Origin of the sequence: Bowmanella denitrificans (assembly GCF_002887595.1) — a bacterium.
Classification (GTDB): Bacteria; Pseudomonadota; Gammaproteobacteria; order Enterobacterales; family Alteromonadaceae; genus Bowmanella; species Bowmanella denitrificans.
The window spans coordinates 1-57,671 of the sequence record NZ_PEBU01000014.1 but is presented as its reverse complement, the minus strand read 5'-3'; the positions used below and the strand labels follow the sequence as shown (position 1 = coordinate 57,671).

Annotated in this window: 51 protein-coding genes and 3 tRNA genes (1 of these 54 running past the window's edge); 32 read left to right on the top strand and 22 right to left on the bottom strand. The window is 49.6% G+C overall.

The genetic code is table 11. The features are described from left to right. Positions 1-1,075, bottom strand: partial view of a GNAT family N-acetyltransferase gene (locus tag CSR04_RS20930; RefSeq protein ID WP_102798291.1) — the 5' portion only. Its footprint begins 83 nt before the window's first position; only the first 1,075 of its 1,158 coding nucleotides appear in the window; the start codon lies at positions 1,073-1,075; its stop codon lies off the left edge, out of view. A gap of 32 nt (positions 1,076-1,107) precedes the next feature. Here CSR04_RS20930 and CSR04_RS20925 point away from each other — a divergent pair, with 32 nt between their 5' ends. The 5 genes from CSR04_RS20925 (at position 1,108) to CSR04_RS20905 (ending at position 5,087) form a co-directional block, all read left to right on the top strand. Beyond that, positions 1,108-1,572: a regulatory protein RecX gene (locus CSR04_RS20925; RefSeq protein WP_216362611.1), complete on the top strand. Its 465-nt coding sequence runs from the start codon at positions 1,108-1,110 to the stop codon at positions 1,570-1,572. A gap of 177 nt (positions 1,573-1,749) precedes the next feature. Further along, positions 1,750-4,347 carry an alanine--tRNA ligase gene (gene alaS, locus CSR04_RS20920; protein ID WP_102798290.1) on the top strand — a complete coding sequence of 866 codons (2,598 nt, stop codon included), beginning with the start codon at positions 1,750-1,752 and terminating at the stop codon, positions 4,345-4,347. A 148-nt stretch (positions 4,348-4,495) separates the two neighbouring features. Beyond that, positions 4,496-4,702 carry a carbon storage regulator CsrA gene (gene csrA / locus CSR04_RS20915; protein ID WP_102798289.1) on the top strand — a complete coding sequence of 69 codons (207 nt, stop codon included), beginning with the start codon at positions 4,496-4,498 and terminating at the stop codon, positions 4,700-4,702. A 180-nt stretch (positions 4,703-4,882) separates the two neighbouring features. Continuing rightward, positions 4,883-4,972 (top strand) — tRNA-Ser (locus CSR04_RS20910). 38 nt (positions 4,973-5,010) lie between these two features. Then, positions 5,011-5,087, top strand: a tRNA-Arg gene (locus CSR04_RS20905). Positions 5,088-5,507: 420 nt separating this feature from the next. Here CSR04_RS20905 and CSR04_RS20900 read toward each other — a convergent pair. Further along, positions 5,508-6,794 carry a lipase family protein gene (locus CSR04_RS20900; RefSeq protein WP_172449450.1) on the bottom strand — a complete coding sequence of 429 codons (1,287 nt, stop codon included), beginning with the start codon at positions 6,792-6,794 and terminating at the stop codon, positions 5,508-5,510. Positions 6,795-6,930: 136 nt separating this feature from the next. Beyond that, positions 6,931-7,413 carry a DUF6795 domain-containing protein gene (locus CSR04_RS20895; RefSeq protein ID WP_102798287.1) on the bottom strand — a complete coding sequence of 161 codons (483 nt, stop codon included), beginning with the start codon at positions 7,411-7,413 and terminating at the stop codon, positions 6,931-6,933. Positions 7,414-7,621: 208 nt separating this feature from the next. Between CSR04_RS20895 and CSR04_RS20890 the strand changes: the two genes are divergently transcribed. The 4 genes from CSR04_RS20890 (at position 7,622) to CSR04_RS20875 (ending at position 11,822) form a co-directional block, all read left to right on the top strand. Next, positions 7,622-7,698, top strand: a tRNA-Arg gene (locus CSR04_RS20890). 951 nt (positions 7,699-8,649) lie between these two features. Beyond that, positions 8,650-8,898, top strand: a complete 249-nt coding sequence (locus tag CSR04_RS20885; protein ID WP_102798286.1) for an OadG family protein — start codon at positions 8,650-8,652, stop codon at positions 8,896-8,898. 11 nt (positions 8,899-8,909) lie between these two features. After that, positions 8,910-10,685, top strand: a complete 1,776-nt coding sequence (gene oadA, locus CSR04_RS20880; RefSeq protein ID WP_102798285.1) for a sodium-extruding oxaloacetate decarboxylase subunit alpha — start codon at positions 8,910-8,912, stop codon at positions 10,683-10,685. Between the two features lie 6 nt (positions 10,686-10,691). Continuing rightward, positions 10,692-11,822 carry a sodium ion-translocating decarboxylase subunit beta gene (locus tag CSR04_RS20875; RefSeq protein WP_102798284.1) on the top strand — a complete coding sequence of 377 codons (1,131 nt, stop codon included), beginning with the start codon at positions 10,692-10,694 and terminating at the stop codon, positions 11,820-11,822. Between the two features lie 89 nt (positions 11,823-11,911). Here the strand turns inward: CSR04_RS20875 and CSR04_RS20870 are convergent, their stop codons facing one another. Further along, complete coding sequence (locus CSR04_RS20870; RefSeq protein WP_102798283.1) at positions 11,912-12,151, bottom strand: hypothetical protein; 240 nt, start codon at positions 12,149-12,151, stop codon at positions 11,912-11,914. Between the two features lie 102 nt (positions 12,152-12,253). Here CSR04_RS20870 and dapE point away from each other — a divergent pair, with 102 nt between their 5' ends. Both dapE and CSR04_RS20860 read left to right on the top strand, forming a co-directional pair. Then, positions 12,254-13,423, top strand: coding sequence for a succinyl-diaminopimelate desuccinylase (dapE, locus tag CSR04_RS20865; RefSeq protein WP_102798282.1), 1,170 nt, complete (start codon positions 12,254-12,256; stop codon positions 13,421-13,423). Positions 13,424-13,528: 105 nt separating this feature from the next. Further along, positions 13,529-14,746: an alkaline phosphatase family protein gene (locus CSR04_RS20860; protein ID WP_102798281.1), complete on the top strand. Its 1,218-nt coding sequence runs from the start codon at positions 13,529-13,531 to the stop codon at positions 14,744-14,746. On the opposite strand, the gene olsF is transcribed toward CSR04_RS20860, so the two are convergent. The 4 genes from olsF to rpsT all read right to left on the bottom strand — a co-directional run bounded on the left by olsF (position 14,743) and on the right by rpsT (position 18,426). Next, positions 14,743-16,464, bottom strand: a complete 1,722-nt coding sequence (gene olsF, locus CSR04_RS20855; protein ID WP_102798280.1) for a bifunctional ornithine lipid synthase OlsF — start codon at positions 16,462-16,464, stop codon at positions 14,743-14,745. The two genes, CSR04_RS20860 and olsF, sit on opposite strands and share 4 nt — an antisense overlap. Positions 16,465-16,572: 108 nt before the next feature. Continuing rightward, positions 16,573-17,367: a UDP-2,3-diacylglucosamine diphosphatase gene (locus tag CSR04_RS20850; protein ID WP_102798279.1), complete on the bottom strand. Its 795-nt coding sequence runs from the start codon at positions 17,365-17,367 to the stop codon at positions 16,573-16,575. 216 nt (positions 17,368-17,583) lie between these two features. Next, positions 17,584-17,892 (bottom strand): hypothetical protein, encoded by a 309-nt coding sequence (locus CSR04_RS20845; protein ID WP_102798278.1) that lies wholly within the window; start codon positions 17,890-17,892, stop codon positions 17,584-17,586. Between the two features lie 270 nt (positions 17,893-18,162). Beyond that, complete coding sequence (rpsT, locus tag CSR04_RS20840) at positions 18,163-18,426, bottom strand: 30S ribosomal protein S20 (protein WP_102798277.1); 264 nt, start codon at positions 18,424-18,426, stop codon at positions 18,163-18,165. A 176-nt stretch (positions 18,427-18,602) separates the two neighbouring features. Here rpsT and murJ point away from each other — a divergent pair, with 176 nt between their 5' ends. The 12 genes from murJ (at position 18,603) to CSR04_RS20780 (ending at position 33,201) form a co-directional block, all read left to right on the top strand. Beyond that, positions 18,603-20,165, top strand: a complete 1,563-nt coding sequence (gene murJ, locus CSR04_RS20835; protein ID WP_102798276.1) for a murein biosynthesis integral membrane protein MurJ — start codon at positions 18,603-18,605, stop codon at positions 20,163-20,165. Positions 20,166-20,264: 99 nt separating this feature from the next. After that, positions 20,265-21,188, top strand: a complete 924-nt coding sequence (gene ribF, locus CSR04_RS20830) for a bifunctional riboflavin kinase/FAD synthetase (RefSeq protein ID WP_102798275.1) — start codon at positions 20,265-20,267, stop codon at positions 21,186-21,188. Between the two features lie 72 nt (positions 21,189-21,260). Then, a complete protein-coding gene (gene ileS, locus CSR04_RS20825; protein WP_102798274.1) occupies positions 21,261-24,089 on the top strand; it encodes an isoleucine--tRNA ligase in 2,829 nt (942 codons plus the stop codon). Beyond that, positions 24,082-24,579 carry a signal peptidase II gene (gene lspA, locus CSR04_RS20820; RefSeq protein WP_102798273.1) on the top strand — a complete coding sequence of 166 codons (498 nt, stop codon included), beginning with the start codon at positions 24,082-24,084 and terminating at the stop codon, positions 24,577-24,579. The genes ileS and lspA overlap by 8 nt, the downstream gene beginning before the upstream one ends. After that, on the top strand, positions 24,572-25,027 hold the full coding sequence (fkpB, locus tag CSR04_RS20815; protein WP_102798272.1) for an FKBP-type peptidyl-prolyl cis-trans isomerase: 456 nt from the start codon (positions 24,572-24,574) through the stop codon (positions 25,025-25,027). Before lspA ends, fkpB begins: the two co-directional genes overlap by 8 nt. A gap of 57 nt (positions 25,028-25,084) precedes the next feature. Next, positions 25,085-26,029: a 4-hydroxy-3-methylbut-2-enyl diphosphate reductase gene (ispH, locus tag CSR04_RS20810; protein ID WP_102798271.1), complete on the top strand. Its 945-nt coding sequence runs from the start codon at positions 25,085-25,087 to the stop codon at positions 26,027-26,029. A gap of 300 nt (positions 26,030-26,329) precedes the next feature. Beyond that, positions 26,330-26,962, top strand: coding sequence for a type IV pilus modification protein PilV (pilV, locus tag CSR04_RS20805; protein WP_281259804.1), 633 nt, complete (start codon positions 26,330-26,332; stop codon positions 26,960-26,962). Continuing rightward, complete coding sequence (locus tag CSR04_RS20800; protein ID WP_102798270.1) at positions 26,959-27,813, top strand: PilW family protein; 855 nt, start codon at positions 26,959-26,961, stop codon at positions 27,811-27,813. Before pilV ends, CSR04_RS20800 begins: the two co-directional genes overlap by 4 nt. Further along, on the top strand, positions 27,810-28,373 hold the full coding sequence (locus CSR04_RS20795) for a PilX N-terminal domain-containing pilus assembly protein (RefSeq protein WP_102798269.1): 564 nt from the start codon (positions 27,810-27,812) through the stop codon (positions 28,371-28,373). Before CSR04_RS20800 ends, CSR04_RS20795 begins: the two co-directional genes overlap by 4 nt. A 10-nt stretch (positions 28,374-28,383) precedes the next feature. Next, positions 28,384-32,457: a PilC/PilY family type IV pilus protein gene (locus CSR04_RS20790; RefSeq protein ID WP_102798268.1), complete on the top strand. Its 4,074-nt coding sequence runs from the start codon at positions 28,384-28,386 to the stop codon at positions 32,455-32,457. Next, on the top strand, positions 32,441-32,908 hold the full coding sequence (locus CSR04_RS20785) for a type IV pilin protein (RefSeq protein WP_102798267.1): 468 nt from the start codon (positions 32,441-32,443) through the stop codon (positions 32,906-32,908). Before CSR04_RS20790 ends, CSR04_RS20785 begins: the two co-directional genes overlap by 17 nt. A gap of 2 nt (positions 32,909-32,910) precedes the next feature. Beyond that, positions 32,911-33,201, top strand: a complete 291-nt coding sequence (locus tag CSR04_RS20780) for a TfoX/Sxy family protein (protein ID WP_102798266.1) — start codon at positions 32,911-32,913, stop codon at positions 33,199-33,201. A gap of 6 nt (positions 33,202-33,207) precedes the next feature. Here CSR04_RS20780 and CSR04_RS20775 read toward each other — a convergent pair whose 3' ends face one another. Next, positions 33,208-33,777: a GspH/FimT family pseudopilin gene (locus CSR04_RS20775; RefSeq protein ID WP_102798265.1), complete on the bottom strand. Its 570-nt coding sequence runs from the start codon at positions 33,775-33,777 to the stop codon at positions 33,208-33,210. 190 nt (positions 33,778-33,967) lie between these two features. Here CSR04_RS20775 and nadE point away from each other — a divergent pair, with 190 nt between their 5' ends. Together nadE and glnB are read left to right on the top strand one after the other, a co-directional pair. Beyond that, a complete protein-coding gene (gene nadE / locus CSR04_RS20770; RefSeq protein WP_102798371.1) occupies positions 33,968-34,804 on the top strand; it encodes an ammonia-dependent NAD(+) synthetase in 837 nt (278 codons plus the stop codon). 13 nt (positions 34,805-34,817) lie between these two features. Next, complete coding sequence (gene glnB, locus CSR04_RS20765) at positions 34,818-35,156, top strand: nitrogen regulatory protein P-II (protein WP_102798264.1); 339 nt, start codon at positions 34,818-34,820, stop codon at positions 35,154-35,156. Positions 35,157-35,244: 88 nt separating this feature from the next. On the opposite strand, the gene CSR04_RS20760 is transcribed toward glnB, so the two are convergent. The 8 genes from CSR04_RS20760 to CSR04_RS20725 are packed head-to-tail and all read right to left on the bottom strand — an operon-like array spanning position 35,245 to position 41,178. Beyond that, positions 35,245-35,802: a DUF3833 domain-containing protein gene (locus tag CSR04_RS20760; RefSeq protein WP_102798263.1), complete on the bottom strand. Its 558-nt coding sequence runs from the start codon at positions 35,800-35,802 to the stop codon at positions 35,245-35,247. Then, on the bottom strand, positions 35,799-36,305 hold the full coding sequence (locus CSR04_RS20755) for a chalcone isomerase family protein (protein WP_102798262.1): 507 nt from the start codon (positions 36,303-36,305) through the stop codon (positions 35,799-35,801). Before CSR04_RS20755 ends, CSR04_RS20760 begins: the two co-directional genes overlap by 4 nt. Further along, entirely contained in the window at positions 36,295-36,825 is a 531-nt protein-coding gene (locus tag CSR04_RS20750) for a DUF2878 domain-containing protein (protein ID WP_102798261.1), read from the bottom strand. The genes CSR04_RS20755 and CSR04_RS20750 overlap by 11 nt, the downstream gene beginning before the upstream one ends. Further along, complete coding sequence (locus tag CSR04_RS20745; protein ID WP_102798260.1) at positions 36,803-38,059, bottom strand: SAM-dependent methyltransferase; 1,257 nt, start codon at positions 38,057-38,059, stop codon at positions 36,803-36,805. The genes CSR04_RS20750 and CSR04_RS20745 overlap by 23 nt, the downstream gene beginning before the upstream one ends. After that, positions 38,059-38,781 carry a DUF1365 domain-containing protein gene (locus tag CSR04_RS20740; protein ID WP_102798259.1) on the bottom strand — a complete coding sequence of 241 codons (723 nt, stop codon included), beginning with the start codon at positions 38,779-38,781 and terminating at the stop codon, positions 38,059-38,061. The genes CSR04_RS20745 and CSR04_RS20740 overlap by 1 nt, the downstream gene beginning before the upstream one ends. Further along, entirely contained in the window at positions 38,778-40,043 is a 1,266-nt protein-coding gene (locus tag CSR04_RS20735; protein ID WP_102798258.1) for an NAD(P)/FAD-dependent oxidoreductase, read from the bottom strand. The genes CSR04_RS20740 and CSR04_RS20735 overlap by 4 nt, the downstream gene beginning before the upstream one ends. After that, positions 40,043-40,756, bottom strand: coding sequence for an SDR family NAD(P)-dependent oxidoreductase (locus tag CSR04_RS20730; RefSeq protein ID WP_102798257.1), 714 nt, complete (start codon positions 40,754-40,756; stop codon positions 40,043-40,045). Before CSR04_RS20730 ends, CSR04_RS20735 begins: the two co-directional genes overlap by 1 nt. Continuing rightward, positions 40,753-41,178 (bottom strand): nuclear transport factor 2 family protein, encoded by a 426-nt coding sequence (locus CSR04_RS20725; RefSeq protein WP_102798256.1) that lies wholly within the window; start codon positions 41,176-41,178, stop codon positions 40,753-40,755. Before CSR04_RS20725 ends, CSR04_RS20730 begins: the two co-directional genes overlap by 4 nt. Before the next feature lie 122 nt (positions 41,179-41,300). Between CSR04_RS20725 and CSR04_RS20720 the strand changes: the two genes are divergently transcribed. The 3 genes from CSR04_RS20720 to CSR04_RS20710 are packed head-to-tail and all read left to right on the top strand — an operon-like array spanning position 41,301 to position 43,212. Next, positions 41,301-41,891 (top strand): LON peptidase substrate-binding domain-containing protein, encoded by a 591-nt coding sequence (locus CSR04_RS20720; RefSeq protein ID WP_102798255.1) that lies wholly within the window; start codon positions 41,301-41,303, stop codon positions 41,889-41,891. Between the two features lie 54 nt (positions 41,892-41,945). After that, positions 41,946-42,560 carry a sigma-70 family RNA polymerase sigma factor gene (locus CSR04_RS20715; RefSeq protein WP_102798254.1) on the top strand — a complete coding sequence of 205 codons (615 nt, stop codon included), beginning with the start codon at positions 41,946-41,948 and terminating at the stop codon, positions 42,558-42,560. Next, entirely contained in the window at positions 42,553-43,212 is a 660-nt protein-coding gene (locus CSR04_RS20710; RefSeq protein ID WP_102798253.1) for a ChrR family anti-sigma-E factor, read from the top strand. Before CSR04_RS20715 ends, CSR04_RS20710 begins: the two co-directional genes overlap by 8 nt. Before the next feature lie 48 nt (positions 43,213-43,260). Here the strand turns inward: CSR04_RS20710 and CSR04_RS20705 are convergent, their stop codons facing one another. Next, the gene (locus tag CSR04_RS20705; protein ID WP_102798252.1) at positions 43,261-44,025 is read right to left on the bottom strand and encodes an outer membrane protein assembly factor BamD; all 765 of its coding nucleotides are present in this window, start codon (positions 44,023-44,025) and stop codon (positions 43,261-43,263) included. A 224-nt stretch (positions 44,026-44,249) separates the two neighbouring features. On the opposite strand from CSR04_RS20705, the gene rluD reads away from it, so the two are divergent. The 3 genes from rluD (at position 44,250) to clpB (ending at position 48,600) form a co-directional block, all read left to right on the top strand. After that, a complete protein-coding gene (gene rluD, locus CSR04_RS20700; protein WP_102798251.1) occupies positions 44,250-45,224 on the top strand; it encodes a 23S rRNA pseudouridine(1911/1915/1917) synthase RluD in 975 nt (324 codons plus the stop codon). Beyond that, positions 45,225-45,938 carry a peptidoglycan editing factor PgeF gene (pgeF, locus tag CSR04_RS20695; RefSeq protein ID WP_102798250.1) on the top strand — a complete coding sequence of 238 codons (714 nt, stop codon included), beginning with the start codon at positions 45,225-45,227 and terminating at the stop codon, positions 45,936-45,938. Positions 45,939-46,029: 91 nt separating this feature from the next. Continuing rightward, positions 46,030-48,600 carry an ATP-dependent chaperone ClpB gene (clpB, locus tag CSR04_RS20690; RefSeq protein WP_102798249.1) on the top strand — a complete coding sequence of 857 codons (2,571 nt, stop codon included), beginning with the start codon at positions 46,030-46,032 and terminating at the stop codon, positions 48,598-48,600. A gap of 44 nt (positions 48,601-48,644) precedes the next feature. Here the strand turns inward: clpB and prsT are convergent, their stop codons facing one another. Then, positions 48,645-51,431, bottom strand: coding sequence for an XrtA/PEP-CTERM system TPR-repeat protein PrsT (prsT, locus tag CSR04_RS20685; RefSeq protein WP_102798248.1), 2,787 nt, complete (start codon positions 51,429-51,431; stop codon positions 48,645-48,647). Between the two features lie 68 nt (positions 51,432-51,499). Continuing rightward, positions 51,500-52,216 carry an exosortase-dependent surface protein XDP1 gene (xdp1, locus tag CSR04_RS20680; RefSeq protein ID WP_102798247.1) on the bottom strand — a complete coding sequence of 239 codons (717 nt, stop codon included), beginning with the start codon at positions 52,214-52,216 and terminating at the stop codon, positions 51,500-51,502. Between the two features lie 276 nt (positions 52,217-52,492). On the opposite strand from xdp1, the gene pssA reads away from it, so the two are divergent. Next, on the top strand, positions 52,493-53,290 hold the full coding sequence (pssA, locus tag CSR04_RS20675) for a CDP-diacylglycerol--serine O-phosphatidyltransferase (RefSeq protein WP_102798246.1): 798 nt from the start codon (positions 52,493-52,495) through the stop codon (positions 53,288-53,290). 57 nt (positions 53,291-53,347) lie between these two features. Here pssA and CSR04_RS20670 read toward each other — a convergent pair whose 3' ends face one another. Both CSR04_RS20670 and CSR04_RS20665 read right to left on the bottom strand, forming a co-directional pair. Beyond that, positions 53,348-53,878, bottom strand: a complete 531-nt coding sequence (locus CSR04_RS20670; protein ID WP_172449449.1) for a PEP-CTERM sorting domain-containing protein — start codon at positions 53,876-53,878, stop codon at positions 53,348-53,350. A 101-nt stretch (positions 53,879-53,979) separates the two neighbouring features. Then, on the bottom strand, positions 53,980-57,153 hold the full coding sequence (locus CSR04_RS20665) for a S8 family serine peptidase (RefSeq protein WP_102798244.1): 3,174 nt from the start codon (positions 57,151-57,153) through the stop codon (positions 53,980-53,982). Positions 57,154-57,671 lie beyond the last annotated feature (518 nt).

The window sequence follows — 57,671 nt, the reverse complement described above, 5'->3', positions numbered from 1 at the left end:
GCTGAATAAAATTGTGCACTGCCGAGTGCAACCGGGCATGGGCCAGCCAATGATTGCTGAAACATAAGGTTGGTTCAAAGCCCCTCAGTAATTTATGTTCTCCTTGTGTACCTGGGTTAAAAACGAGCAGACCTTTCTCTATACAAAATTCAATGCCCTGATAATAGCAAAGCTCAAAATGCAGCCCGTCCACTTCTTCTATGCAGCCCCAGTAGCGGCCGTACAGGCATTTGTCATCATAAAAAAGCAGAGCACAAGCCAGCAATTGCTGGTTTTTGTGGGCCTGCACCAGCAACATCTGTTCTGGCATACTTTGCACCAATGCATTGAAAAATGCGCGATTCAGATAGCCCGTATGGCCGGAACGTTTGAGGTAAGTATTGCAGTAGCATTGGTAAAAGTCGTCCATGTCTGCAGCACTGAGGTCAGCACCACTTAACCGTCTGAAGGTCAGTCCGCTGTCAGCAAGTTTACGCCGCTCCTTGAGCAGGTTTTTGCGCTTTCTTGAATTAAAGGTGGCAACGAACTCGCCGAAGTTGTGGTAACGGCGGTTATACCAATGAAACTGAATGCTGTGGCGCTGGACACAGTTCAGTGGCTGAAGTTGGTCTGAGTCGGCTTGCTGCAAAAACAGCAGATGGACCGAAGAGTAGTGCTGCAACTGACATTGCTGCTGCAGATACCCTACAACATCTTGCCACAGTAATTGCACATTAAGATCGGCCCTGACCAGCAAACGGTCACCGGGCACCGGCGTAAATGGGATGCCAGCCAGCAACTTGGGGTAGTAATCCAGCCCCTGAGCTGCGTAAGCATCGGCCCAGGCAAAGTCAAACACATATTCGCCGTAACTGTGCCATTTCTCATAAAGTGGCATCACCGCCGCGATACCCAGATTGTCTTCTATCAGTAAATGTTTGGGTTGCCAGCCACTACTGCCGCCCACACACTGAGACGCCTCCAATGCCGATAAAAAATGATAGTGCAGAAAAGGCCCGGCATCAGCCGCCAGCTTTTGCCACGCTGTAGGACAGATCCGTTTAAGGCTATCGATAAAACTGAATTTCAAATCCATACCGACCCGGCGTTACAATATATGGGGAAACTATGTTACTGCGGATTACTATGACAGATGCTGATCGCAAGATCATCCGGGAAACCCTGACATCCCTGCTGGCAAGACGTGAGCACAGTCAGGCCGAATTGCTGACCAAGTTGGCGTTACGGGAACTGGACGCAGAGCTGGGCAGACAAGTGTTGCAGGAATTTATTGAACGCGGCTGGCAGTCTGATTTACGTTTTGCTGAAAGTTTTGTTCGGCAAAGGGTCGCTAAGGGCCAGGGGGAATTGCGTATCAGGGCCGAGCTCAGGCAGCGACAAGTGGCCGATAACCATATTCAGCATGCACTTGAAGCAATACAGGTGGATTGGTTTGAAACGGCCAAAAAGCTGTATCAACGCAAGTATTCTCGCCCTGCAACGGATTGGAAAGAGCAACAAAAAAGAATGCGCTATCTGCAATACAAAGGCTTTAGCAGTGAGCAGATTCGTTATGCATGTGAAGCAGAATAATTGTTAGTTTCAGCGATTGGATAGCGCAATGCCACTGAAGTGCCAGAAAAGATCGCAATGGGCGCTGGCAGCCCTTTTATTTACTTATGATTGCACCTGACAGTCAGCGAGATTTCATGATATTGTCCGCACTGATTTCAAGGTTTATTTTTCACTGTTTTTTCTCCGGGATGTTAAATGACTATTAGCACTGCTGAAATTCGAAGCGCATTTTTGGACTACTTTGCCAAACATGGTCACCAGAAAGTGGCGAGCAGCTCATTGGTGCCTGCGGACGACCCCACGTTACTGTTCACCAACGCAGGTATGAACCAGTTTAAAGATGTATTCCTGGGGGCGGAAAAGCGCGCTTACACTCGTGCGGTCTCTTCTCAGCGCTGCGTGCGGGCCGGCGGTAAACACAATGACCTGGAGAATGTCGGTTATACGGCCAGGCATCACACCTTCTTTGAAATGCTGGGGAATTTCAGCTTCGGCGACTATTTTAAGAAAGAAGCCATTGCCCTGGCATGGAACTTTCTGACTGAAGAACTGAAATTGCCCAAACACAAGCTATTAGTCACAGTGTATGCCGAAGATGACGAAGCCTTTGAAATCTGGGAAAAAGAAATCGGTATTCCGAAAGACAAAATTATTCGTATCGGCACCTCGGACAACTTCTGGTCAATGGGCGATACCGGCCCTTGCGGTCCCTGTTCAGAGATTTTTTACGATCATGGCGAACATATCTGGGGTGGCCCGCCTGGAACACCGGAAGAAGATGGCGATCGTTTTATCGAAATCTGGAATCTGGTGTTTATGCAGTTTAACCGTCAGGCCGACGGTAGCATGGAGCCTCTGCCCAAGCCTTCTATTGATACGGGGATGGGGCTGGAGCGAATCTCTGCCATTTTGCAGCATGTGCACAGCAACTATGAAATCGATCTATTCCAGGCTTTGATCAAAGATGCCGCCAGTGTGACCGGCGCAAAAGACCTGCAGGACAAATCCCTGCGCGTGGTGGCTGATCATATTCGTTCCTGTGGCTTTTTGATTGCTGACGGTGTACTGCCGTCCAACGAAGGGCGTGGCTATGTGCTGCGCCGCATCATTCGCCGCGCGGTACGGCATGGCTATAAGTTAGGCGCTCAGGATATTTTCTTCTACAAGCTGGTGGCGTCTTTGGTGACACAGATGGGCGCAGCTTATCCTGAACTGAAAACCCAGCAAGCCAGTATCGAAAGGGTGCTTAAAGCCGAGGAAGAGCAGTTTGCCCGTACTCTTGAGCGCGGTATGCAAATTCTCAGCGACGCTCTTGATAGTCTGGATGGCAAGGTCATTCCGGGTGAGCTGGTGTTCAAACTCTACGATACCTACGGCTTCCCGTCTGATTTAACCAATGATGTGGCCCGTGAAAAAGGCTACAGCATTGATGAGCAGGGCTTTGAAGCTGCAATGGCCGAGCAGCGCAAACGCGCGCAGGCGGCCAGCAACTTTGGTGCGGATTACAACGCACAGCTCACCAGCGAGAACTGTTCTGAGTTCACCGGTTATGACAATGAAGCAGGCATGGCGCAAGTGCTGGAGCTGTTTAATCTGCAAAGCGCGGTGGCCAGTCTGGCCGTCGGTGAACAGGGCATAGTGGTATTAGATAACACTCCCTTTTATGCCGAATCCGGTGGGCAAGTTGGTGATACTGGTGTGCTTAAGCTGTTAAATGGCGTATTTCGGGTAACCGATACGGTCAAACTGGGTAATGCTATTGCCCATAAAGGTGTCGCCGAAACAGCCATTCGCATTGGCGACAAGGTGGATGCGCAAATCGATGCGGAGCGTCGTCAGGCTATCAAACTGAACCACAGTGCCACACATTTGCTGCATGCCGCATTGAAACAAGTGTTGGGTGAGCATGTTAACCAGAAAGGTTCATTGGTTCAGCCAGACAGACTGCGTTTTGATTTTTCCCATTTTGAAGCAGTCAGTCGCGAACAACTTATTGAGATTGAGAACCTGGTGAACCAGCAGGTGCGTCAGAACCATGATCTCAGCACCAGGCTGATGGCTATAGAAGATGCCAAAGCGGCCGGTGCGCAGGCGCTGTTCGGTGAGAAATACGACGATGAGGTGCGGGTGGTTTCCATGGGCGAGTTTTCCATGGAACTATGTGGTGGTACCCATGTGCAGCGTACCGGCGATATTGGTTTGTTCCGTATTATCAGTGAAAGCGGCATTGCCTCCGGAGTGCGCCGTATCGAAGCCGTGACAGGTGCTGGCGCATTGGCTTTCAGCCAGCAACACAGCACGCAACTGCAAAGTATGGCCGGTCAATTGAAATCCGATCTGGCTGGCTTACCAGAGCGGGTTGGGCAATTGCTGGAACAGTCCAAAGGGCTGGAAAAAGAGATTCAGCAGTTGAAGCAAAAGCTTGCCAGCCAGGCCGGCGCGGATTTGCTTAGCAGCGCCGTGGAAATAAAAGGCGTGAAACTTCTGTCGGCCAAACTGGACGGTGTGGAAGCCAAATCATTGCGAGACCTGATGGACAGCCTGAAGACCAAACTGGGTTCCGGGGTGTTGATGCTGGCGGTAGCGGAAGGTGAAAAGGTCAGCCTGATTGCTGGCGTGAGTAAAGATCTCACCGACAAAGTCAAAGCCGGCGAACTGGTGAACTTTGTTGCCCAGCAAGTGGGGGGCAAAGGTGGCGGCAGGCCGGATATGGCTCAGGCTGGCGGTACACAACCGGAAAATCTCGACAAGGCTCTGTCCAGCGTGTCGACATGGCTGGAAGATAAGCTATAATCCGCCGCTCACTTTTTGAGTAAATGGGCCGGTTTTTCGCAGTGACACGGAAAACAAGGAACGGCTGCTAGATAATCTCTTGTGATAACAGAGAATTACGCTAGCTTTAAGTAAGGACTTGTTGGAAAAACGGAACAGGAGCAAGCGAATGCTTATATTGACCCGTCGTGTAGGAGAGACCCTGATGATTGGTGACGAAGTGACCGTCACTGTGTTGGGCGTCAAAGGAAACCAGGTTCGGATTGGCGTAAATGCCCCGAAAGAAGTATCTGTGCATCGTGAAGAAATTTATATGCGTATCCAGGCTGAGAAAAACTCTCAGTATCCGGGTGACGACGCATCTGATGATGCATAAGAAAAAGAAGGCTGGGTAACCAGCCTTTTTCTTGCCCGCGACTTTCTCCTGAACCGTCAAAAAATCTCTGTTTTGCATGAAAATTGGCTGAATTGCTCAAATGCTCAACGAACAAACCTCCAGTCCGGAAAAAAGGTTTGACTTCCCCCAGTGAATCATTAAACTGCGGCTCCACATTGAGGAGAGATGGCCGAGTGGCTGAAGGCGCACCCCTGCTAAGGGTGTATAGGTTAACCCCTATCGAGGGTTCGAATCCCTCTCTCTCCGCCATTTCCTTTTGAAGGAAATGCGCAGGATTCAAAGTTTACGCGTGTGTAGCTCAGCTGGATAGAGTACCTGGCTACGAACCAGGCGGTCGGAGGTTCGAATCCTTCCACACGCGCCATATAAAAGAAAAAGGCCCCGTTCGAAAGAACGGGGCCTTTTTCTTTTATTCGGTATGTCGTGGGACGGGGTGAGAACCTCCCAGGTTCGACAAAAATGCCAGGAGCATTTTTGAACGTCGCGCTTTACAGCGACGGCCCGCAGGGCGCTGGGCAGGATAGCCCAGCGTAATCCTTCCACGCAGTTACGCGAACACTGCAGTCTGTAGTGGTCAGCTATCAACAAGAGCTGGGGCTTTTTTCTTTATATGGCGTCGAGGGACGGGGTAAGAACCTCCCAAGTTCGACAAAAAGTGCCAGGAGCACTTTTGAACATCGCGCTGTACAGCGAAGGCCCGCAGGGCGCTGGGCAGGATAGCTCAGCGTAATCCTTCCACGCCGTAACGCGAGCACGGCAATCAGCTATCAGTAATCAAGTCATCTTAATCATCAGGCATCCAGGCCAAAGGCCCTAACCGCCGTCGGCTGAATTTATTATTGGGGCCTGGGCGGCGATACCCGTTTTGCCTTGGCTGGTAACCTGACGGAAGCTGCATTTTCTCTTCCAGTAATCCCATACGGCTTAAAGCAGCCTGCTGGGCCTGCCACCCCCAGAGTTGTTGGCGCTTGGGTATCACAGTGTCGGGATGGGATAGGCAAACAGATTGATAAGCCAGCGATTGCAGGCAGCTACCGAGTCGCTCCAGCAAGGCGCGAATAAATGCAACAGTTGGATTCTTTACCTCGGCTTTAATACCTAAAAATGCCAGTATGGCTTTTAACGCGCCGATACCCAGTTCCCACAACGACTTTAGTGCTGTCATGCCCCGTACCAGCAACCAGCTTATTTGGTCTAAGGTGGTGGCGTAACCGGGCAGGGTTCCCAGACCAATCCCCAGGGCTTTTGATAAGATATAGTTAAGGGCTTTACCAATAATGCTTAGCAGTTTTGCTGAAAATAAGGCTGGTCCCAGCAGCAGATGTGAGCCCAGACTGGCCATTAAGCGGCTACTGGTCCATGCCATTGGCTTGTTTTTAAGCCCCTGCCAGTCGCTATTGCCAACTGAGCGGATATAGCCCTGACGATCGTGGGCCTGAACCGACACCAGGCTACCACTCCAGTTCAGACAGTAGCCTTCGGCGCTGTCGGCCGAGAAGGCATGCAAAAAAGGGTACATGGGCAGCATACCGACCACATCGGCATCATGGTAAACACGGTAGATATTCTGCTTGCCTATTAGCTTTTCCATCTGCTGGTTAAAGTTATCAAAACCCACCCGCGGCGCCCCAAAGGTGTATAGCTTAACCTGACAGGACCCGGCGCTGTCCCGGCTGCGAATATGTCGTGCGGTTAAGGTGGCCAGCGCCCCACCCAGACTATGGCCAACCAAGTGAATACGACTGGGGCTATGCCAGTCCAGATAGCGATCAATATGCTGAGTAAAGGACTGAAATGCCTGGTTAAAACCGCTATGAATATGCACGCCTTGTTTTGAATCCGGCATAGTACGGAAATTAGTGCCCCAATCAGCCCAAGATTGGGTACCGCGAATGGTAATTAGAGATTCACCTATACGGTTATTTTTATATATATCAATACCTTCCGCTATTACTCCAAAAGCTGCGGCTCTTCCGTCACCTAAGCCCGTATTAGCCTGAAAGTAATCGATTGGAGAGAACTGAAGCTTTGCGAAGCTAGCAAATATTCTGTTCTTTTTAGCACTCTTCATATAGTCAAAAGGAACGCGAAACTTTGCTTTTGAGCTTTTTGTTTCTGTATGAATCTCATCGGTTATGTCATAAGCTAGATCGCAGATTGAAGCGCTTTGATGAGGCGTAAGACTGTCCATATTTTAAATCCTTTATCTATTTAACCACCTTGCAGACCCCGTAGTAATCCTCTAAGTAACCACCGTCCTCGTTCATCTGAGCTGATGATGTTAAATCACAGACCAGATTTAGTGGCGATTTCCCTTTTTCTCCACCCAACTCATAGTTACGTTTTCTAAAACTCCAACCGTCGAATTCTTTATTGTCATGTTCAAAGACTATGTTTTGATTTACCCCTGCCTCATGCAGTGGAAGCAGGGATACTGAGAGCGATGAGCTATAAAGTGCAGGGAAGCTAAAGCGTCCGGCAGAGTCTGTTGTCGTGTAATCTATTTTCTCTTCTTCGGCAGCTCCCCAAAGATAACGCCGCTTGACTTTGACTCCCTCAACAGGTTTTCCTGCCATCAACACAGTCCCCTCAACAGCAGAAAACATACACTTTTTAAAAAATCCCATGGCCTGCGCTCCCAAGCTGCTTATCAATAAGCCTGTCAACAAGATAATGATATTTGCTCTCATCCATTTGTATCCCTTCTTCGTCAAGGTTCAGTCTAGAATATAAGTCACTTTTCAGCATAAACCGAACAGACCTTAGCCAGTCACAGCGTTATTGCAAATAAAATCAGCTGCTACTATTGCATTTCCCGGTCAGCCATGTAGAATGCGCGCTCGCTGTGACAGGGAAGCTTGCCTTCTCGCAGTTATTAGCAAAGAATTTAAGTATCACGCGTGTGTAGCTCAGCTGGATAGAGTACCTGGCTACGAACCAGGCGGTCGGAGGTTCGAATCCTTCCACACGCGCCATATAAAGAAAAAGGCCCCAGCTCGAAAGAGCTGGGGCCTTTTTCTTTATATTCCGTCGAGGGACGGGGTAAGAACCTCCCAGGTTCGACAAAAATGCCAGGAGCATTTTTGAACGTCGCTGCCTTACAGCGACGGCCCGCAGGGCGCTGGGCAGGATAGCCCAGCGTAATCCTTCCACGCAGTGACGCGAGCACCGCAGTCAGTAGTGGTCAGCTATCAACAAGAGCCGGGGCCTTTTTCTTTTAGATCGTCGAGGGACGGGGTAAGAACCTCCCAGGTTCGACAAAAAGTTCCAGGAACACTTTTGAACATCGCGCTTTACAGCGAAGGCCCGCAGGGCGCTGGGCATGATAGCTCAGCGTAATCCTTCCACGCCGTAACGCGAGCCCCGCAGTCAGCTATTACAAAGCCACAGAGCCTTTTTCTTTTATTAGATAGTGGGAAGGGGTGACTAAAACACCAGGAGTGTTTTAGAACAGCTTCAACTGGCCCTTGGGCGAAGGCAGGATGCCGGAGTAAAACCTCCCAGGTTCGACAAAAATGCCAGAAGTACTTTTGAACATCGCATCTTACAGCTACGGCCCGCAGTGCAGGATAGCCCGACGTAATCCTGCCACGCCGTAACGCGAGCACCACTGCCAGCTATCAGAAAGCCAAAGAGCCTTTTCTTTGATATCCAGTCAAGGAATGTGTTGAAAGCAAACATATACATATTCAATTCTCGCTATGACCAAATACCACACCCTCAGTCATTCCCAATATTCAATACCCCATGATAAATCGCTATATATCATCAGGTAAAAATCCATGATCCTTCCTGTTTGGTGGTTAAATATGCCAAATAAATGAATAAATAGTTATTTGTTATGGCTTTTTAGCCGGATGGTCAGGTTGTTTTTTAGTGATCCCCATGTTACTTATCTGCACACTTATTTTCAGGGACTCGCTGGGATGAATGCCGATATTCAAGCACTTTTACTAGATGCTGGCCTGCTCTTGCTGGTTGGTATGGCGGTGGTTTTTTTATTTCTTTCCTTGCTGATTGGGGTGGTTAATCTGATTAGCCGGCTATGCAGTCGTTTTGCCGAACCCCAACCCGCAGTGGTTACACCGAAAAGAACCCAGGTACCAGCCTCTGTCAGTGCGGCTGAAGTGGCAGCTATCAGTGCCGCTATTCATCAATATCGCAATCCAAGCTAACGGGAGAAACCATGTCCAAACCACTCGCTATTACCGAACTTGTGCTGCGTGACGGCCATCAATCCCTGCTGGCTACCCGTATGCGCCTTGAAGATATGCTGCCCATTGCCGAGAAACTGGATAAGGTTGGCTACTGGTCAATGGAATCCTGGGGCGGTGCTACCTTTGATGCCTGCATTCGCTACCTGGGCGAGGACCCCTGGCAACGTATCCGCGAATTGAAAAAAGCCATGCCCAACACGCCGCAACAGATGCTGCTGCGTGGCCAGAATCTGCTTGGCTATCGGCACTATGCAGATGATGTGGTGCGTAAGTTTGTTGAACGGGCACACAGTAATGGGGTAGATGTCTTCCGCATTTTTGATGCCATGAATGATGTGCGCAATTTACAAACGGCGGTTAAGGCCGCTATTGAGGTAGGAGCACATGCCCAGGGCACCATTTCTTACACCGTCAGCCCGGTACATGATCTGGAACTGTGGCTGACCATGGCCAGAGAGTTGGAAGATATGGGGGTGCATTCCATCTGTATCAAAGATATGGCTGGACTGCTTAAGCCGTATGAGTGTGAAGAACTGATTACCCGCCTTAAACAAGCGGTCGCCGTTCCTATTGCGATGCAATGTCATGCCACTACGGGGTTAAGCACGGCGACTTATCAGAAAGCCATTGATGCGGGCATCGATATGCTGGATACCTCCATTTCTTCCATGAGTATGACCTACGGCCATTCGGCGACCGAAACTATCGTGTCCATCGTTGAGGGCACGGAGCGGGATACCGGGCTGGATATGTTACTGCTTGAGGAAATCGCTGCGTATTTCCGGGAAGTGCGTAAGAAGTACGCCAAATTTGAAGGCAGTTTGCGTGGTGTTGACTCGCGTATTCTGATTGCTCAGGTGCCAGGCGGCATGCTAACCAATATGGAAAACCAGCTTCGGGAGCAAGGCGCTGAAGATCGTTTGGATGACGTGCTTAAGGAGATCCCCTCGGTTCGCGAAGATTTGGGCTTTATTCCGTTAGTCACACCGACATCGCAGATTGTTGGCAGCCAAGCGGTGCTGAACGTACTAACAGGTGAGCGCTATAAAAGCATTACCAAAGAAACTGCCGCAGTATTGAAAGGGGAGTATGGTGCCACGGCCGCCCCGGTCAATACAGAGCTGCAGGCCCGGGTACTCAATGGAGACAAGCCAATTGTATGTCGACCCGCCGATCTGATTGAAGACGAACTGCAGAAGCTGTCAGAGGAGCTTAAAGAAATTGCCAGTCAGAAGTCTATTCAACTGGCCAATGAGCAGGTGGATGATGTACTGACCTATGCACTGTTCCCACAAGTCGGCCTTAAGTTCCTGCAAAATCGCAACAACCCTGCTGCCTTTGAACCTGCGCCAGGGAATGAACCCAGTAAACCAGCAGCACCACAGAATACTCAGCCAAGCACCGGGCCTGCGGTCTATTCGGTTCGGGTGGATGGTAAAGTGTATCAGGTGGAAGTGGCTGAAAGTGGGGAACTGACAGATATCAAAGCGGGCAGTGAGGAAAAGGTACCCCAAGCCACCTCGGTGCAGGGAGGGGAAACTCTGAATGCGCCACTGGCCGGCAACATCGTTAAGATCCTGGTTAAACCTGGCAGTCAGGTCAGCAAGGGGGATGTTGTGGTGATGATGGAAGCCATGAAGATGGAAACCGAAGTGCGCGCGGCCCATGACGGCAGGGTTATAGAGCTGCTGGTGAATGACGGTGATGCCGTGCAATCCGGCCAACCTTTGCTGACGCTGGGATAAAACAACATGGAGAAGTTGACAATCTTGTGGCAGTCCACCGCCCTGGCTAACTTTGAGGGCGCGCAACTGGTGATGATGGCGGTTGGCTTGCTGCTGTTGTATCTGGCCATTGTGCGTAAGTATGAGCCGTTACTGTTGCTGCCTATTGGCTTTGGTGCGATTCTCACCAATATTCCGCTGGCTGGATTCAGTGAGCCCGGTGGTTTGCTTTACTATGTGTATGAAGTTGGTATTGAGACTGGAGTGTTTCCGCTGCTGATCTTTATGGGGGTAGGGGCGCTGACCGACTTCGGCGCACTGATTGCCAATCCCAGAATGCTGTTACTAGGTGCGGCTGCCCAGTTCGGTATTTTTGCCACCTTGTTTGGCGCAATTTTACTTAATTTAGTTCCCGGTTTTGAGTTTAGTCTTAAAGATGCCTCGGCCATTGCCATCATTGGTGGTGCGGACGGCCCAACCGCCATTTTCCTGGCCTCAAAACTGGCGCCTGAATTGCTTGGTGCGATTGCGGTGGCGGCTTATTCCTATATGGCGTTGGTGCCTATTATCCAGCCGCCTATTATGAAAGCCCTCACCAGTCAGGCAGAACGGGAAATTCAAATGGAGCAGCTACGCACTGTCTCCAAACGGGAAAAAATCCTGTTCCCGCTGGCCGTATTGCTACTGACCATTTTGTTTTTGCCCACAGCCACGCCGTTGGTTGGTATGTTTTGTCTGGGCAACTTAATGCGTGAATGTGGTGTGGTGGATCGTCTGAGTAAGACCGCGCAGAACGAGTTAATCAATATTGTTACTATCTTTCTTGGACTGGCGGTGGGCTCAAAATTGTCTGCGGATAAATTCCTGACCCTGGAAACCCTGGGGATCCTGGGGTTAGGGGCAATTGCCTTTGCCATAGGCACTGCAGCCGGTGTGCTGATGGCCAAGCTGATGAACCATCTGAGCGGTGGCAAGGTTAACCCCTTAATTGGTGCGGCTGGCGTGTCAGCTGTGCCTATGGCCGCGCGGGTGGTAAATAAAGTGGGATTGGAAGCCAACCCCCATAACTTCCTGCTGATGCATGCCATGGGGCCAAATGTGGCAGGTGTGCTGGGCTCTGCGGTGGCGGCCGGTATTTTGCTGGCGTTAGTCGGCTGATAAGGCCAATACCTGACTGGTTAGAGAGCTGCTCAGGCCGTTGTCATTAATACTGACAACGGCCGCGACCTTATACTATGGCCCTAAGCTTATATATGGGTCAGCCAAAGTAGTAGTGTATAGAATCCACCGATCACGGCTGAAAAAATCAGGATATACACAAAGCCCTGCTTACCCTGAGACAGGCTGTAGCCGTTATGACGCAGATACAGATACCAAATCAGGCACAATATCGCCGGAACAAGAAAGAGCAGGCGCAGCAATACAATCTCCTTTGCGGGTAACTGGTAGTAACCCATTGATTTTATTTCACTGATAAACTTTAGCAAGGGCCAAGTTCCTTCATTGCTGTCATCTGTTCGTCTTGAAATTGCCATTTGTCTGTCATAACGGGCGTTTGTAATGGGCAAAACCCCGACAGGATGCAGACAATGACCTTAAGTGTATTGCCCCGCCACCAGCAAATTTTTCGCTCCATTGCTTACAGTCAGGAACTGATTCGCCGCCGGTCTATTACGCCGGATGATCAGGGCTGCCAGCTGTGGCTGGCAGACAAGCTGAGCAGGCTAGGTTTTAGCTGTCAGCATTTTGAGGTGGAAGGGGTCAGTAACCTGTTGGCGATTTTGGGGCAAGGACAGAAGACCCTGGCATTTGCCGGACATACCGATGTGGTGCCACCTGGCCCCTTGGATAAGTGGTTATGCGATCCTTTTGCCGGACAAATTACCGACAATGAGTTGATTGGTCGCGGTGCAGCGGACATGAAAACCGGAGTGGCGGCCATGCTGGCGGCGACAGAGCGCTTTTTGGCAGCTAAGCAGCCCTTTAATCAGCGTCTGGTCTGGCTGATCACCAGTGATGAGGAAGGTGAGGCTGAGTTTGGCTCTAAGGTGCTCAAAGCAGAACTGGACAGGCAAAACATTCACCTGGACTATTGCCTGGTTGGGGAGCCGACAGCATCAAGACAAACCGGTGATACTGTTAAGGTCGGCCGACGCGGGGCGATATCTGCCAGGCTAAAAGTCCTGGGTAAACAAGGCCATGTGGCTTATCCCCAATATGCCGACAATGCCATTCACAAGATGGGAAAGGTGATAGCGGCGCTTAACAACATAAACTGGGACTGCGGCAGCGACGATTTCCCCGGTACCAGCTTACAGATCACCCATATCGATTCAGGTGCTTTTACCGATAATATCGTGCCGGCCCAATGCAGTATCTGCTTTAATATTCGCTACAGTCACAGATATGATCTGGCTTCTTTGCAACAGTTGATACAGGAAACACTGTTACCTGTGACTAATGGCTTTGAATTGCAATGGGAGCGCCCCTGTGAGCCCTATTTTACCAGTCAGGATAGTCATAACAGCCTGATCCATGAGGTGGAGCAGGCTATTTTTCACAACACCGGTAAGTTCCCGGTATTGTCTACCTCGGGAGGCACATCAGATGGCCGTTTCTTCGCCGGGGCACGCACTCAGGTTGTGGAGTTAGGCGTACCCAATCGCACTATCCATCAGGTGAACGAACGGGTACATATTGCAGACCTGATCGCCCTTGAAGATATTTATACCGAGGTACTGCAACGTTTACTGGCCTGAACAAACTCAGATGGTTTCCTGACGTATTCAGCGGTGGGCAGGGCGATGCCTGACAAGGTATAGTATCGGCTCAGAAACCTATCGATATGGAGTTGTTGCAGAGCCATGATAAAAAGGGCGCTTTGTCGGTTGTTGCTGTTGTTCTGCCCAGTTGTTGCCCAGGGGGCGACGCAAAGTGTGGTGCTGATTTCCCTGGATGGCTTTCGCTGGGACTATATAGAAAAACACCAGGCCACTAACCTGGCCGATATGGCTGTAAAAGGCGTCCGTGCCGAACGAATGCTGCCGGTATACCCGAGTAAAACCTTCCCCAACCACCTTTCTTTGATAACCGGTTTGTTACCTGTTCACCACGGTATTGTGGACAACAAGTTTTGCCACAAACAGCGCCAGGAATGCTACAAAATGGGTGATGGTGGCAAAGACAGCACCTGGATACAGGGTATCCCGCTGTGGAATCTGGCAGAGATGCATGGTGTTAAGTCGGCGGTCTATTTCTGGCCGGAGTCGGATGCCCGCATTAACGGTATGACCCCCAGTTATTATTATCACTATGCCAAACAAGCTGATTATTCGAACCGGGTGCAACAGATCCTTGACTGGTTGGCTTTACCCGTTGCCCAGCGACCGCGTTTTATCGCCGGGTATTTTTCTCTGGTTGATACCATTGGCCATGAGTTTGGCCCATCGGCTGCTCAGACCCGAGATGCCGTGCAGCAGGTTGACAAGCTTATTGGTTTATTACGTGCCGGGCTGGCAGACAAACCCGAGGTTAATCTGCTGGTGGTGGCAGACCACGGGATGGCAGAAATCCATGCTGACAAGGCCATAGACGTGCGTACCTTGCCCTATGATGATGATTTCAAACTGGTTAACAGTGGAACCCGCCTGATGTACTACGCCAAACCGGGTGTCAGCGCCGGGCAAGTTCAGCGCTTCAGGCAAAAACTGCTGGATGTCGCGAATGGGCGTTATCAGTGGCTGAACAACCAGCGTTTAAGCGCGCTTAGCTATCAGGGACATGCCGGTGTGGCGGATATTATCCTGGAAACGCAGGCACCGGCGTTTTTTGTCGAAAAAGATTTACAAGGGCAACAAGTGATGGGTGCTCATGGCTATATTCCCAATCAGGATATGGGGGCGGTATTTGTGGCACAAGGACCGGCCTTTAAAAAGGGTCTCAGGATCCCGGCCTTTTCGAACCTGGATGTGTATCCCATTGTGGCCAGAATTCTGGGCATCAGGCCTCTTGGACCTATAGATGGCGATGGGCAGGGTCTTGAGGAGGCGCTGACCGGGTTGGTGGCACAATCGCCGCATTAGGCGGCGTTGTGCTCGGATACGCTTCCCATATAGCGGGCGCGCTTGTTTTGCTTCAGACGGGTGATATCTACCAGCACCAGGCCATCCACACAATCGTTGAAATCCGGGTCAATACCAAAGCTGAGAAACTTTACGCCGTCGGGTTCGCATACTTCGGTGTATTGTTTGTACAACGTCGGGATTGCCACGCCCATATTGGCCAGCAGATGCTTAAGCTGGGTAAAGTCGGCTTTGTAGTCCTGGCCACTGAAGGCATCCTTCAAATCCTGGGGAAGCAGATAAGGCCGGTTGGAGCGGGCAATGCCTTGCTCTGAGCCAAAATACAACTGATAGAAATACACCAGCAAATCTTTAGCTGCCGGCGGTAAGCTGCCGCTGATACTGACCGGACCGAACAGATAGCGATACTGAGGGTGGCGCTTTAAAAAAGCACCAATGCCGTACCACAGATAATCCAGGCTACGTTTACCCCAATATTTAGGCTGAACAAAGCTGCGACCCAGCTCCAGGCCCTGTTCGAAGTATTTGTCCATATCCTGACCATAATCAAACAGGCTGGCGGAATATAAGCCGGGACCTTCCATATCACTGGTTAGTTGCTTGGCATCACCAAAACGGTAAGCACCCACTATCTCCAGTTCTTCATTGTCCCATAACAGCAAGTGGTAATAGTGGCTGTCGTACTGGTCAATATCGCGACGTTTATTGCTGCCTTCACCTACCGCCCGAAAGGCCACTTCACGCAGTCTGCCCACTTCACGCAGAATAGGAGAGCTGCCCTGATAACGGTAAAGGTAGATATCTTTGCCATCGGCGGTAGAGCCCAGCAGTTCACATTCCTTGCGAATCGCTTTAGTGAGCTCTCGTCTGTCTTCGGGCAATGCAATGGCTTTTTGGGTGGGGAAGATGCCTTCTTTATTCAGACCAATACGATAGAGGTGTTTCTTAAACAATTTGACCTGCTGGCGGGCGGATATTTTTTGTCCCTGATAAGATTCGAACGGGATCATCTCGCCAATCCGCATCGGCAGGTGTTTTTTGCGCTGTTTAAACATTTCCGCCACCAGAAACAAGGTAGCGAGTGGCTTGTACAGCATGGATACACCATAAAACAGTGGTGAGTTTTTGCCATCGATAAAAATAGGCAATACCGGGGCTTTGGCCATGGATGCAATGCGCAAAAAACCGCTACGCCAGCGGGTATCTCTGACGCCCTGTGGGCGCAAACGAGACACTTCACCGGCCGGGAAAATAATCACCACGCCTTCCTCCGCCAGATACTTCTGAATATTGCTCAAGCTTTCTTTGGCCGTACCGCCATTCATATTATTGACCGGCAGCAACATAGGATGCAGCGGGCCAACCGCCATCAACATTTCATTGGCAACAATTTTAATGTCTTTACGTACTTCACTGACCAGCTTCACCAGCGCCAGGCCATCTAAGGTGCCGATGGGGTGGTTGGCAATGATCACCAGGCGCCCCTGGGTAGGGATCCGCTCCTTCTCGCTATCACGTACTGAGTAACTGAAATTAAAATACTCAAGCACCTGCTCAACAAATTCCAGACCTTGCAGGTAGGGATAGTCGCGGGCAAACTCCTGAAACTCGCGTTCATGCAGCAGGCGTCGTAGAACGAACTTGGCGGAATTGAAAACCAGTGGGTTGGCGGATAGTTTGGGATAGTGTTTTTGTAAAACTTCGTCAACAGTAAACATGGATCACTTTCTCGGCCAGTTATTTCACCCGAGTTTAGGTCCGCCCAATGACGTTTTTGTGAGCTTTTTATTGCGGTTTAATGACGGTAGGCTGACCTAGGCCATTGCCTAAGCCGCCCGTTTGGCACTGGCCTTGCGCGGCAACGCCTGTACCTGAGTTTGAATTTGCGTCCAGTAAACTAAATTTAACCGGCCCCGGCTGTCTTCGGTTAGGGCCGAGCAATTCTCAATCCAGTCGCCGGTATTGCAATACAATACTCCCTGATTTTGAGTGATTTCCGGATGATGGATATGTCCGCACACCAGACCATCCATACCCATGTCCCTGGCGGTTCTACAGCCAATATCACGATAACGACCAATGGCTTCATTGGCCCCTTTCACCCGACTTTTGATGTAGCCTGCTAATGACCAATATGGCTGACCCAGCCAGGCACGCGCTTTGTTATACCAGCGATTGACAAATAGCAGTAAGTCGTAGGCTTTGTCGCCTATCCAGGCGTGGAACTTACCAAAGCAGACTTCCTGGTCGAACTGGTCACCGTGCAGCAGCAGCAGCTTTTTTCCATCGGCAGTGGTATGAATATACTGACGATGAATTTCCACCTCACCGAAGGCCATACCATCATATTTTTGCGCCGGTTCATCATGATTACCTGGCAGGTAGATGACCTTTGTGCCTTCATTGGCCAGTGAAATAAGGCGATGGAACAACTGATTATGGGCTTTAGGCCACATAAACTGTTTGCTCATGGCCCACATGTCGACGATATCCCCTACCAAATACAGGGTTTCGATGCGGCTGTGGCGCAGAAAATCCAACAAGTACTCGGCTTTGCAGTCTTTGTAGCCGAGGTGAATGTCAGACAGCCATACGGTGCGGTAGTGGCGTTTTTCAGTCATAAATTAGCCTGCCTTGCGTCGACTTTTGTTCAAAGACTAGGCAATGCCTCTTACAAAAACGTGACGTTAATTTGAAAGTGTCATGACAATTGCCTCTTTTGTGTGACGCGCAACAGCATCTGGATGGCTTTTTGTTAAAGCCTAATGTTGGTGGTGCAGGCAGGAAGCAACCGAAGTGCGGTTGACGCTAAGCAAATGCTAATACAAGGGAAAATATCAGAGCAGGTGGCGAATAACGGCAGTCAGCCCCTGCGTTTCTATCACTCTGTATTGCTGGCAGGTGTCGCCACGTTCGAATCTATGACACACATGCAGATTGTTGGTGTCTTTATCTATTTTGACAAAGCTGGCATTGGCATCCAGCAGTTGTCCGGATTCGCCGAACCCCTGCCAGTAAATACTCTTGGAAACAATGTTGGCACGCTCATAGGTAATTAACTGTGGCATTGGGATCAGGGTGGCCGCCAGCAACAGTAAAATGCACAGCGTGACACTGATAAAAGTAAGGTGTTGTGCCTTGTTCAACAAGAATTCCCAGGTGTCTTGGCTGACAGATTGCCTGTTTTAAAGAGCGTTGGATTCTATCAGAGCCAGCTTAAACTGTCTTGACTTGCAAGGGCGGGGAAATGTATATCAACGTAAGAAAATGTAACCGTCACAGAAACATTAGCCTGGCAAAGGGCGATATCAGCTATTTTGATTTGTCAGAAGGCGTATTGACCGGGACATAAAAAAAGCGCCGACAGGCGCTTTTTTTAATACAATCCCTGATAGTCAGAATTGCAGGAACGGGCATCAGGCCAAAGCGTTGATCTTAGCAACCAGACGGCTCTTATGACGGGCAGCCTTGTTTTTGTGGATCAAGCCTTTGGTAGCCATGCGGTCCAATACTGGAACTGCAGCAGCGAAAGCGGCCTCAGCAGCAGCTTTGTCACCAGTGGCGATAGCAGCGATCACTTTCTTGATGCTGGTACGCGTCATGGAGCGACGGCTGGCGTTGTGCTGGCGACGTTTTTCGGCCTGGATAGCACGTTTCTTAGCAGACTTGATGTTAGCCAAGGTGAAACTCCCAAAAGATTCTTGTCAAAATTTAAGGGTGCGGATTATTCCCATTATTGGCGTATTTGTCAAATGCTTTTGCCGCTTTATTGGACAACATTTGCGAGGGCATTTGTGTTTCTCAACATGGCCCGGATCCCGCATAATAGAGCGCTGTTTTTGTCTGGGGACTTTGTGTGTCGGTTAAGTTGCTGAAATCCGGATTGATTGTCAGTTTTATGACGTTGTTGTCAAGAATTCTGGGCTTGGCCCGAGACGTTGTTGTTGCCAATTTAATGGGCGCTGGCGCGGCGGCGGATGTGTTCTTTTTTGCCAACAAAATTCCTAATTTTTTACGCCGACTGTTTGCCGAAGGCGCATTTGCCCAAGCCTTTGTGCCTGTGCTTAGCCAGGTGCACGCTGAGGGCGATGAGCAGAAACTGAAACTGTTTCTGGCTCGTACTGCCGGGACGCTGGGGACCCTGGTGCTGGTGGTGACGTTGCTGGGAGTCATTGGTTCACCTGTGTTGGCGGCATTGTTTGGCACCGGCTGGTTTATTGATTATCTGCAAGGTGGGGCTGATGGCGCTAAATTTGAATTGGCCGCCTTAATGCTGAAAATCACCTTCCCTTATTTGTTCTTTATCACGCTTACCGGGCTTTCCGGGGCCATTCTCAATACTTTGAATAAATTTGCTGTCGCTGCTTTTACCCCGGTATTACTGAACGTCTGTATTATCAGTGCTGCACTGTATCTATCGCCGCAATTGGCAGAGCCGGCTGTTGGCCTGGCCTGGGGGGTGTTTTTCGGTGGTTTGGTGCAACTGCTTTTCCAGTTGCCCTTTCTGTTGCGTACGGGGCTGGTGGCCAAACCCCGGTGGGGCTGGCGAGATCCCAATGTGACCAAAGTCAGGAAATTGATGATTCCAGCCTTGTTTGGCGTATCAGTCAGCCAAATCAATTTGTTGCTGGATACTTTTATCGCCAGTTTTCTGGTGACAGGCTCAATTAGCTGGCTGTATTACTCTGACCGTTTATTGGAATTTCCCCTGGGTTTATTCGGTATTGCTATTGCGACCGTGATCCTGCCCACCTTATCCCGCAATCATGTCAGTGCTGACAGCGTTAAGTTTCAGGCTAACATGGATTGGGCCGTACGTATGGTGTGCTTACTGGGAATTCCGGCGGCAGCGGGATTGATTGTGCTTGCCGAAGCGCTGCTAACGGTTTTATTTGTGCGCGGCGAGTTTGATGCCAGTGATGCGCAGAAAGCGTCATATAGCTTGATGGCTTATGGCTGTGGGTTGTTGAGTTTTATGCTGATCAAGGTGCTGGCACCGGGGTTCTTTTCCAGACAGGACACAAAAACGCCAGTCAGGTACGGGATCTGGGCGATGGCGGCCAATATGTTGTTTAACATTATTCTGGCATTTCCATTCGGGTATGTTGGTCTGGCCATTGCCACCGCTTTGTCAGCCAGCCTTAACGCCATTCTGCTGTATCAGAAACTGCACCGAACCGCTGTATATCAAATAAGTCGCGATACAATCTTGTTTCTGGCCCGGGTGATGCTGGCGACCCTGGTTATGGTAGCTTTGTTAATGTGGTTAAAACCCGCAGCCGATGTATGGCAGCAACTGCCGCTAATAGCGCAAATCACGGAATTATGCAGGTTGATCGGTTTGGCATTGCTGTGTTTGCTGCTGAGTGCCCTGGCTCTGGGATTAAGGCCCGGCGATTTGAATAAAGCGCATGGATAGATGCTTTGCCCTTGACACTGGGCTTTAATTAAGCGGACAGTCGGTTATAATCCCGTGATTTTTGCACGGGCGAAAGCCGCAACCAACAAGGGGTAGCTGGTGGAACTGATTCGTGGCCTGCATAACATCCGTGAACGACATAAAGGGTGTGTGCTGACCATTGGCAAGTTTGATGGTGTGCATTTAGGGCATCAGGCGGTACTTAAACGTTTGATTGATAAGGCCCGTACCATGCAACTTCCGGCGACTGTCATGGTATTTGAACCGCAGCCTGAAGAGGTGTTCAGCCCCGAGAGTGCACCGGCCAGAATTAGCAGGCTACGCGACAAATACGAACAGTTGCGCAAGCTGGGCGTGGATCGCTTGCTGTGCATTCGGTTTGATAAGGCGTTTTCACAGCTGTCGGCCAGTGATTTTGTTGAAGATTTATTAGTGAAGCGCCTGGGTATCCGGTTTCTGGTGGTAGGGGACGATTTTCGCTTTGGCAAAGGTCGCAGCGGCGATTTCACCATGCTACAAAGTGAAGGCGTGCACTGTGGTTTCGATGTGGTCAGTACCCGCAGTTTTCGTTTGCAGGACTGCCGTATCAGTTCCACTGTAATTCGCCGGGCTCTGGCCTTATCTGACTTTCAACTGGCAGAGGCCATGCTGGGCAGACCCTTTGGCATTTCCGGCAAAGTCGTACACGGTGATAAAAAGGGCCGGACCCTGGGATTTCCTACCGCCAATGTGTTGTTAAACCGTTGCCGGGCCCCATTAGCTGGGGTGTTTGCCGTGCGGGTTAAGGTCCAGGGGCAAACCTATCAGGGGGTCGCCAATATCGGCAATCGTCCAACCGTAAATGGTCAGCGTAGCCAGTTGGAAGTGCATGTGTTTGATTTTTCAGCGGCCTTGTATGGTCGTCATATCGAAGTGATTCCGGTGGTTAAGATCCGGGACGAAATGAAGTTTGCTTCGCTGGAAGCATTGCAACAACAGATACGGCAGGATGCCAGTAAAGCCAGGGAGTTACTCTCGGCTTAAGGGCGACTTGCCCGGTTAAGGCGTTATGCCAGCAGTGCGATACGCCTGTTCTAATAGTGGAATTGAGGATCGATGAGCGATTACAAACATACCTTGAATTTGCCGGAAACTGAGTTTCCCATGCGTGGCAACCTGGCGCAGCGTGAGCCTGAGATGCTTAAGCAGTGGACGGAAGATGGCTTGTATCACAAGATACGTGCCGCCAAGGCGGGTAATAAGCCGTTCATTTTGCATGACGGCCCTCCGTATGCAAACGGCGACATTCACCTGGGTCACTCTATTAACAAGATCCTGAAAGACATTATTGTTAAGTCCAAAACGCTGTCTGATTTTGATTCGCCCTATGTGCCAGGCTGGGATTGCCACGGTTTACCGATCGAATTGCAGGTAGAGAAGAAAGTCGGTAAACCCGGCAAAAAAGTGTCCGAGGCTGAGTTTCGTCAGCATTGCCGCGATTATGCTGAAAAGCAAATTGCCGGGCAGATGAAAGATTTTATTCGATTGGGCGTCTTTGGTGAGTGGGACAAACCCTATAAAACCATGGATTTCCAATCTGAGGCCGATATTATCCGCGCCCTGGGCGGCATCATCGACAAAGGGCACCTTGAAAAGGGCTTCAAGCCGGTACATTGGTGTACCGATTGTGGCTCAGCTCTGGCCGAAGCCGAAGTGGAATACAAAGACAAGACTTCGCCTTCTATCGATGTGGCCTTTCGTGCTATCGACGAAGCGGCTATGGTCGAGGCCTTTGCCCACCCGGAAAACCATGTGGGTGAAGGACCGGTATCCGTGGCAATCTGGACCACTACCCCATGGACCTTACCAGCCAACAGAGCCGTATCGGTAAGCCCTAAACTGGAATATGTGCTGGTGCAGGCAGAAACCGAGCAGGGCAAACAACGTCTGGTGGTGGCCGCCGAATTAATGGACCAGTGCATGGACAGATTTGGTGTCAGTCATTACCACGCCCTAGGTTACTGCAAGGGTAAGGCACTGGAAAATCTGCGTGTTGCCCATCCATTTTATGATTTTGATGTGCCGGTGATTCTGGGCGACCATGTGACGACAGAGTCAGGTACCGGCTGTGTGCATACCGCGCCAGGTCATGGTGTGGATGACTTTAATGTTGGCAAAGAGTACGGTCTGGAAGTGGCCAATCCGGTTGGCGCTAACGGCGTTTATTTACCTGACACTCCTTTATTTGCCGGCGAGCATGTATTTAAGGCCAATGACCATGTGATTGACGTGCTGAAAGAAAAAGGCGCGCTTTTGCATCACCATGCCTATGAGCACAGCTATCCGCACTGTTGGCGGCATAAAACCCCGATTATTTTCCGGGCCACCCCGCAGTGGTTTATCAGCATGGACAAAAATGGCCTGCGTGCTGACTCACTGAAAGAAATCGCCAAAACCCAGTGGATCCCGGATTGGGGACAAAGCCGTATTGAAAAAATGGTGGAAGGTCGTCCAGACTGGTGTATTTCCCGTCAGCGTACCTGGGGCGTTCCCATTGCCTTGTTTGTGCACAAAGATACCGGCGATCTGCACCCCAACAGCCATGCACTGCTTGAGCAAGTTGCCCAGGCGGTGGAGCAGAAGGGTATTCAGGCCTGGTGGGATTTAGATGCGGCACAATTGCTGGGTGAGGATGCTGATACCTATGTGAAAGTCAAAGATACCCTGGATGTTTGGTTTGATTCAGGGGTAACCCATTATTTTGTGGTAGACAGGCGAGATGATATTCCGGCCGGTGCGGATTTGTACCTGGAAGGCTCGGATCAACATCGTGGCTGGTTTATGTCGTCATTGATGACGTCCGTTGCCGCCACAGGACATGCACCCTACAAGCAGGTGCTGACACATGGCTTCACTGTTGATGCCAACGGCAGGAAAATGTCCAAGTCACTGGGCAATACCATTTCGCCGCAGGAGATCATCAACAAGCTGGGGGCCGACATATTACGTCTGTGGGTGGCTTCAACTGACTACCGCTCGGAAATCACCGTTTCCGATGAGATTTTCAAACGCTCCGCCGATGCCTATCGTCGTATCCGCAATACTGCCCGTTTCCTGCTGGCTAACCTGAATGGCTTTAATCCGGCCACCGATCTGGTGCCTGTTGAGCAGATGGTGGCGCTGGATCGCTGGATGCTAAGCCGCGCTAAATATGTGCAGAAAGAGCTGATTGCTGCCTATGACCATTACGACTTCCTGGTGGTGGTGCAAAAGTTGATGCAGTTCTGCTCCATCGAACTGGGTAGCTTCTATCTGGATGTGATCAAAGACAGACAATATACCGCCAAAGCCGACAGCGTAGCACGCCGCTCTTGTCAGACTGCCCTGTATCATATTGCCGAAGCCCTGGTGCGCTGGATGGCACCTATCATGAGTTTTACTGCCCAGGAAATCTGGCAGGCATTGCCGGGTGAGCGGGAACAGTATGTGTTTACCAACAGTTGGTATCAGGCTTTGGAAGATATGCACATTGGCCAGACCCAGGGCGATGAGTTCTGGCAACAGGTGCTGGCGGTAAAAGATGCTGTCAATAAAGCCCTGGAAGATGCCCGTCGTGGTGGTGAGATTGGCGGCTCTCTGGAAGCCGATGTACTGCTGTATTGTCAACCTGCTTTGGCCGGTCAACTGGCCAGTCTGGAAAATGAATTGCGCTTTGTGCTGATTACCTCTGCCGCGAAGGTGCAGTCTGTCGATGCTCGTCCTGCGCAGTTAAATGATACTGACGTACAAGGGCTGTGGGTTGAAGTACGCAAAGCTGCGGGCAATAAGTGTGTACGGTGCTGGCACCACCGAGAAGACGTGGGGCAGCATGCTGAGCATACCGAGTTGTGCGGACGTTGTATTGAAAACGTTGATGGTGAAGGTGAGCAACGTCATTATGCTTAATCTGTTCAAAAGCACCGGTCTGCGTTTTTTGTGGCTTAGCGCAGTGGTTATTCTGATCGACCAGTTGACAAAACTGCTGGTGGTGGATGCTATGCAGCTTTATCAGTCAATTCCTCTGGTGCCATTTTTTAACTTTACCTATGTGCATAACTATGGGGCGGCATTTAGCTTCCTGAGTAATGCCGGTGGATGGCAGCGCTGGTTCTTCACTGGTATTGCTGTAACCGTCAGTGTGCTGATCTTGTATTGGCTTAGGCAAAGTAAGCGCGAGCAGGTGTTATTACCCTGTGCCTTTGCGCTGATTTTAGGCGGGGCATTGGGTAACCTGATTGATCGTATGGCCTACGGTTATGTGGTGGACTTTCTGGATTTCTACGTTGGCAACTGGCACTGGCCAGCCTTTAATATCGCCGACAGTGCAATTTGTGTCGGGGCTGCACTGCTGATTATTGATGCCTTTCGGAATAACGGAGTGAAATCCGATGACTGAGCCATTAGTGGATCACAACAGCACCGTAGTGCTGCATTTTGACCTTAAGCTGGAGGACGGCTCTGCCGCTGACAGCACCAGAGTGCATAATAAGCCAGCCAAACTGCGTATTGGCGATGGTAATTTGACGCCCAATTTTGAAGCCTGCCTGATGGGCATGCACGTAGGGGAGCGAAAAGCCTTCACCCTGGCACCACAAGATGCCTTTGGCATGCCTAACCCGGATAACATCCATCATATGGATCGCAGCAAATTTGGTAGTGAAACACCGCCGGTGCCTGGCATGATCATCGCCTTCACCCAGCCGGGTGGTGTGGAAATTCCGGGTATTGTGCGTGACGTGGCGGGCGATTCTGTGACGGTTGATTTCAATCATCCACTGGCTGGTCAGAAAGTCATTTTTGATGTGGAAATCGTTCAGATCCTGAATCAGGAACTGGATAGCTAAGTACAACTGAATAACCCAATCCGTATCGCAACAAACGGTATGGGTAAGAGAGGCAGAATGCAGATCCATCTAGCCAACCCCAGAGGCTTTTGCGCCGGCGTTGACCGGGCCATTACCATTGTGGAGCGGGCGCTGGAGATTTTTGAGCCACCTATTTACGTACGCCATGAAGTGGTGCACAACAAATTTGTGGTGGACGGGTTAAAAGCGCGGGGCGCCAGATTTGTTGACGAACTGTTTGAAGTGCCGGATGACAGTATCGTGATTTTTTCTGCCCATGGTGTATCCCAGGCGGTGCGCAAAGAAGCCGAGCGAAGGGGCCTGAAGGTCTTTGATGCCACCTGCCCGCTGGTTACCAAAGTGCATATGGAGGTCACTCGCGCCAGTCACAAAGGGATTGAGTGTATTCTGATTGGTCACCAGGGACATCCCGAAGTGGAAGGTACAATGGGACAGTATGACAATCCTAACGGCGGCATTTATCTGGTGGAGTCGGTGGATGATGTCGTGGCATTGCAGGTAAAAAATCCCACGCAACTGCACTATTGCAGTCAGACCACGTTGTCGGTGGATGATACGGCCGATGTGATTGACGCGCTGCGCAGCAAGTTTCCAGCCATTGAAGGGCCGCGCAAAGATGATATCTGCTACGCCACACAAAATCGTCAGGATGCTGTGCGCGAATTAGCAGGGCGCTGTGATGTACTGCTGGTAGTGGGGGCGCAGAACAGCTCAAACTCCAATCGGCTTAAGGAACTGGCTGAAAAGATTGGTGCCAGGGCGTATTTAATTGCCAGTGCCGACTGCATTCAAACGGAATGGTTGGAAAACACCACGAATATTGGTGTAACCGCGGGTGCATCAGCCCCTGAAGTGTTGGTGCAGGGTGTGGTGAATCGCTTACGTGAAAAAGGCGCCTCAGTGGTTATTGAAACGCCAGGGCGTAAGGAAAACATTGAGTTTGCCGTACCTAAGGAGTTGCGGGTTCGCGAAGTGTCTTAGGAACATGCGCATCTAGGTATGCAACATCATACTTTGCACTATACCACAGGCGCCTTATGGCGCCTGTGGTTTTTACCGGCCTTGGAGTGAGTCAGGCCATTCAGCCCTATTCTATGGGCTTCGCAGTTAGTTTTGGTTAAACCCCAACCGCGCTTGAGGCTGGTTATTAGTCAGTCTATTCCCATACCCATCCACACCTACGTATAACCAAAAGCACCTAAATATGCAGTACCTTGTACTAAGCTGAAATAGCGTCCGGTATGCGACTGGATCGGGTTTAACGTTGAGGTCAAGGTGAAAATGTCTGCTACTGGCATGAAACTGCCAAATCAACAAGTTGGGGTCGGGATGATTGAAATCCTGGTGACCCTGTTTATTTTGTCCATCGGCTTGTTGGGCGTTGCCTCTTTACAATTCATTGGTTCATTTTCCAATGCCGATGCACTGAACCGTTCTCAGGCTGTCATCATCACCCAGCAGTTGGCTGAAAGGCTGCGAGCCAGTGCAAAGATGTCGAATACTGCCAATAGTATGGTGGTGGATAACAGCTACTTTACCAATAACCTGTATAACTTTGATAATCTGGGGGCCTGCGCCAGTGGTAATACCTACAACTGTTATTGCCTGGCGATACCGGCTGCGATTCCGGATTGCAGCAGTGGTCAATGTACACCGGGACAATTTGCCGAGTTTGATGCTTATGAGGTGTCCTGTTCTATGGCCGCCACCAACCCCGCAGCTAACATCAACCTGACTTGCAGCGACAATGATTTATTAGATGCTGATGCCTGTAGTGCCGGTTCCAGGCACCGCATTATGATTAGCTGGCCAGCGGCAAACTGGCAGAACATCGACAGGCAGCTTAACGCTTTGTGTAATCCCGCCAATTCCAATGATCCCAGGGATTGTGTGGTACTGGACGTGACCTTATGAGACAGCGCGGCTTCAGTCTGGTGGAACTAATGATCACACTGGTGCTGGGATTGTTAATTTCCGGCGCCATTGTGCAGGTGATGGTGTCCAACCAGGTTACCGAGCGACTGAATCGTGCCATGGCCTCAGCACAGGAAGGTGGCCGGTTTATCATTGGCAGGATGCGCAATGATCTACTGATGGCCGGATTGTACGATTCTACCTCACCCAACCTCAGCCGCATCGTGGATATAGTGGATGAAGCGGCATTTTTGCAAAACCGTCCTGTTATATTACCCGGTGACTTTATCAACCGCCCGGCGCTTGGCGCCACTCAAGGAGCCAATGGTGCACCGGATACCCTGGTTGTAGCGTTTCAAGGGCTGCGCGACTGCCGTGGCTACAAGCTTGGCTATGCCGATCCCGAAGAATTCTTTGTGGTTAATGAATATTTTCTAGACGGTGACAGCCTGAAATGCCGGGGATTCGATGGTCGGGTGTTGCGCGGTCAGCGTAATGCGGTGGGCAATAATGCCGATGCGGCGTTTTCCCTGCTGGACCAGGTACAAAGCTTTCAGGTGCTTTACGGTATCGCCGATCACCAGGTGTCCAACGACTTTTCCGCCAGACCGGTCACCTATGTGACTGCTGATCAGTTGCCAGCGCTGCGTGCTGCAAACGCAGCCATTGTGGCGATTCGAATTGCTGTGCTTGTACAGGGGGATGGCGAAGTGACTATCGATCCTGTGCCCAGTTTTAAGCTTCTAAACGAAGCCCCCATTACACCTGCAGAGAAGCGGTTATTCAAAAAGTTTGAATCCACCATTTCCCTGCGCAATGTTAAAAATCAAATGCGAAGTAGAAAGATATGAGACAGCAAGGTTTAGTGTTAGTACTGGCCCTGTTGGTGCTGATGAGCCTGACCATATTGGGGGTTTCAGCCGTTAGCAGCAGCCTGATGCAAAACAAGATGGCCATTTCCATGGAAAAGCAATTGCTGGCCTTTGATGCCGCAGAGGCAGCGATTGCCGGCGTGATCTTCGAAGCCGAAGATCCGCAAGTGCTAACCGATGATACTCTGATGGACCCGTTATCCGAAGCGCGGCAGCGCAATGCCATTGATCTGCTGAATCAACCCTTCAGTTGCTTCGACAATGTGAATTGGGCGGAACGCAGCCTGACCGCTGCCGGCCTGACCTTGGGCAATGTCCATCAGGCCGCAGGCCATTATGCCAACCTTCCCGCGACCACAGCCTGGTCTAAAACGGCTTATGTGCGCCAGGAAGCCTGTCTTGGCTCCAGCAATGTGATTGGCGGCAGTAATATCAGCTGCCATGTATTTCTGGTGCGGGGCTGTGGCCAGGTAGACGGTCAGTCTTTTGCTATTGCCAATACCCTGAAAGCGGCGGTATTTGCGCCGTCCAACCAATAGGAGAGGGTAAATGAATAAATTTAGCCTAAGCCTTGTCAGTGCAATGCTCTCTACAATGATTAGTTGGTCGGCTTTTGCTGATGATTTGGAAATCTATCTGGGCACCGGTAACAACCAGGTGACCTACCATCCCAATGTGCTGTTTATTATGGATACCTCAGGCAGTATGACCAATAAAGATGGTGGGTATACGTCCAGAATGGCGCGGGTACAGCAAGGTCTCAAGACCGTCTTGCAATCTGTTACCAACGTTAATGCAGGGCTGATGCGCTTTTCCGATCTGGGGGGGCCGGTATTGTACCCGGTTCGGGCTATTGACCAACCTGTAGAGCCGGAATTTATTACTTCGGTGCTTAATCCAAGTGATGACGCGTATGAAAGTAATGGCATTGTCACGCTGGGAGGCAATGCGCTGAAGCTGGTGGATGGCACTACCACCCTTACATCAGGACTACGATTTACCGATATCAATATTCCTCGCGGTGCGCAAATTACCAAAGCCTTTATTCGTTTTACCTCAGACCAATTCAATAGTGCGGCGGCCAATATCAATATTGCCGGGGAGTTAGTTGGCAATAGCAGCACTTTCTCAACGGCCAGCGGCAATATTTCGGCACGTAGTAAAACAGCCAGTTCCATTGACTGGAATAGTGACAACGACTGGCCAATAAGTGGCGAGTTGGTTAACACTCCTGATATCAGCAACGTTATTCAGGAAATCGTTGATCAGGGAAGTTGGTGTGGTGGTAATGCGCTGAATATTATTGTCACCGGTCAGGGGCTGGGTGGCACATCCGCCAGGCGTATTCATTCCCACGAAGAAGGTAGCGGCCTGTCAGCACAGTTGGTGGTGGCTTACGACAAATTAAGTGCCACGGGTTGCGCCACCGGGCAGCATACCTATCAGGTCAGTTCGACTGCTAATAACGTGGAAGAAAAGTCCAACGGCCATGATGCAACCGGTACACAGCTGACCTTTAACGACAGTTACAACGAATACATTGGCATGCGCTTTGAAAATCTGGCCATACCTCAGGGGGTGGTTATTCAGGACGCATGGATGGAGTTTACTGCTGCCGAAAATGATAACAGTAATGCATCATTCAAATTAGCCGCTGTCAATCTGGACGACACCTCTGACTTTTCGCCACATTCCCGCTATATGGTCAGAAATATGCCGAAAACCAGCAGTACCACCTGGTCCAACATTCCCAACTGGAGCAGAAACCAGGTATACCAGACCCCGTCATTGATTAACCAAATTCAGCAGGTAGTGAACCGCAGCGGTTGGGAACCCGGTAATAACTTGGTGGTTGTCGCCTATGATTTTAACGGTGATCGTGCTGCTTATACCTATGACGGCAAACCCTCGGAAGCACCGCGACTGGTGATTAAGTTTCAGGGCAATGCCACGCCAGAGACGGTCGCCACAGTAAGAGAGCATCTGCTTAATAAGGTCGACGAATTGAGTGCAGATGGTTTGACACCCATTGTGGATACCTTGTATGAAGCGGTGAGCTACTATGGTGGTTTGCCGGTGGATTACGGTCTGACTCGCGGCAACTCCAGTGTGAATGAAAATGTGCGCCGCTCCACCCGGGTTAGTCACCGACTGTCTTATGCCGGGGCTGATTCTGTCAGGCCGCCAGGTTGTAGTGAAGATGATCTCAGTGGTAAAGGCTGTATGAACGAATACATACCCTCTGGTGCCACTTATATCTCCCCTATCACCGATATGCAATGTCAGACCAACAATCATATTGTGTTGTTGTCGGATGGCGAGGCCAATAACAACCACAGTGTGAGTAAGATTCAGGCCTTACTGGGTAAATATTGTGCCAGTGGCTATAACAGTGGTGAAAAATGTGGTGTTGACCTGGTCAAAAACATCAGTAAGTCAGCGGATTCAGTGATCGATGCACGCATTGTCACACATACCATCGGCTTTGCTGCCAATGCCACCGCCAATAACTATCTTAACCAACTGGCGTTAAACGGTGGTGGGGGTTTTTATACCGCAGACAGTGCAGAGAACCTGGTAGATGCATTCCAGAGCATTCTGAAAACGGTAAAAGACGTCAATGCCACCTTTGTATCACCTGGCGTAGCGGTAAACCAGCTTAACCGCCTGACCCACAAGGATGAGTTATATTTTGCGCTGTTTAAGCCCGCAGAGAGCACAATCTGGCCTGGCAACCTGAAAAAATACAAAATCAGTGGTGACACCATTCTCGATAGTCAGGGACTGGATGCGGTAGATGATGCCTCCGGCTTTTTCCATGACAATGCCCACAGTTATTGGTCTACCTTGGCCGACGGTAACGATGTACGTGAGGGCGGGGCGGCCAGTCGCTTAAGTTTGTTGCGTAATATTTATTTCTTTAGTGGTACCGGGCCTATCACTGCATCGGCCAATACATTGCATGAAAACAATAATGCTATCGCTGCCCCCGAGTTAGGCATTCCGGCTGCCGTAGACCAGGTGAGCACCAGAGAGGCTGTGCTAAAGTGGGCGCGTGGCGTAGATTTGTTTGATGATGACGCGGACGGTGATATTACCGATGTCAGACTGCAAATGGGCGACCCAATTCACTCGCAGCCAGTGATAGTCAATTACAGTAATACCGACAGTGCGATTCTGGTAGCCACTAACCAGGGCTTTCTGCATTCTTTTGACGCCGAAACCGGCGCAGAAAACTTTGCTATTACGCCCAAGGAGTTAATGAGTAACCTCTATGACTTTTACCAGAATAATTCCAGCTTTAACCATATATATGGCCTGGATGGCGACCTGGTACTAAGAATTCATGATGATGGCCGTAAGTTGCTTTATGTGGGGATGCGGCGGGGCGGAAGGAACTACTACGCCTTTGATATCAGCAATAAAACTCAGCCATCACTGCTGTTTAAAATAGAAGGCGGCAGTACTGGCTTTGACAAACTGGGACAAAGCTGGTCAAGACCCACAGTTACCAAAGTGCGTATAGGTGGTAGCAGCAAGACCGTACTGATTTTCGGCGGTGGTTATGACGCTGACCAGGACAATAAAGTATTGCGCAGCCCTGATGTGGTTGGTAATGCCGTTTATATGGTGGATGCAGATACCGGTGCTTTGTTGTGGACAGCCAGCGATGCCGGGGCGGATTTAAATTTGCCGACCATGCAATACAGTATACCGGCCAGAATCTCAGTGATAGACCGGGAAAACGATGGTTATGCAGACCATATGTATGTAGTGGATACCGGCGGACAGATGTTCAGACTGGATATTCACAATGGCGAAACCGGCGCTGATTTTGTGACCGGTGCGCAAATGGCCAGTTTTTCCACCGATGGGTCGGCCGCCGACAACCGGCGTTTCTATTATGGCCCCGATGTATCTGAAATCAGCCTGGCTAACGAACACTACTATGCGGTAGCGCTGGGCTCAGGTTACCGGGCGCATCCGCTGAACACCCAGATCCAGGACAATATGTATATGATCAAGGATAAGGGTGTCTTTACGTTGGATCAGGATGGTAATTACGGCTTACCCAGTACGCCCATTACCACGGCTGATCTTTATGATGCCACTAACCATTTATTGACGTCATCCAGCAGCAGTCAACGTGAAATAGAAGCGGCTGCATTTGCCAGCAAGCAAGGCTGGTATATCAGTCTCGGTAGCGGTGGCGAGAAGGTTCTGGCGTCTCCACTTATCCTCAACTACAAGCTGTTTTTTACCACCTATGTTCCGGCGTCTATCAGCCAAAGTTTGTGCGCACCGCCCACTGGTAACAGTCGTGCTTATCTGGTGGAACTGATTAATGGCAATGCGGTGAAAGATTTCAACAATAATGGTGAGAAAGAGCATGCGGACCGTCATGCCAACCTGAAACAAACCGGTATTGCGCCAGACACCAAGATCCTGATAGAAGACATTGTCAAACCCGTGGTCTGTCTTGGTACGGAGTGTACCTCAGCCGTGATTGACGAAAACGATCCTTGTGGCTCCGCCTTTGAATGTTTGGCGGAAAATATCTATGGGCGCTTTGAGCGGGTGCAGCCAAGTATTTGGAAAACTGAGCATGAACGTGAACAATAACGCAGGCTATACCCTGGTAGAGTTAATGATAGTGGTCGCTATCGTTGGCATTATTGCGGCAGTCGCCTATCCATCCTATATCAATTTTACGGTGAGTAGCCATCGCAGTGCCGCACAGGCAGACCTGATGGCGCTGGCCAGTGCGATGGAGCGACATCGTGCCGCTAATTTTACTTACAAAGGAGCTGGCGCAGCGGGGGCGGATACTGGCAGTCCCAGTGTCTTTCATGCCCATTCGCCCTCTGCCGAACCCACTGCCAGCAAACAATACGATTTAAGTATTGATGCGGTAGCCGCCAACGGCAATAGCTATGTACTTAAAGCCACACCTGTGACTGGCACAAATCAGGCCACAGATGGTGCCCTGTATTATTACAGTGATGGACGTAAGGCCTGGGATCAGAACAACAATGGGGCTCTTGCGAATAGCGAATTTTGCTGGCGCTGTTAGTTATGACAGATCTTGCATCCCTGCCAGGGCTGGGACCCAAATCCGCCCGTTGGCTAAATGAGTCTGGCATTCATAGTTTGGCGCAACTGCAGGCAATAGGCGCAATCAGAGCCTACGCAATGGTGTCGGCTCAGCGGCCGGTTAGTTTGAATCTGCTCTATGCCTTGGTGGGGGCGTTAGAAGGACGACGTTGGCAGGATGTCGCCAAACAAGACCGAGCGTCTTTGATTATGGCGTTAGATGGATATCAGCAACTGACCCAGATGGCAAAGGAGGATGACCAGCCAGCTTGATCTGTTTTAGAGACAACTGAGATTGCCACCACCGTCTTCATGGATCCCATCCCCGTCTTCATCCTGACTTAACCTGACCCGGCCCTGTAGACTGATAACCAGGGCCCGGGCAAACTTTGCTTCACCATCTTGATGACAAAATTTGATTGTCGCCGGGGTTGAGACTGTGCCATTGCCATTAAAACGCACGGTTATGGCCGGCCCGGTTAAAACCAGACTATCAGGCGCAATGCTGGTGGCTGCCAGAATCTCTTCATTGTTGCCGCGGTTTCCATCCGCATCCAGATCGTTAAACACCATCTTGGCCTGATTCCAGTCTGTGCTGCAGGTGGAAAAATCCGGGGTTGGGCAAACAATCGCGGTGCTCTGCTCATCAATGGCGTTGCTGCGGGCAAATTGCACGGCACCACTGATTTCATTGACCTGAGAAGTAATGTTATTGCGGATCAGAATATCCCGCACATTAGGGGCAACCAGGGTCAACAGAATGCCGGAGATGGCCAGCGTAATCATCAGTTCAAGTAACGTCAGTCCTGCTTGCAAGAACTGTGATGCAGAAGAAGATTGCCTTTTCATTAGACTTAACTCGTTGCTTATATACGCCCAGCATACCTTGTTGGGCAAAACCTTGGGTATGCGGTTGGGCCAATTGTTATCAGGGGCTACCAGAGACTGCACGTGCTCTGAGTATGAGCCCGCCATATATAAAGGCGAGCAAGTTAGCGGTTTTTTTTTTATGATAGTGGAAAAACCAAATGAGCATGTTATGGATGTAAAAGAGATTCTGGCAGAGATGCGGGTATTGCCTGAGATCGATCCGGCATTTGAAATCACCCGACGGGTAAATTTTATCAAATCCCATTTACGCCAATCTGGTTTGGACACTCTGGTGTTAGGCATTAGTGGTGGTATAGATTCCTGTACTCTTGGGCGTTTGGCGCAAATTGCGGTAAATGAGTTGAATCAGGAGCATCACGAAACTTACCGCTTTGTGGCCGTCAGATTGCCTTATGCCAGTCAGGCTGATGAAGCAGACGCCCAGGCCAGCATTGATTTTATCCAGCCCAGCTTGGCACTTGACGTTAATGTGCAGCCCGGCGCCGATGCCATCCATCAACAAACCGCCGAAGCACTGGCTGCACAGGGGCTGTTACCCAATGATCCGTCGAAGCAGGACTTTGTTAAAGGTAACGTCAAGGCCCGTACCCGTATGGTGATTCAGTACGAGATTGCCGGTATGTTGGATGCGCTGGTACTGGGAACGGATCACTCAGCGGAGAACATCACAGGCTTTTACACTAAATGGGGCGACGGTGCCTGTGATCTGGCTCCGCTGTTTGGTCTGAATAAACGTCAGGTACGTTTGCTGGCCAGAACGTTGGGCGCGCCGACCAAGGTCATTGATAAAGCACCAACCGCTGATCTTGAGAGCCTGGCACCGCAGAAAACCGATGAAGCCGCGCTGGGTTTGACCTATGACCAGATTGACGATTTTCTTGAAGGTCGGCAGGTTGCTCCTGCCGTGACAGAGAAATTGGTGTATATCTATCAACGCACCCAACACAAGCGCCGCCCAATTCCCACCCTTTATGATGCTGATTGAAAGGTAACCGCAGATGAAAAAAATTGAAGCCATAATCAAGCCATTTAAAATGGACGATGTGCGTGAGGCCCTGGCCGAGGTTGGGGTTACGGGTATGACAGTTACCGAAGTGAAAGGCTTTGGTCGCCAGAAAGGTCATACAGAGCTTTATCGCGGTGCAGAATATCAGGTGGACTTTCTGCCCAAAATCAAAATTGATCTGGTTCTGCCAGACGAGCAAGCCGAACGGGCCATTGAAGCCATTATGCAAACTGCACAAACTGGCAAAATCGGCGATGGTAAGATCTTTGTTTATGACGTTGAGCGGGTGATTCGCATTCGTACCGGCGAAGAAAATGAGGATGCGGTTTAAGGTGTTGGCAGGCTAAATACCTGCCGCTTTGTCTCTCTTTTTAAGATACGGCCTCTATCAATATGGCAATGACAGGATTTGCCAAAACCTACCCATTTGATGGCAAAGAAGAGCAACTGGCGGGCAATCGAGTCTTCTTGAAAAATATACTGATTTCAGCCACTGTCACGCCGAACTTCTGCATGTAAGAGCGGTTCATCATATGCTGGCTATCCATTTGGTAAAGCCAGTCATCAATACTGAATTCGTAGACGTTGTTGTCTATAGGCACACTCAATACGTACTGCCAGTTGAGGGCATTACCTTTGGCCTTGCCTGTGGCAGTGCCCACCACATCGCCAGCCGTACCACTGACGGAGCCGTCAGAGTGGATCTCCAACTGCCAAATGCGAACTTGTTGTTCACCATCGTCAAAATAGAAGGTTTCATGCAGGGTGCCGTTGTTGTTCTGCCAGCTTGCCTTGATGTCTACACAAAACTGACGGGTGAGGCGCCTGGAATAATCCTGCACAATCCCCCACGCATGGATGTTGCCATCAAAGTAACCCTTTAAATCAAACTCGGGATGGTTAATCTGATGCTCATCTAAGCTGCTGCTGCAGGCGGTAAGGCATGTCAGCATAAGGAGGAAGATAAGTTTTTTCATGTCTTAACCCTGCCGATAAGTTGTTCTCTGACCTTAGGGTATTCGGTATTTTCAGATAGCCAGATGGCCAGAAAACTGTCGGCGAAGTCGGGGGCCTGAATACGCCCCAATTCCTCGCCATTGAAATAAAACACACTGGTTTTGTCTGGCTTAACCTCAAGTTCTAAGGTATCGCCACGTTTGATATCCGGCCATAAGCTTGCAAGTTGATCCAGCCAGCCCTCACTCTGTGATGACCATAGTCCCAGCTTTTGCCATTGCTCGGCGGTTGTTTCGAGTAACTCTTGTGCTTTGATATCTCGCAGATAGCGAATTTGCAGCACTTGCGGGAACCGCTCTGGTTGATAGGTGCCATCAGCCGTATACAAGGATGAGTCGTAGATATCCCATACCCACAGGCTCAGCCGGGCTTGCCCCACCAGTTTTAAATCACTGATTGGACTGGCCTGCACCGACAGGCTGAATAACAGGGATATTAAAACCAGGTAATACTTAACTGTCATGGGTAATCCCCTTAAATCGCCAGGCAAGATAACTAAATAACGGCATCAATAACGACCAGGTCAACGCCAGAATCAGCATGGTAAAAAACAGGTTCTGCTCGAATTTCACTGCATTCAGTTGCATACCGGCAAAGTAGCTTAGTGGCCCGAACACGGCGCCAAGCAAAGCCGATAAAAACAGCCGACCTTGCAGCCAGGCCAAACCAGCATTTAATGTGCCTGAAAATGCCAGCCACAAGCCGATGAGCCAAAAGGGTAAGGTCATCATGGGGTCTGGTATAAACACAAAGAATTCCAGATGAGTCAATACAGCATCCACTATCACGCCGATGCTGGCACAGGTCACCATCAGGTATAGTTCCCGTCGCCAGTCTGGCTGCAGTAAACGCACCAGCAGCAACAAGGCCAGCACTGCTATCAGCTTTTCACGCCCCAGTACCGCTACAAACCAGCAAAGCTGGAACCACAGCAGGTTGGGTATTGCGCCAGACAGCGCATTAGCCGCGACAAATCTGGCCATAGTATTGTGGCTTCGAAAGTAACAGTTGCACTGTGCTGATGGTGCGCTGTAAAAAGCCGCCTTCGCAATAACAAAAGTAGAAGGACCACAGGCGCATAAAGCGTTCGTCGTAGCCATAAGTGGCCAAGGCTTCTTTACTGGCAAGTAAGGCCTGATGCCAATCCCGCAAGGTACGGGCATAGTGCAGACCAATATCCTCGCAGTCACGTATTTCCAAATCTGTGTCACGGGCAATGTGTCTGCTGATCAGTGATGGTGAAGGGAGAAAGCCGCCGGGGAAAATATGGCGCTGGATGAAGTCTTGCCCTTTACTGTAACTTTTCAGTCTGGCTTCGCTGATTGTAATAGACTGGAGCAGCATCAGGCCGTCGGCTTTGAGTAACTGACTGCAGCGCTGGAAGAAATTCGCCAGATAGTTTTTCCCTACCGCTTCCACCATCTCAATGGAGACGAGCTTATCGTATTGGCCGGTTAATTCCCGGTAGTCCTGTTTTAACAAATGTACCTTGTCTTCCAGTCCCATGTTCTTTATCAGGGCTTGGGTGTAAGCGTATTGCTGCTCAGAAATAGTGGTGGTGGTGACTTCGCAGCCATAGTGACGGGCTGCAAACAAGGCCAGTCCGCCCCAGCCGGTGCCTATTTCCAGCAGATGCTCGCCGGGTTTCAACGCCAGCTTGTCACAGATCACTTTGAGTTTATGTTGCTGCGCCTCAGCCAGGGATGAGTCTGCTTGGGGATAAATGGCGGCGGAGTACATCATACTGTCATCAAGAAAATGCCGGTATAACTCATTGCCGAGGTCGTAATGGGCAGCGATGTTTTTCTTGGCACCCGACTTGGAGTTGACGGTACGCAGACGGTTTAACAAGGTGAGGGGGGTTAACAACCAGCCCAACTTTCCTTCCAGTTGGTCGAGCAGGGTTATATTCGCCGCGAATAAACGTATTACCTCTGTCAGATCCGGGCTGTTCCATAGGCCATCCACATAAGTTTCCCCTGCTGCTACTGAACCACCGCTTAATACCTTTATATAGAAAGCGGCATCCAGTACATCTACTTCAGCGTGTGGGCCTTGTGTGTCTTTACCGAACTTGTCAATCAACACCCCATGCTCTTTCAGGACCAACTGTCCTTTCGGTAATCTGCTCAGCAGCGCCATCAGGCTGCTTCTGGCCGCTTTTTCTAACCAGTTGGACTGGCTCTGTATAGTGATAGTGTTTTCGCCCGCTTGCATCAGGACTCCTTGGTACTGGACGGGTGGCCGTATACTGGTGTGCCCTTAATCAACAGTTTCAGGGCTTGCCAGTAAATACCGGCCAGGGTTTTTAACGTCATCGTGCTTAGCAATACGCTGGTCAGGCTGTTTGGGTTCAATGCTTTTTTTGTCATGGCCAGGCTGGCAACAAATTCTTTTTTCTGAGCTATGCAACTTATTTGCACCTTGAGATCGTGCTGTGGTTGATTGAATGTCCACTGGTAATGCATGTTCATCGGGTTAAAAGGAGAGACATGGAAAGCTTTGACGGTATCTATTGGATTGGCCAGGTCGACCAGGTAGCAATGACGCTGATTCCAGGGGGTGTTACTGACCTCTGCCAGTACATGACTGAAGTAACCGTCTGCCTGACGAAGATAGTAAAAATTGACCGGGCTGAAATACAAACCGAACCAACGTAACTGACCGAGTAAGAATACCTGTCCCTGTAACGGCTTGTTGGCTAGTGCCGACATTTTGTTTCTGGCTACGTCAGCCAGATTCTGCTTAGGCTGATCAAGATAGTCACTGCGCTTGAAGCGAATAGGGGCAAAGCCCCTGGTGCTGACAAAGGGCAATGCGTTAAGGGAGTCAGTGTCCTGTAGATCCAGCCAAAAAAGTTGCAACTGATATTGGAACTGATGAACCTTGGGTTTAAAGCGTTTATGCCAAACCTGGCCGCTGTAAAGACTATGATTCACAGCGTCGCTCCAAAGCGCTGACACACGTCCAGAGCGCTGCGTACACCGTCCTCATGAAAGCCGTTGTACCAGTATGCGCCACAGAAATGCAGTCCATCCCGGCCACATATTTCCGCCCGGCGTTGCTGAGCTTGCAGGCTTTGCTGGCTGAATTGAGGATGGCTGTATTGAAAGCGCCGCAACACTTTATCGTCACGAATAGCGGCGCTGTTATTCAGTGTGACACAAAAGGTGTGGCGGCTGTTCAGCCGCTGCAATATGTTCATGTTGTAAGTCACGGAAGCGGGACGTTGCCCTTCATTTTTTGTGCCTTTGATTAAGTAATTCCAACTTGCCCAGGCCAGTGGTCGTTTGGGCAACAGGCTAGTGTCCCAGTGCAATACCACCTCATTACTGGCGTAGGGAATGGCGTTGAGTATCTGCTGCTGGGTCTGACTGGGGTGAGCTATCATGGCCAGAGCCTGATCACTGTGGCAGGCAAAGATAACCTGGTCCACTTGGCGATCTGGCTGATTTTCGGCCTGTATCAGGTAGCCTTGTGTGTTGGGGATAACTTTGCTGACTGGACTGCTGAGCAGGATTCTGTCTGCGAATCCCCGGGTTAGCGGTGCAATATAACTTCTTGAGCCTCCGACCAGGGTATACCACTGGGGCCGGTGGCGGATATTCAGCAGACCATGATTAGTGAAAAACTGCAGGAAGAAACTGAGTGGGAAGGCCTTAACTTCCTCCAGACTGGCGGACCAGATTGCAGCGCACATGGGCAGGATATAGTTCTGAGTAAAGAAAACGCCAAAGCCATGTTGTTGAATAAACTGACCTAAAGTCAAATCCACCGGCACTTGTTTCTGGCTGTACAATGCCTTACATAGCTTGTTAAAGCGCACGATGTCGTTAAGCATCTGATAAAAGGCCGGACGAAACAGATTACGTCGCTGGGCAAACAAGCTGTTTAGATTGTTGCCGTTATATTCAAGGTTGTCAGCCAGATTGTTGACGCTGAAACTCATCTCGGTGGCCTGGCGGGCAACACCAAGCTTGTCCATAAGCTTGATAAAATGTGGATAAGTCCAGTCATTGAAGACAATAAATCCGGTGTCTACGGCTTGCTGTTCACCCTCTACCTCAACATCCACGGTGTGGGTGTGGCCGCCGATATAATCGTTGGCCTCAAATAAGCAGATATCATATTTATCGTGCAGCAGATGCCCACATACCAAACCAGAGATACCACTACCAATAATGGCAATTTTTTGCGTCATTACTTCTTCATCCTTTGGCAAAGCCATTGCTGTATGCCCTCGGGTAACAGCCCCATGGTTCTAATCAATAAAGCAAAACCCGTAGGAAAATAGATACTGGCCTTGTTGTTTTGTAGCCCTTTGAATAGAGATTCAGCCGCCTGCTCCGCACTGATTTGCATCGGCATGGAAAAATCATTTTTCTGTGTAAGCGGGGTTTCAACAAAGCCGGGGGACACACTTTGCACCCTGATCTGGCGTTGGCTAAGGTCGGTTTGCAGAGATTTAGTCAGATAATGCAAAGCGGCTTTGCTGGCACCATATGCCTGGCTGCGGGTGAAAGGCAGGCATCGTGCCAGGCTATCTACTATGGTCAGCTTAGTGCCCGGCCTGAGATTTGGCAGTAAAGGGGCCAGACAGTTAACCACACCGAAGAAGTTGGCGTCGAACACCCGCTTGAATAACGCGGGGTCCCAGTGCGCTATATCTACGTATTCACAAGTGCCGGCATTGAGAACAACGATATCAGGCCGTAATTGTTGCAGAGCCTGTTGGCAAGCTTGCAGGTCGGTGATATCGAAAGACAGTGTTTGTACATTGTCAAAGCCATGCAGGTGTGCCAGTTTTTCCTGGCTACGTCCACAGGCCGTTACCCGCCAACCAGCCTGAGCACAACGAATGGCTAAGGCTTTTCCTATACCGGAGCTGGCACCGGTGATGAGAATATGTTTCATACCGCCAGCCTGCGTTTAAGCCACTTAACCAAGGGGCCAAGCAATGGCAGGTGTTCATACAGCATGGCACCAAGGTCATAGTAGTCACGTTGATAAACGATACGCTGTGGCCCAAGGTGGATTTCACTGATGCCTTCAATACTCAGCAATGTGGCACCTTTCAGCCTGGGGTGGGCGTAATACATTGTCCAATGTATGTAGGCAATGTCACCGCATAGATGTTGGGTGTGCAGGTCGAATCTACAGGTTTGGCAGGAATGCAGCAGATTAGCAAAATAGTGCTGTACCTGCTCCAGGCCTTGGTGCTGGCCTACCGGGTCGACAAAACGCACTTGCTTGTCATAGATGTCCGCCAGGCAGTGCAGGGCATCGGGTTGCAAGGTTTTATAGAAATGCTCCAGCTTATTCAGAATGGGGTTCATGCAATTCACGACATTGTTTTTTGATTCAATACGTTAGTCTGGTGCAAAAGATCAGTGCAAATAAATTAATCCGCTCGCATGTTTAACTCGTATAAAAGGCAGAAAGCTAACTATCGGAGAAAATGTTGAGAAGCGAAGCCAGACAATTGGCATTATTCCCCTTATCTGCGCATTTGTTGCCCGGAGGGCGAATGTCTTTGCGCATCTTTGAGCCTCGCTACCTGCGCATGGTGAAAGAAGCTTGTGCCGGTCATCGCGATTTTGCAGTCTGTATGTTAAACGCCAGAGGAGATAAAGTACTTAATCAGCATATTCACCCGCTTTGCACTCTGGCCAAAGTGGTGGACTTCAGTACCCTGGACGACGGTTTACTTGGGATAGTGGTAGAAGGTACTGGGTGTTGGCACATACAAGAGATCCTTAACGAATCCGATGAGCTTCGTGTAGGACGCTGCTTAGAGCAAAGTCAATGGGACTGCATTGTGCCTCCGGGCGACGGACAGATGCAATTGATGCAAAGCAAACTCAAAGAAATTTTCAGCCGGTTCCCGGATATTGAACAGCTATACCAGCAAACACACTTTTCAGATCCCTTATGGGTGCTGTTTCGCTGGCTGGAGCTCCTGCCCGTTGACCCGCTGCAAAAGCAGAATCTGTTACAGGAAAAAGATTGCCGCAAAATTCTGCATTTTCTGACAGAATTGACGCATTGATCCTTTTTCCTCACCTGCCGTATAAAAAGAATCTTAGGCAAAGGTGACGGAGTTATGCTGGTCGGAATTCAATTGGATAATCGACAATCCCAGGGTACTGCACCCATTGATGTGGCAGACGAGATGTCATTGTGCTTGCAGGAAGTGGCCTTGCAAAGATGCCAGGCTTCCTTTGCCAGACTGTTTAATTACTTTGCCCCTCGAGTACGCTCCTATGCCTTAAAACAGATGGGTAACGAGGCAGTGGCCATGGAACTGGTGCAGGAAACCCTGACAAATGTCTGGCAGAAGGCGCACCTGTTCGATGCAGAAAAGGGCTCGCCGTCTACCTGGATATTTACCATTGCCCGCAACATCCGCTTTGACATGCTAAGAAAGCAGCAAAACCGCAAGGAAGATATTTGCGCCGATGACCTATGGCCGGTGCTATGTGAGCAAACAGCTGCTCCCGGTGAACTAGGGCTTGATCAGCAGGTGACGCTAGACCAGGTCGGTCAGCTGTTTGAGGCTTTGCCTGACAAACAAAGGCAAGTGATTGAAGCCATCTATGTACAAGGAAAATCACAGCAGGAAGTGGCGGAAAGCCTGGGAATTCCCCTTGGCACAGTTAAGTCACGCACGCGTTTAGCCTTGCAGCGATTGAAAGAGATGTTGTCAGAAGATGATTAATTTACACCCAACAGATGAGCAACTTTTGCAATTTGCCCAGGGACTTGCCAGTCCTGGCCTGTCACTGATAATTGCTGCGCATATGGATATGTGCGGGAAATGTGCGGCGCGAGTAGCCCAGTTCGAAGGGCGATTGGCAGAGCAAGCGCTCTCACACCCACAGGCCGCAGAGCCTGAATTACAAAAGATGCTCGACAGCATAATGGCACTGCCAGCACAAACTGGTGTGAAGCCCGATTGCGCAACCTTTCTTGAGCTGGATGGACGAAAGTTTGCGTTGCCAAGGAGTCTGCAGCGCTATGCGGGCAAGATTAGCGGCTGGTCGCATATGGTGGGTAAGCTTTGGCAGGCTCGGGTGGATCTTGGTATCGAGGGACGGGCTGATTTTATTTACATGGAAAAAGGCGGCAGTGTGCCTGAACATACCCATAAGGGCAATGAGTTAACATTGGTGCTGGACGGTGAGTTTTCTGATGGCCTGAATCACTACGATACTGGCGATTTTATTCGCTGTGATGGCCAACATACCCACATGCCGCATACAGAGGCAGACGAAGGTTGTCTGGTATTCAGCTTGCTTGACCAGCCGTTACATTTTACTTCAGGTCTGGCTCGCCTGCTTAATCCCTTTAGTCACTTATTTTTCAAATAAAAAAGCGCCAACAGGCGCTTTTTTAATGACTTGATGACGCTGACGAGCTCAGCTCGCGTAGGGGCTGTCAGGAAAGTTAAGCTTCAAGGTTTTTAGGGTACTTTGCTTTAACTCAGGCAGGTTCAACTGATCGTAGCATTCCACCATTAGCTCCAATGCTTCACGCAAATGGGGTGAGTCCGGGAAATACTCCAGGACATATTGTCCACGATTAGCCGCTGCCACATAAGCCTGGCGTTTCATGTAGTAACGGGCAATGGCCAGTTCATATTTTGCCAGCCTATCCTTAATAAACATCATACGTTTCTGCGCATCGGCAGCGTATTTGCTATCCGGGTACTTTTCCAGTAACTGACGGAAGTCACTAAAGGCTTCACGTGCTTTACTTGGATCGCGGTCTGAACGGTCAATTCCTACCAGATCCTGAAACACATTGGCATCCGCATCCATATTCACCAAGCCGCGCATATATTGCACATAGTCCACATCTGAATGATTGGGATTCAGGCGCAAAAAGCGATCAATAGTGGCCAGTGCCTGGTCAGTGTTGCTGGTTTTGTAGTAGGAATAAATAAGGTCTAACTGTACTTGATGCGACAATGGACCAAATGGGTATCTTGAGTCCAATGCACTTAAGGTGGTGGCCGCGGCATTGAAGTTACCATTTGTCAGGCTTTCCTTTGCCCGATCATAAAGGGCTTGGGGGCCTTGGTTAACCAGTGCCAGGTCCTCTTCGTCAGGTGAGGACGAACAGGCGGACAGCACCAATGCGGCGCTGATCAGTATGCTTTTTGAAAAAACTCTCGTATTCATAACGCTCATTATCGTTTACGCGATTCTGCCGGGTGCAAAATTCCGCTAGAATAGACACCCTGATTGAAAATAAGTGCCCAAGAAATCACAGCATTCTAACCGACTGTGCTGGGTCATGCACATGATATTGCCGGTCAAATTACGACCTGGCCTATCTAAGCCTTTGTTCCTCCTGATAGATGACGGCTATCGGAAGGCAAATCCACTGCCCGTCGAAGCTGATAATGCAAGAAAAAATAGAGTTACATGCTGAGGTTCCAGATACATTAATTGGCAAGCGCTTGGATCAGGCTCTGTCCGAATTGTTTTCTGATTATTCTCGCTCACGCATCAAGGATTGGATCCTGGCTGGCCAGGTTCAGGTTAATCATCAGGTTTGGGACAAGCCCAGAGAAAAGTTACTGGGTGGCGAACAAGTATTCATTCAAACCAGTATTGCAGTTCAGCAGCAACATCAGGCCCAGGCCATTGCGCTGGATATTCAATATGAAGACGAGCATATTCTGGTGCTGAACAAACCGGCAGATTTGGTGGTACACCCCGGTGCAGGCAACAGCAGCGGTACCTTGCTCAATGCTCTGCTCAATCATGTACCTGACATTGGTGCTGTGCCACGTGCCGGCATTGTGCATCGGCTTGACAAAGATACAACCGGATTGATGGTGGTGGCGAAAACCATTCCGGCCCAGACTAACCTGGTGGAACAACTGCAGGCCCGAGAGATCAGCAGGGAATATGAAGCAGTGGTCAACGGTACGATGGTGGCTGGTGGCACGGTCGATGAGCCAATTGGCCGACATGAAACCAAGCGTACCAGTATGGCCATTCGAATGGGTGGCAAGCCAGCAGTGACGCACTACAGAGTGATACAGAAGTTTCGCGCACATACACATTTGCGGCTGAAATTGGAAACAGGTCGAACCCATCAGATTCGTGTGCATATGGCGCACTTGCATCACCCTATCGTTGGGGATCCACTATACGGTGGCCGTCCACGTCCACCTAAGTCTGCCAGTGAAGAATTGCGCGAAATGCTGCGGGATTTTAAACGCCAGGCGCTGCATGCAGCACAGTTGGAACTGGCTCACCCCATCAGTGGTGAATGGCTGAGCTGGCAAGCGCCGCTGCCGCTGGACATGGTTAACCTGCTGTCCACATTGCGCGCAGATACCAAAGCCCACGATCAAGGCTGGGAATAAGTGTTTATTCTGCCGGATTGGCCTGCACCCAAGCGGGTTCAGGCCATATCCACCACTCGTCAGGGGGGCGTCAGTAAGGCGCCTTTCGATAGTTTAAATCTTGGCCTGCATGTTGGTGACAAGGCGGCTGATGTATTGGCTAACCGTCAGCAATTACCCCACTTTGAACAGATTGTCTGGCTCAATCAGGTGCATGGTAATGATGTACATTCCTTACACGCTGGTAGTTTGCAAAATATGTCAGCAGATGCGTCGATTGCTTCTGAAGCCGGAGTTACTTGTGCAGTAATGACGGCTGATTGTCTGCCCGTGCTGTTTTGTCATCGCCGGGGACTCGCGGTTGGCGCGGCGCATGCTGGCTGGCGGGGACTCGCCGCTGGTGTGCTGGAAAATACCCTGACTGCATTACCAGGGAATGCCGGGGATTATCTGGCATGGCTTGGGCCGGCGATTGGGGCTCCAGCTTTTGAGGTTGGCGAAGAGGTGCGTGCGGCATTTGCGCAAGATGCAGCCGCTTTTCAGCAAACCAACAACAAAGGCAAGTACTTAGCGGATATCTATCAACTGGCCAGAGCCAGATTAACCAGGATAGGGGTGACATCCATTTTTGGAGGTGAGTACTGTACCTATCAGCAGCCGACAAGTTTTTTTTCCTATCGACGAGATGGGCAAACCGGGCGTATGGCCAGCCTTATCTGGTTGGAAGATCATTGATCCAGCACAAAGTTGTGCACCACCATCTACTTGATTCCCGTATAGAACATACCCATAACTAAGCTACTTGGTTTTTATGTAAGGGTATTTTATGCGTTTGGATAAAATGACCAGCAAGTTTCAGCTTGCTATCTCCGATGCCCAGTCATTGGCACTGGGCCGAGACCATCAATATATTGAACCTGCTCACCTGATGATGGCGTTGCTGAATCAGGAGGGCGGTTCCGTGCGCCCGCTAATGGAGCAAATCGGCGTTAACAACAATGCCCTGCGCTCTGCGCTTTCCGAAATCATCGAACGCTTGCCTAAAGTCCAGGGAGTGGGCGGTGATGTGCAACTGGGTAAAGACACCGCTGTATTGTTGAACCTGTGCGACAAGATTGCGCAAAAACGTAAAGATGATTACATCACCTCTGAAATTTTTGTGCTGGCGGCCTTGCAGGACAAAGGCAAGTTGGGCGAAACCCTGCGCCAGTTGGGTCTGACCGAGCAAAAGACCGAGCAGGCCATCGAAAAATTACGCGGCGGTCAGAAGGTCACCGATCCCAATGCCGAAGACGTCCGTCAGGCGCTGGAAAAATTTACCACAGATCTTACTGAGAGAGCCGAACAAGGTAAGCTGGACCCTGTAATTGGCCGCGATGAGGAAATTCGCCGCACGATTCAGGTACTGCAACGCCGCACTAAGAATAACCCTGTATTGATTGGTGAACCTGGGGTGGGAAAAACCGCTATTGTGGAAGGCCTGGCCCAGCGGATAGTCAACGGTGAAGTGCCCGAGGGGCTGAAAAATAAGCGCGTGTTGTCGCTGGATATGGGCGCTTTAGTGGCGGGAGCCAAATATCGAGGCGAGTTTGAAGAACGCCTTAAAGCGGTGCTCAATGAACTGGCCAAAGAAGAAGGCAAGGTCATTTTGTTTATCGATGAGCTGCACACCATGGTGGGAGCCGGCAAAGGAGAGGGCGCCATGGATGCTGGCAATATGCTTAAACCCGCGCTGGCGCGTGGTGAATTGCATTGTGTCGGTGCCACAACGCTGGATGAGTATCGTCAGTACATTGAAAAAGACGCAGCTTTAGAGCGCCGTTTCCAGAAAGTGCTGGTGGATCAGCCGTCTGTGGAAGATACCATTGCCATATTGCGTGGTTTGAAAGAACGTTATGAATTGCACCACGCGGTGAATATTACCGATCCTGCCATAGTGGCAGCGGCATCGCTATCCCATCGTTATATCAGTGACAGGCAATTACCTGATAAAGCTATTGATCTTATTGATGAGGCAGCATCCAGTATTCGTTTGCAGATTGACTCCAAACCCGAAGATATGGACAGACTGGAACGGCGCATAATTCAGTTAAAACTGGAAGAACAAGCGCTGGCCAAGGAAACCGATGAAGCCAGTCATAAGCGTTTGGAACTGATTGAGCAGGAGCGAGAGGGGCTGGAAATCAAGTTCAAAGAGTTCGAGAAGCTCTGGATAGCCGAAAAAGAGGCTATGCAAGGGACGCAACATATTAAGGCTGAGTTAGAGCAGGCTAAGTTGGATCTGGAAATTGCCAGGCGGGCAGGCGATCTTAGCCGCATGTCAGAACTTCAGTATGGCCGCATTCCTGAACTGGAAAGACGTCTTGAACGGGCCGATGAAGTGCAGCATCAGGAAACCAAGCTGCTACGTAACAAAGTGACCGATGAAGAGATTGCCGAGGTATTGTCCCGTTGGACCGGCATCCCAGTGTCCAAAATGCTGGAAGGCGAGCGTGAAAAGTTGTTGCGGATGGAAGATGCCCTGCATAAGCGGGTCGTTGGTCAGGCCGAAGCAGTAAGTGCGGTATCCAATGCTATCCGCCGTTCCCGCGCCGGTCTTGCCGATCCTAACCGTCCTATTGGTTCATTCCTGTTCTTAGGCCCGACAGGAGTAGGTAAGACGGAACTTTGTAAGGCGCTGGCTGGTTTCCTGTTTGATACCCAGGATGCCATAGTACGTATCGATATGTCTGAGTTTATGGAGAAGCATTCGGTGTCCAGATTAGTCGGTGCGCCGCCAGGCTATGTGGGATATGAGGAAGGCGGCTACCTGACAGAAGCGGTGCGGCGTAAACCCTATTCCGTGGTGTTACTGGATGAGGTGGAGAAAGCGCATCCGGATGTGTTCAATATTTTACTGCAGGTGCTGGATGATGGCCGATTAACGGATGGTCAGGGCCGCACGGTGGATTTTAAAAATACCGTGGTCATTATGACCTCCAACCTTGGCTCTGACATTATTCAGGATAAAGCCGGTGAGGAGCAGTATGAACAAATGAAGGCCCTGGTGATGGCGGTGGTGGGGCAGCACTTTAGGCCTGAGTTTATCAACCGAATTGACGATACTGTGGTTTTCCACCCGCTTGCTCATGCGCAGATTAAAGCCATTGCAGAGATTCAACTGGCGTCTTTGAAAAAACGTCTGGCAGACAAAGGCTATGAGCTTGAACTGAGTACCGCGGCACTGGATAAACTGGCAGATGCCGGGTTTGATCCAGTCTACGGTGCCAGACCATTAAAAAGGGCTATTCAGCAACAAATTGAAAATCCGTTGGCTCAGAAACTGCTTAGTGGTGAAGTGCAACCGGAATCCACTATCAGTGTTGATGTAGGCGAAAGTGGCTTTGTGATTCATTAATGACTACAGAAGCAAACTTTGAGTAAGGGCTGCCAGGGCAGCCCTTACTTATTTAAACTGTTGAGTAAAAGTACCGCATCCTGAAACTCTGGGTAGCTGTCTTGTCGGGTCGCCTCTTGCAGTTGCACTTTGGCTTCCTCCGCCCGGTTTAATTTAGCCAATACAAAACCCAGATGGTAGCGTATCTCAGGGTTAGCAGAGTCCAGGACGTAGGCTTCTCTGAGCAGAGGTAAGGCTTTATCATACTGACCCAGTTGGGCATTGAGCCAACCAAGGGTATCCATTAAAGCTGGGTTATTCTGGCCGGACTTTCTTGCTTTCTCGGCTGTGGCCAAGGCCTTCTGTAGATCTGATTTTGCATAGATATTAGCCAGATTGTTCAGCACTGCGGCATTGCTGGCAAAGGTTTGAGTATCCAATAAGGTTTCGTAATGATCTTGGGCTTTGACGAAATCATTGTTATCCAGATAACTGTCGGCCAGTAACTTTCTTACCCAGGATGGCTCAGCATTGACCGCCAATCTCTGCTCTATGCTTTGCTGAAACATGTCCATATGGATTTTTTGCTGACTGAGTTGATAAAAGCTGACGATAGCGGCTAAATTGTCAGGATCGTCCTTTATGGCTTTTTGTAATGACTTGGCCGCTGCAGACCAGTTCTGCTGAGCAATGGCCACTTCAGCTTTGGCAAAAGCAAGTTGCGAAGGCTTAACCTCTGATTCATCTAACTGCTTTGTGAGGTTGGCAGCTTGTTGAATTTTACCTTCTTTTAACTCAAGTCTAACTTGAATTAGCTTTAATTCCGCAGAGTTAGGTGACAATTTTGCTGCTGACTCCAGGCTCTTCCTGGCCCCAGAAAGATCCGCTATCTGGATCTGCTCAACGGCTAGATCCAGTAACCTGGGGGCAGAATCAGACCAAAGGTCAAAGAGAATGTCTAAGTTGGTTTTGGCGGCCTGGTAATTACGCTGAGCGATGTAGATTTTAGCCTGCTGATGCACAAGTTTAGGGTTCAGCCGGTCATTCTGACGCAATTGATTGACCAGTGTGGCAGCCTCGGACCATTTGCTTGTTGCCATATACAGGTTTAGCAGCGACTGTGCGGCCTGTTTATGGGTAGGCTCGTAAATAAGGACTTTATTTAACCAGTCTGTTGCTACGTCCATCTGTTGTTGCTCTAGCGCAATATCCACCATAAGCAACATGAAGCGCACATTAGTAGGCAAATCTCTCAATACGTTAGTAATAATGTCCTGTGCTTCCTTGTAGCTACCTCTAGCTTTATACAGTACTGCCAGATTGAAATTAGCGCTGAGATTGTTCGGATCTTGTTTAAGCACTTTCTGTATTTGCTGTTCAGCCTGATTTGGCTTCTGCATTTCGATTAGGGTCGCAGCCAGAAGGTTGCGGGCATCCAGATTATCAGGACTGTTTTCTAACAACTTATCAGCAATAGCGTTGGCACTTGTCGTTTCACCAACAGCAAGTAACAGTTTCCCTTTTAGCAAATAAAAGCCAAGGTTGTCTGCAGGTATGTCAAGGGATGCAATAGCCTCTAACGCTTCAGTTGGTTTACCTTGTAGGCTGAGTAAATTGGCGGCGCCAATGCGCAATGCGGGTTGGTGGGTGAATTTTCTGTCTAACTCGCGAAATAACTGTTCTGCCCTGAACAGGTTATTTTGTTTCAGGTACAGGTTAAACAGAGTTAAGCCCAGATCCAGGTTGCTTTGCACCTGCCTTTGGCGCTGTTCAAGTAAGGCCATGGCTTTATCTGGTTGATTGCTCCGTAAATAGGTTTCTGCCAGAATCCTCAATGCTTTATCATCACCGGGACGCTCTTCCAGCAGCCTTCCCAATATATCTCTGGCATTTTCAAGATTGCCTTGAATAAACTCTACCAAGCCATGTACATATTGATTGCTTCCTTTGTATAGCGCGCCGTTGGGGTCGAGCACCGCAAGCTTTTGACTAAGGTTACGTAAAAGTGTGAGGCTCTCTTCGGATTTGCCTTCGTAATTCAGCAACCAGGACTTCATCAGATTGGCGGTGGGGTCGTTGGGAGACTGTTCGAGGATTTGTTCAATAATCCGTCCAGCTTCGGTGTATTGTGCCAGGCCAAAATAAGCCTGTGCCAGTCCTCTTTGCACCATAGGGTCATCACTATCTATGGTGTAAGCCAGTTGATAATAGTCCAGTGCCTGAGCCAATTGCCCCTGGCGCTGCCTAAGTTCACCCATCAGCTGCAGGCTTTGTTCGTTTTTCGGCTCCAGAACTAAAGATGCTTTAATCCAATGTTCAGCCTCATCGAATTTGCCGATTTGCAACAAGAATGAAGCTGTTGTGTTTTTGGCTCTGACATTGTTTGGGAACAGTTCATCTGCTTTTCTGAATTCCAAATCAGCAAATTCTGGCTTGCCTTGCAATAGATAAGCCTGGCCGCGCAGCAAATGCCATTCAAATTGTCCTTCTCTATTCAGATCATAATAGTGTTCTTCGAATTGCAACAACTTGTCGATTTTTCTCTGCAATATTAGGCTGGTGCCCAATAATGGCAGAACAAGATGTAAATCTGCGCCCAACTCAAGCGCTTCATCAAAGAGTTGTTCCGCTGCCATCATATTGCCACTGGCAAAATACACTCTACCCATTAGCAAAGTGGATGGGAGATGTGACGGATTTTCTTGCAGTGCGTTCTTCAGATGGATAAATGCATCTTCTATCTTACCCTGCTCATAGGCAGAGAGAGCCGACTCGTAGTCTTCTGAAAAACTGCGAGCCTGGAGAGGTAGAGTGCAAAAGTATAACGCCAGTAAGGCAAAGAGAACTTTCATAGTGTCACCGGAGCGCTAACATCAATGGGGTAGATCAAACTCTACCCCGAAATGGTCCGATTGAGAAATCAGCAATGCTTGCCTGAGCGGCGCAGTAGCAGTAAACCCAAGGCGAAAAGTAAAATCGCAGATGGTTCTGGAATTCCTGTTCCAGGGTCTGGCGTGTCAGGGCTTGTGGTATACAAACCGTTTATTTTCATATAATCAGCAGCGCCGGTGTAACTGGAACTACCGCCGAATGCAGGGTTAAACGCTCCAACAATCCAATACTTAGATGTGACTGTGTTGCTGACACTACGATAGGCTGTCCCGGCTGAACCTGTGTAATCACCTTGAGAAATCCAGCCATTGGAAAGGAATTCATTCCAGCTCAGGTTGGCCAACGAATTCACATTACCACTGCCGGTGTAGGCAGCAAATGACATATCTGCATCACCAGAGTACCAACCAACGCTAACGCCGTCCAAAGACACCGCCGTATCGAAACTTAGCAGCAATGCATCATAGCCGTTGCTGTTATCTACCGCGTGTTCGGGATTCGACAAGTTTTCAATACCAACGCCACCACTCCAACGATACAACTGGCTTTGAGTAAGATCGCCACCCTGGTTGCTGGCATCCGTCCAGCCTGTAATAGTCAGACCAATCCCATCAACTACCATATTCAGGTAGTTCGAGTTACCCGAACCTCCGAAGTTGGCATTGCCGAGATTCCATGTCTCAGTGCCGGCGGATGCGTTTCCACAAACTAGCGCGGCAATCAGCAGTAAAGATTTTCTTAACATCGTTCTTTCCTGACTAGTGAAACAATTTCTTATGATAAAGCAAATATTGTTCCATGTTGGTGTAAGCCCTTTTTATACAATGTGTTACGCCTATTTGTGACGCTACGAGATACAGCGTTTGTAAAGTATATCGACACCTTGTGTGTTTGAGCGTGGGGTTTACTGGCTGAGTTGTCAATTATGAGAAGAGCTAAAGTGGAGTAAAACAGATGGGTCATTGCTAGAGTCAGGTTGTGGACCTGTGATATCTTCTTGTCATTGTTTTTGGAGGGTTCGATGACTGACACCAAACGTAAAGGTATATATCTGCTGCCTAATTTATTGACCACGGGGGGCCTGTTTTCTGGGTTTTATGCCATTGTCTCGGCAATGAATGGGCACTTTGAGGCGGCCGCTGTGGCAATTTTTGTGGCCATGCTGTTTGATGGCCTGGACGGCCGGGTAGCACGAATGACCAATACGCAAAGCGAGTTTGGCGCTGAGTATGACTCCATGTCTGATATGGTGTCTTTTGGTATTGCCCCGGCACTTGTGGCTTATACTTGGGGTTTGACGGAGTTAGGTAAACTGGGCTGGTTGGCTGCCTTTGTATATGTGGCTGGTGCAGCGCTAAGACTGGCGCGCTTTAATACACAAATTGGCATTGCAGATAAACGTTACTTTCAGGGCCTGGCAAGTCCGGCCGCTGCTGCACTGGTGGCAGGCTTGGTTTGGGTCGGTGTGGAATATGAAGCTGTGGGCACTGATTATGGTGTTATTGTGGCGTTCGTTACGGCTGCAGCTGGCTTACTGATGGTGAGCAATTTCAAATATAACTCTTTTAAAGAAGTAAACTGGCAGGGTAAGGTGCCGTTTGTGGCATTGCTGTTGGTCATGTTGATTTTTGTGATAGTCGCGACACAGCCGTCACTGGTGCTGTTTATTGCTTTTTTGCTTTATGCCGTTGCAGGCCCCATCAATACGTTCAGAAGTGTGGATAAGGTTAAACTTGAGCATGTTGTTGGGGATGCCGACGAACAGGTGGATGCTGAGTTTGGGGCGGAGCCGCCTCAGAAGAAGCAAGATGATAAGTGAAAATCAGGTATATAAAAAAGGGCGTTGATAACAACGCCCTTTTTAGTTTGCTGTATGTTATTTTTGCAACGTGCGACGCATACCCAGTAAGCCCAACATTAAGCCGAACATGGCCAATGTGGCAGGTTCCGATACCACACTTGCCTGACCTAATGTTAATCCGTTAAAGAATCTTGGTTGAGCGTTACCATTTTCAAAGACGGTAAAATAGTTGAAGTCTGGGTTGCCAAACGCTTCAAAGTAACCTTGGAATGCCCAATCAGCAATGCCTGGAAGGAAAAAATCAATATCAAAGTCCAGGTATTCCAAGCCTGCATAGACATTGTTGCTATCAAATATTGCCAGAAAGAAATAGCTGTCATCCACTGGAATATCATATCCAAGGAATTCAAATGACACGAAAGACAAGACTTCACCTGTTCCATAGATGGGGTCGATTACGGCATTGTTGGTGCTGACAGTGATGGAGCCTATTACACCGGTTGAACCATCACTGGCCACCTCGATGAGATCCTGCGTAATAAGCGCGGCATTGGCATTTATTGTCATTGCGGCAATTAAGCCCAGACTGGCAAAAATTTTCTTCATAGTGTTCATCATTTACCTCAATATTTGTTTTTATAGAGAGGTCGCGAACAGCAACCTCTGTTTATATGCAGGAGAGGGCGTTTTTCCTCTCTCCATATGTTTTAGGGTTGGACTTCCAATACTGTGGTGCCCTGCGCAATGCCATCATCGTCATAGAAAGTGACGGCGCCCATATATAAGAAACCAGGCTCCAAACCTCGGGTAGTAATAGAAACGTTGTTAAAACGCCCCTCTATTGCCCGGGGGGTTGAGCGTATAGTGGTTTCACTTTCGGCTTGATCTGCGACCCACACTGGCATGGTGTAGTCCACTGTTTCATTTCCAGCCAAATCCCAACCATGCACAAATACTACGTAGTAGTCACCGGCGGGGCCATTTGCTGCAGGCTCAGGATTGGTTAAAATTACATCCTCATTGGAACCACTGAAAGCAGAGCTACCTACAAGGGAGCAACTTGTTGCAATACAGCGATATACATACATATCCAGATCGGTACCTTCTGCACTAACCAAACTGTCACGTAAGCTAAAGCGAGCAACTTGTGTACCTTCAGGTACTAGAAATGCGTGGAAACCCAAGCCAGGTTCTTTGAATACATATTCTCTGTCTTCATCTTGTGCCACTGTTCTGCTTGAACCAAATGGTGCAACTAAGCCTGCATAATCAAGGCTGGTTGCTCCGCTATACAGCATTTTTAGCGGGAAGGAAGCTCGACCACGATTCAATTGCAAAGACAAGCTGTCCGGAACTTCGATTTTCACTGAAGGAGCAGCTTTGATCGCAATAGGTGAACGCACAGAATGTCCATGTTCATCAGTCCATGTAATGGCACCGAAGGCCCATTCACCTATAACTGCATCTTCATTTTTATTGAACATCAATTCATAGCTGGCTTGGCCACCTGCGGGGACAATCATGTCGTTGCCTTCAGTCTCTGTACCATCTGCATTAAAGGTACGCAGAGTGACATCAATACCTTGTGGAGCCTCGATGCTGGCTACATAAGTACCGCCAATCCCTGAAACATCTTTCACAGTGCGGCTCACTGCTTTCCCAGTGGCAAGCTTGGAAACAGCTATGGATGGGTAGTTCAATTGGCTGGCGTCAACAGCAAAACCTGCATTTTCCCAATCTGCGCAACTGATACCAGACTCTGTCTGGACAAAGCTGTCTTGGTCTTGGCCACACATAAAGCCGAAGTAATCGCCAGCATTCAGGTCGTAGGTTAGTCCTGGCTCCATAGCGCTTACAGGTACGGCGTGCCCGCTGCCGAAATTAAATGGGGTAGCTGGAATGGGGCTAATCACATTTTCATTCTCGTCATGCATTACCACGACGTTTTGTCGGGCCGTAGTCATCAAAGCTGACTTAACTTGCGCAGGTGACCATGAGGGGTGTTGGCCTTTGAGAAGGGCTGCCATACCGGCAATATGCGGTGCAGACATAGAGGTGCCACTTAAATAACCATAGCTTTCTCCTTGTGGGCCAAACATTGGTGCGGAGGAAATGCCTGCCAGAATTCTTACACCTGGCGCGGTAATATCAGGTTTGATTAAATCCTCTGTATTGCCGTTAGGGCCCCGAGATGAGAAATCAGCCATGATATTGCCAACTTCTGTTTGTTGCTCAAAGGAGCCTGCGCTCATTTTAATGGTCACTTCTTCGCCACCGGAGATGGCTATGTTTAATGCATCACCATCTGCGCCATTAATCATAACGCCCGGAATGTCGTAAGCGCCATTTCCGCCCATAACAGTAACTGGCCTGTCATCACTGTAGACAACAACCGCTTTGGCACCAGCCAATTGTGCGCGCTCTATCTTATCGGAGAAGTTACAGGTGCCACGTTTAATTAGTGCAATATTGTCGGTTATTTCTGCAGCGTTATCTAATGGGCTGGGTTGACCGTCAAAACAACCTAATAAAGGTTCTGCAATGACAACTTTAGCTGTGACATCCCCATATTCAGATAGAGGTTTGGTAATTGAGCCTTCTGTGGAAAGTAACTTCTCCGCGGGGTCTCTTGAAACAATTTCGATGCTATTTGTATAACTTATGCCGTCATAGGTTGAGGCTGCAACGCTGGTTACCCAAGGAGCAGGGGTACCAACAGTGACCGGAGCGGTACCGCTATTGCCTGCTGAGACAGAGACAAACACGCCTGCATTTGTCGCCCTCAACATGGCAGCGGTTTGAGGTGGCGTCAAGCTTGTGCGGCTGCCACTGATGGAATAATTGATTACGTCAACACCATCTGCTACTGCAGCATCAATTGCAGCCATTGAGTCTGAACCGAAACAACCTCTTTCTTCAACACCCTCTGGACTTACATAATCGCTGTTCCAGCATACTTTATAAGCTGCAATGCGCGCCCTTGGCGCAATTCCGGAGACATTGCCAACATCAGTGCCAAACAAAGCTGCTGGAACACCCTCATTTCCGGCTGCTGTTGACGCAGTATGAGTGCCGTGACTAGACGCATCGCGGGGAGATTCAAATTCTCCTAGTCCGTACTGAATATCATAGCTAGCTTCAAAACCTGCTTTGAAATAGCGTGCCCCAATCAGTTTGTTATTACAGGTAAAGCTACTAGTTGCTGCTTCGGCACCTGCATCGCAACTACCACTCCACCCAAGATCTGCTGCAGGAGAATAACTTCCGTCATCAGCAAAGCTTGGATTTTCAGGCCAGATGCCGGAGTCCACTACGCCCACTATGACATCTTCACCTTTAATACCTAATGTGTGCTGTCCATTAGGACCAGTCAGCCCCAGGAATGCAGGTGTATTAGCAGTGGTTAATTGTTGTTTCTCATCCACCCAAACACCGGCCACTTCTGGATGTTGGCGTAACTGCTCAGCTTGCTGAGTTGTCAACTTGGCGGCAAAGCCATTAAAGGTATGAGTGTAGTTATATAAAACGTCTGTAATACCAATACCTTGTGCAACCGCTTGCTGTCTGGCTTTCATCGCCTGAGTGTATGCTTCCATCCGTGCTGAATGGGCGTTATAAAGATTACCCTTACCTGCGGCCAGATGATTGCTTGGGGTGAGCTCACCTAAATCCAGCGCATGCGCTACCCCGGATTTTCCTTTCAACTGTACAATATAGGAAGCGGTTTGATTGCCCCCCCTTTTCTGTACATGCTGGTGAGGTGAGGTGGACGTCAAGTTAGCAGGGTTTATATCAACTTCCTGTGCAAGGGCATTACCTGTGGCCAGGGATACCAGTGCAGCCGAAATCATGCTGCCTAGTAGTGACTTTTTAAATGTCATTGTTATCTCCTGTGAATATATTCTTCTTATATCTGTTTTATTATTCTTTATGTCGGGTGTAGGGAGCTTTCTGTAGTCATCCCTTGACCAGACTCATTCATACTAAGGAAAGCACCTTGATTGCTATTGCCAGCGAGAGAATAAAAGGCTGTAGATGGTAAGTTATCCCAATGGGCATCTATACCTCGATTCTCTGCATACAACTAAAGCAAATGGTGTTCTGTAGTAGAGCCTTAGAACTTAGCAAGAATTAATCCACTTGTTATGTTGTTGATTTTTAGGTGTTAAATTTATGGTATCTCTTTGATGTGTAATAATTTTTGACAGTGTTAGTGTGCTGTTGCCTAAAAGCGTAAAGTAAGGAAACACGGGTTGCTGTTCAATAAATGCGCGAACGAAATGTTTTTTGCAAAAATCCCTTGATCTGTTTTTGCTGGTCTGTAGAATGCGCACCACTTCGACGGGGCAGGCAGAAAGGCTTCCCAGTCAGCCAGGAAGGCAGGAAGATTCAAGGAGCG

Bases quoted from the DNA above. Each gene is read 5' to 3' on its own strand.
- CSR04_RS20715 (WP_102798254.1), top strand. From the start codon at position 41,946: ATGCTGGTCGGAATTCAATTGGATAATCGACAATCCCAGGGTACTGCA.
- pilV (WP_281259804.1), top strand. From the start codon at position 26,330: ATGTCTGCTACTGGCATGAAACTGCCAAATCAACAAGTTGGGGTCGGG.
- prsT (WP_102798248.1), bottom strand. From the start codon at position 51,431: ATGAAAGTTCTCTTTGCCTTACTGGCGTTATACTTTTGCACTCTACCT.
- CSR04_RS20925 (WP_216362611.1), top strand. From the start codon at position 1,108: ATGTTACTGCGGATTACTATGACAGATGCTGATCGCAAGATCATCCGG.
- CSR04_RS20720 (WP_102798255.1), top strand. From the start codon at position 41,301: ATGTTGAGAAGCGAAGCCAGACAATTGGCATTATTCCCCTTATCTGCG.
- CSR04_RS20895 (WP_102798287.1), bottom strand. From the start codon at position 7,413: ATGAGAGCAAATATCATTATCTTGTTGACAGGCTTATTGATAAGCAGC.
- CSR04_RS20780 (WP_102798266.1), top strand. From the start codon at position 32,911: ATGACAGATCTTGCATCCCTGCCAGGGCTGGGACCCAAATCCGCCCGT.
- CSR04_RS20785 (WP_102798267.1), top strand. From the start codon at position 32,441: ATGAACGTGAACAATAACGCAGGCTATACCCTGGTAGAGTTAATGATA.
- CSR04_RS20755 (WP_102798262.1), bottom strand. From the start codon at position 36,305: ATGACAGTTAAGTATTACCTGGTTTTAATATCCCTGTTATTCAGCCTG.
- CSR04_RS20875 (WP_102798284.1), top strand. From the start codon at position 10,692: ATGGAGAAGTTGACAATCTTGTGGCAGTCCACCGCCCTGGCTAACTTT.
- lspA (WP_102798273.1), top strand. From the start codon at position 24,082: ATGCTTAATCTGTTCAAAAGCACCGGTCTGCGTTTTTTGTGGCTTAGC.
- CSR04_RS20730 (WP_102798257.1), bottom strand. From the start codon at position 40,756: ATGAAACATATTCTCATCACCGGTGCCAGCTCCGGTATAGGAAAAGCC.
- CSR04_RS20725 (WP_102798256.1), bottom strand. From the start codon at position 41,178: ATGAACCCCATTCTGAATAAGCTGGAGCATTTCTATAAAACCTTGCAA.
- CSR04_RS20750 (WP_102798261.1), bottom strand. From the start codon at position 36,825: ATGGCCAGATTTGTCGCGGCTAATGCGCTGTCTGGCGCAATACCCAAC.
- clpB (WP_102798249.1), top strand. From the start codon at position 46,030: ATGCGTTTGGATAAAATGACCAGCAAGTTTCAGCTTGCTATCTCCGAT.
- CSR04_RS20705 (WP_102798252.1), bottom strand. From the start codon at position 44,025: ATGAATACGAGAGTTTTTTCAAAAAGCATACTGATCAGCGCCGCATTG.
- CSR04_RS20735 (WP_102798258.1), bottom strand. From the start codon at position 40,043: ATGACGCAAAAAATTGCCATTATTGGTAGTGGTATCTCTGGTTTGGTA.
- CSR04_RS20665 (WP_102798244.1), bottom strand. From the start codon at position 57,153: ATGACATTTAAAAAGTCACTACTAGGCAGCATGATTTCGGCTGCACTG.
- olsF (WP_102798280.1), bottom strand. From the start codon at position 16,464: ATGTTTACTGTTGACGAAGTTTTACAAAAACACTATCCCAAACTATCC.
- CSR04_RS20800 (WP_102798270.1), top strand. From the start codon at position 26,959: ATGAGACAGCGCGGCTTCAGTCTGGTGGAACTAATGATCACACTGGTG.
- glnB (WP_102798264.1), top strand. From the start codon at position 34,818: ATGAAAAAAATTGAAGCCATAATCAAGCCATTTAAAATGGACGATGTG.
- CSR04_RS20710 (WP_102798253.1), top strand. From the start codon at position 42,553: ATGATTAATTTACACCCAACAGATGAGCAACTTTTGCAATTTGCCCAG.
- alaS (WP_102798290.1), top strand. From the start codon at position 1,750: ATGACTATTAGCACTGCTGAAATTCGAAGCGCATTTTTGGACTACTTT.
- oadA (WP_102798285.1), top strand. From the start codon at position 8,910: ATGTCCAAACCACTCGCTATTACCGAACTTGTGCTGCGTGACGGCCAT.
- pssA (WP_102798246.1), top strand. From the start codon at position 52,493: ATGACTGACACCAAACGTAAAGGTATATATCTGCTGCCTAATTTATTG.
- CSR04_RS20860 (WP_102798281.1), top strand. From the start codon at position 13,529: ATGATAAAAAGGGCGCTTTGTCGGTTGTTGCTGTTGTTCTGCCCAGTT.
- csrA (WP_102798289.1), top strand. From the start codon at position 4,496: ATGCTTATATTGACCCGTCGTGTAGGAGAGACCCTGATGATTGGTGAC.
- xdp1 (WP_102798247.1), bottom strand. From the start codon at position 52,216: ATGTTAAGAAAATCTTTACTGCTGATTGCCGCGCTAGTTTGTGGAAAC.
- ispH (WP_102798271.1), top strand. From the start codon at position 25,085: ATGCAGATCCATCTAGCCAACCCCAGAGGCTTTTGCGCCGGCGTTGAC.
- CSR04_RS20900 (WP_172449450.1), bottom strand. From the start codon at position 6,794: ATGAAGAGTGCTAAAAAGAACAGAATATTTGCTAGCTTCGCAAAGCTT.
- CSR04_RS20670 (WP_172449449.1), bottom strand. From the start codon at position 53,878: ATGAAGAAAATTTTTGCCAGTCTGGGCTTAATTGCCGCAATGACAATA.
- CSR04_RS20850 (WP_102798279.1), bottom strand. From the start codon at position 17,367: ATGACTGAAAAACGCCACTACCGCACCGTATGGCTGTCTGACATTCAC.
- CSR04_RS20745 (WP_102798260.1), bottom strand. From the start codon at position 38,059: ATGCAAGCGGGCGAAAACACTATCACTATACAGAGCCAGTCCAACTGG.
- CSR04_RS20795 (WP_102798269.1), top strand. From the start codon at position 27,810: ATGAGACAGCAAGGTTTAGTGTTAGTACTGGCCCTGTTGGTGCTGATG.
- CSR04_RS20775 (WP_102798265.1), bottom strand. From the start codon at position 33,777: ATGAAAAGGCAATCTTCTTCTGCATCACAGTTCTTGCAAGCAGGACTG.
- CSR04_RS20760 (WP_102798263.1), bottom strand. From the start codon at position 35,802: ATGAAAAAACTTATCTTCCTCCTTATGCTGACATGCCTTACCGCCTGC.
- ileS (WP_102798274.1), top strand. From the start codon at position 21,261: ATGAGCGATTACAAACATACCTTGAATTTGCCGGAAACTGAGTTTCCC.
- rluD (WP_102798251.1), top strand. From the start codon at position 44,250: ATGCAAGAAAAAATAGAGTTACATGCTGAGGTTCCAGATACATTAATT.
- fkpB (WP_102798272.1), top strand. From the start codon at position 24,572: ATGACTGAGCCATTAGTGGATCACAACAGCACCGTAGTGCTGCATTTT.
- dapE (WP_102798282.1), top strand. From the start codon at position 12,254: ATGACCTTAAGTGTATTGCCCCGCCACCAGCAAATTTTTCGCTCCATT.
- CSR04_RS20885 (WP_102798286.1), top strand. From the start codon at position 8,650: ATGAATGCCGATATTCAAGCACTTTTACTAGATGCTGGCCTGCTCTTG.
- CSR04_RS20790 (WP_102798268.1), top strand. From the start codon at position 28,384: ATGAATAAATTTAGCCTAAGCCTTGTCAGTGCAATGCTCTCTACAATG.
- nadE (WP_102798371.1), top strand. From the start codon at position 33,968: ATGGATGTAAAAGAGATTCTGGCAGAGATGCGGGTATTGCCTGAGATC.